Source organism: Acinetobacter sp. YH12205, from assembly GCF_013418125.1.
In the GTDB taxonomy this organism is placed as follows: Bacteria; Pseudomonadota; Gammaproteobacteria; order Pseudomonadales; family Moraxellaceae; genus Acinetobacter; species Acinetobacter towneri.
In genome coordinates this window covers 227,619-285,289 of record NZ_VPCQ01000002.1, presented here as the reverse complement: position 1 = coordinate 285,289, position 57,671 = coordinate 227,619, and the positions used below count along the sequence as shown (strand labels likewise).

Annotated in this window: 47 protein-coding genes (1 of these 47 only partly in view); 26 read left to right on the top strand and 21 right to left on the bottom strand. The window is 40.9% G+C overall.

What is annotated here, in order from left to right; translation table 11 throughout:
* A protein-coding gene (locus tag FTU92_RS03700) for an RDD family protein (RefSeq protein ID WP_180051852.1) crosses the window boundary here: on the bottom strand, nt 1-149 show its beginning. The gene continues 649 nt to the left of window position 1, outside the view; 149 of the gene's 798 nt are visible here — the first part of the coding sequence; its start codon is at nt 147-149; its stop codon lies beyond the left edge, outside the window.
* A gap of 74 nt (nt 150-223) precedes the next feature.
* Nucleotides 224-2,602 carry a phosphoenolpyruvate synthase gene (ppsA, locus tag FTU92_RS03695; protein WP_004973175.1) on the bottom strand — a complete coding sequence of 793 codons (2,379 nt, stop codon included), beginning with the start codon at nt 2,600-2,602 and terminating at the stop codon, nt 224-226.
* Nucleotides 2,603-2,757: 155 nt separating this feature from the next.
* Between ppsA and FTU92_RS03690 the strand changes: the two genes are divergently transcribed.
* A complete protein-coding gene (locus tag FTU92_RS03690; RefSeq protein ID WP_096900902.1) occupies nt 2,758-3,594 on the top strand; it encodes a pyruvate, water dikinase regulatory protein in 837 nt (278 codons plus the stop codon).
* Between the two features lie 114 nt (nt 3,595-3,708).
* Here FTU92_RS03690 and FTU92_RS03685 read toward each other — a convergent pair whose 3' ends face one another.
* From FTU92_RS03685 to FTU92_RS03670, 4 genes are all read right to left on the bottom strand, one after another.
* A complete protein-coding gene (locus tag FTU92_RS03685) occupies nt 3,709-4,263 on the bottom strand; it encodes a hypothetical protein (protein ID WP_004973179.1) in 555 nt (184 codons plus the stop codon).
* 244 nt (nt 4,264-4,507) lie between these two features.
* Nucleotides 4,508-5,512 carry an LLM class flavin-dependent oxidoreductase gene (locus tag FTU92_RS03680; protein ID WP_178865889.1) on the bottom strand — a complete coding sequence of 335 codons (1,005 nt, stop codon included), beginning with the start codon at nt 5,510-5,512 and terminating at the stop codon, nt 4,508-4,510.
* 220 nt (nt 5,513-5,732) lie between these two features.
* Nucleotides 5,733-6,230 (bottom strand): hypothetical protein, encoded by a 498-nt coding sequence (locus tag FTU92_RS03675; RefSeq protein ID WP_180095651.1) that lies wholly within the window; start codon nt 6,228-6,230, stop codon nt 5,733-5,735.
* A gap of 245 nt (nt 6,231-6,475) precedes the next feature.
* A complete protein-coding gene (locus tag FTU92_RS03670; RefSeq protein WP_004973189.1) occupies nt 6,476-6,901 on the bottom strand; it encodes a glycine zipper 2TM domain-containing protein in 426 nt (141 codons plus the stop codon).
* 386 nt (nt 6,902-7,287) lie between these two features.
* On the opposite strand from FTU92_RS03670, the gene prfA reads away from it, so the two are divergent.
* The gene (gene prfA, locus FTU92_RS03665) at nt 7,288-8,376 is read left to right on the top strand and encodes a peptide chain release factor 1 (RefSeq protein WP_004973192.1); all 1,089 of its coding nucleotides are present in this window, start codon (nt 7,288-7,290) and stop codon (nt 8,374-8,376) included.
* On the top strand, nt 8,376-9,206 hold the full coding sequence (prmC, locus tag FTU92_RS03660; protein ID WP_131260809.1) for a peptide chain release factor N(5)-glutamine methyltransferase: 831 nt from the start codon (nt 8,376-8,378) through the stop codon (nt 9,204-9,206). The genes prfA and prmC overlap by 1 nt, the downstream gene beginning before the upstream one ends.
* A 114-nt stretch (nt 9,207-9,320) precedes the next feature.
* On the opposite strand, the gene FTU92_RS03655 is transcribed toward prmC, so the two are convergent.
* The 3 genes from FTU92_RS03655 to FTU92_RS03645 form a co-directional block, all read right to left on the bottom strand.
* A complete protein-coding gene (locus FTU92_RS03655; RefSeq protein WP_167846065.1) occupies nt 9,321-10,232 on the bottom strand; it encodes a bestrophin family protein in 912 nt (303 codons plus the stop codon).
* 203 nt (nt 10,233-10,435) lie between these two features.
* Nucleotides 10,436-10,786 carry a hypothetical protein gene (locus FTU92_RS03650; RefSeq protein ID WP_004973198.1) on the bottom strand — a complete coding sequence of 117 codons (351 nt, stop codon included), beginning with the start codon at nt 10,784-10,786 and terminating at the stop codon, nt 10,436-10,438.
* A 260-nt stretch (nt 10,787-11,046) separates the two neighbouring features.
* Complete coding sequence (locus FTU92_RS03645) at nt 11,047-12,072, bottom strand: AraC family transcriptional regulator (protein WP_178865887.1); 1,026 nt, start codon at nt 12,070-12,072, stop codon at nt 11,047-11,049.
* Nucleotides 12,073-12,214: 142 nt separating this feature from the next.
* On the opposite strand from FTU92_RS03645, the gene FTU92_RS03640 reads away from it, so the two are divergent.
* From FTU92_RS03640 to FTU92_RS03605, 8 genes are all read left to right on the top strand, one after another.
* The gene (locus FTU92_RS03640) at nt 12,215-12,985 is read left to right on the top strand and encodes a 3-hydroxyacyl-CoA dehydrogenase (RefSeq protein WP_004973201.1); all 771 of its coding nucleotides are present in this window, start codon (nt 12,215-12,217) and stop codon (nt 12,983-12,985) included.
* Between the two features lie 148 nt (nt 12,986-13,133).
* Entirely contained in the window at nt 13,134-14,270 is a 1,137-nt protein-coding gene (locus FTU92_RS03635; RefSeq protein ID WP_004973203.1) for an acyl-CoA dehydrogenase family protein, read from the top strand.
* Between the two features lie 276 nt (nt 14,271-14,546).
* Nucleotides 14,547-16,193, top strand: coding sequence for an AMP-binding protein (locus FTU92_RS03630; RefSeq protein WP_131260808.1), 1,647 nt, complete (start codon nt 14,547-14,549; stop codon nt 16,191-16,193).
* A 255-nt stretch (nt 16,194-16,448) separates the two neighbouring features.
* Entirely contained in the window at nt 16,449-17,159 is a 711-nt protein-coding gene (locus tag FTU92_RS03625) for a hypothetical protein (protein WP_004973205.1), read from the top strand.
* A gap of 163 nt (nt 17,160-17,322) precedes the next feature.
* Nucleotides 17,323-18,051, top strand: a complete 729-nt coding sequence (locus tag FTU92_RS03620; RefSeq protein ID WP_136144394.1) for a HesA/MoeB/ThiF family protein — start codon at nt 17,323-17,325, stop codon at nt 18,049-18,051.
* Nucleotides 18,052-18,109: 58 nt separating this feature from the next.
* Nucleotides 18,110-19,408, top strand: coding sequence for an AarF/ABC1/UbiB kinase family protein (locus FTU92_RS03615; RefSeq protein WP_167846465.1), 1,299 nt, complete (start codon nt 18,110-18,112; stop codon nt 19,406-19,408).
* A gap of 152 nt (nt 19,409-19,560) precedes the next feature.
* Entirely contained in the window at nt 19,561-19,941 is a 381-nt protein-coding gene (gene folB, locus FTU92_RS03610) for a dihydroneopterin aldolase (protein WP_019838257.1), read from the top strand.
* A complete protein-coding gene (locus FTU92_RS03605) occupies nt 19,898-20,335 on the top strand; it encodes a 2-amino-4-hydroxy-6-hydroxymethyldihydropteridine diphosphokinase (RefSeq protein WP_180095649.1) in 438 nt (145 codons plus the stop codon). Before folB ends, FTU92_RS03605 begins: the two co-directional genes overlap by 44 nt.
* Nucleotides 20,336-20,648: 313 nt before the next feature.
* On the opposite strand, the gene coq7 is transcribed toward FTU92_RS03605, so the two are convergent.
* Both coq7 and FTU92_RS03595 read right to left on the bottom strand, forming a co-directional pair.
* The gene (coq7, locus tag FTU92_RS03600; protein WP_180095647.1) at nt 20,649-21,284 is read right to left on the bottom strand and encodes a 2-polyprenyl-3-methyl-6-methoxy-1,4-benzoquinone monooxygenase; all 636 of its coding nucleotides are present in this window, start codon (nt 21,282-21,284) and stop codon (nt 20,649-20,651) included.
* 4 nt (nt 21,285-21,288) lie between these two features.
* Complete coding sequence (locus FTU92_RS03595) at nt 21,289-22,608, bottom strand: MFS transporter (protein WP_167846059.1); 1,320 nt, start codon at nt 22,606-22,608, stop codon at nt 21,289-21,291.
* Nucleotides 22,609-22,783: 175 nt separating this feature from the next.
* On the opposite strand from FTU92_RS03595, the gene FTU92_RS03590 reads away from it, so the two are divergent.
* From FTU92_RS03590 to FTU92_RS03565, 6 genes are all read left to right on the top strand, one after another.
* On the top strand, nt 22,784-25,588 hold the full coding sequence (locus FTU92_RS03590) for an autotransporter assembly complex family protein (RefSeq protein ID WP_180095645.1): 2,805 nt from the start codon (nt 22,784-22,786) through the stop codon (nt 25,586-25,588).
* Nucleotides 25,589-25,609: 21 nt separating this feature from the next.
* On the top strand, nt 25,610-30,121 hold the full coding sequence (locus tag FTU92_RS03585; RefSeq protein ID WP_180095643.1) for a translocation/assembly module TamB domain-containing protein: 4,512 nt from the start codon (nt 25,610-25,612) through the stop codon (nt 30,119-30,121).
* A 114-nt stretch (nt 30,122-30,235) separates the two neighbouring features.
* Nucleotides 30,236-30,595 carry a hypothetical protein gene (locus FTU92_RS03580; RefSeq protein WP_178318665.1) on the top strand — a complete coding sequence of 120 codons (360 nt, stop codon included), beginning with the start codon at nt 30,236-30,238 and terminating at the stop codon, nt 30,593-30,595.
* Between the two features lie 200 nt (nt 30,596-30,795).
* Complete coding sequence (locus FTU92_RS03575) at nt 30,796-31,065, top strand: hypothetical protein (protein ID WP_004973220.1); 270 nt, start codon at nt 30,796-30,798, stop codon at nt 31,063-31,065.
* Nucleotides 31,066-31,361: 296 nt separating this feature from the next.
* Nucleotides 31,362-34,001, top strand: a complete 2,640-nt coding sequence (locus FTU92_RS03570) for a bifunctional aconitate hydratase 2/2-methylisocitrate dehydratase (protein WP_096900892.1) — start codon at nt 31,362-31,364, stop codon at nt 33,999-34,001.
* A 504-nt stretch (nt 34,002-34,505) separates the two neighbouring features.
* Nucleotides 34,506-35,237, top strand: a complete 732-nt coding sequence (locus tag FTU92_RS03565; protein WP_136144030.1) for a hypothetical protein — start codon at nt 34,506-34,508, stop codon at nt 35,235-35,237.
* Nucleotides 35,238-35,351: 114 nt separating this feature from the next.
* Here FTU92_RS03565 and FTU92_RS03560 read toward each other — a convergent pair whose 3' ends face one another.
* Entirely contained in the window at nt 35,352-36,509 is a 1,158-nt protein-coding gene (locus FTU92_RS03560; RefSeq protein WP_004973232.1) for a hypothetical protein, read from the bottom strand.
* A 371-nt stretch (nt 36,510-36,880) separates the two neighbouring features.
* Here FTU92_RS03560 and pepN point away from each other — a divergent pair, with 371 nt between their 5' ends.
* Nucleotides 36,881-39,490: an aminopeptidase N gene (pepN, locus tag FTU92_RS03555; protein WP_131260801.1), complete on the top strand. Its 2,610-nt coding sequence runs from the start codon at nt 36,881-36,883 to the stop codon at nt 39,488-39,490.
* Between the two features lie 78 nt (nt 39,491-39,568).
* On the opposite strand, the gene FTU92_RS03550 is transcribed toward pepN, so the two are convergent.
* Entirely contained in the window at nt 39,569-39,823 is a 255-nt protein-coding gene (locus FTU92_RS03550; protein ID WP_004973239.1) for a hypothetical protein, read from the bottom strand.
* Nucleotides 39,824-40,152: 329 nt separating this feature from the next.
* Between FTU92_RS03550 and gorA the strand changes: the two genes are divergently transcribed.
* Nucleotides 40,153-41,505, top strand: coding sequence for a glutathione-disulfide reductase (gorA, locus tag FTU92_RS03545; protein WP_096900890.1), 1,353 nt, complete (start codon nt 40,153-40,155; stop codon nt 41,503-41,505).
* Between the two features lie 489 nt (nt 41,506-41,994).
* Nucleotides 41,995-42,213 carry a hypothetical protein gene (locus tag FTU92_RS03540; RefSeq protein WP_004973244.1) on the top strand — a complete coding sequence of 73 codons (219 nt, stop codon included), beginning with the start codon at nt 41,995-41,997 and terminating at the stop codon, nt 42,211-42,213.
* A gap of 159 nt (nt 42,214-42,372) precedes the next feature.
* Here the strand turns inward: FTU92_RS03540 and FTU92_RS03535 are convergent, their stop codons facing one another.
* Together FTU92_RS03535 and FTU92_RS03530 are read right to left on the bottom strand one after the other, a co-directional pair.
* Complete coding sequence (locus tag FTU92_RS03535; RefSeq protein ID WP_004973247.1) at nt 42,373-42,819, bottom strand: universal stress protein; 447 nt, start codon at nt 42,817-42,819, stop codon at nt 42,373-42,375.
* A 50-nt stretch (nt 42,820-42,869) separates the two neighbouring features.
* Entirely contained in the window at nt 42,870-43,319 is a 450-nt protein-coding gene (locus tag FTU92_RS03530; protein WP_004973248.1) for a universal stress protein, read from the bottom strand.
* A gap of 315 nt (nt 43,320-43,634) precedes the next feature.
* On the opposite strand from FTU92_RS03530, the gene FTU92_RS03525 reads away from it, so the two are divergent.
* Nucleotides 43,635-44,606, top strand: coding sequence for an alpha/beta hydrolase (locus tag FTU92_RS03525; RefSeq protein ID WP_171525034.1), 972 nt, complete (start codon nt 43,635-43,637; stop codon nt 44,604-44,606).
* A gap of 47 nt (nt 44,607-44,653) precedes the next feature.
* Here FTU92_RS03525 and FTU92_RS03520 read toward each other — a convergent pair whose 3' ends face one another.
* The 4 genes from FTU92_RS03520 to FTU92_RS03505 form a co-directional block, all read right to left on the bottom strand.
* Nucleotides 44,654-45,829 carry a benzoate/H(+) symporter BenE family transporter gene (locus FTU92_RS03520; RefSeq protein ID WP_180095641.1) on the bottom strand — a complete coding sequence of 392 codons (1,176 nt, stop codon included), beginning with the start codon at nt 45,827-45,829 and terminating at the stop codon, nt 44,654-44,656.
* An 83-nt stretch (nt 45,830-45,912) separates the two neighbouring features.
* Entirely contained in the window at nt 45,913-46,575 is a 663-nt protein-coding gene (leuE, locus tag FTU92_RS03515) for a leucine efflux protein LeuE (RefSeq protein WP_004973255.1), read from the bottom strand.
* A gap of 96 nt (nt 46,576-46,671) precedes the next feature.
* Entirely contained in the window at nt 46,672-47,658 is a 987-nt protein-coding gene (gene tal, locus FTU92_RS03510) for a transaldolase (protein WP_180095639.1), read from the bottom strand.
* A gap of 89 nt (nt 47,659-47,747) precedes the next feature.
* Complete coding sequence (locus tag FTU92_RS03505; RefSeq protein WP_004973259.1) at nt 47,748-48,638, bottom strand: LysR family transcriptional regulator; 891 nt, start codon at nt 48,636-48,638, stop codon at nt 47,748-47,750.
* Nucleotides 48,639-48,745: 107 nt separating this feature from the next.
* On the opposite strand from FTU92_RS03505, the gene aceI reads away from it, so the two are divergent.
* Nucleotides 48,746-49,177, top strand: a complete 432-nt coding sequence (gene aceI / locus FTU92_RS03500) for a chlorhexidine efflux PACE transporter AceI (RefSeq protein ID WP_004973261.1) — start codon at nt 48,746-48,748, stop codon at nt 49,175-49,177.
* A gap of 109 nt (nt 49,178-49,286) precedes the next feature.
* Here the strand turns inward: aceI and FTU92_RS03495 are convergent, their stop codons facing one another.
* On the bottom strand, nt 49,287-50,798 hold the full coding sequence (locus FTU92_RS03495; protein ID WP_179997366.1) for an acetyl-CoA C-acetyltransferase: 1,512 nt from the start codon (nt 50,796-50,798) through the stop codon (nt 49,287-49,289).
* A 238-nt stretch (nt 50,799-51,036) separates the two neighbouring features.
* Between FTU92_RS03495 and FTU92_RS03490 the strand changes: the two genes are divergently transcribed.
* From FTU92_RS03490 to dnaX, 4 genes are all read left to right on the top strand, one after another.
* Entirely contained in the window at nt 51,037-52,428 is a 1,392-nt protein-coding gene (locus FTU92_RS03490; RefSeq protein WP_154320698.1) for a 3-oxoacyl-ACP reductase, read from the top strand.
* Between the two features lie 142 nt (nt 52,429-52,570).
* Complete coding sequence (locus FTU92_RS03485) at nt 52,571-53,425, top strand: MaoC/PaaZ C-terminal domain-containing protein (protein ID WP_131260931.1); 855 nt, start codon at nt 52,571-52,573, stop codon at nt 53,423-53,425.
* 89 nt (nt 53,426-53,514) lie between these two features.
* On the top strand, nt 53,515-54,801 hold the full coding sequence (locus tag FTU92_RS03480) for a serine hydrolase (protein WP_178318673.1): 1,287 nt from the start codon (nt 53,515-53,517) through the stop codon (nt 54,799-54,801).
* 65 nt (nt 54,802-54,866) lie between these two features.
* Entirely contained in the window at nt 54,867-57,122 is a 2,256-nt protein-coding gene (gene dnaX, locus FTU92_RS03475; RefSeq protein ID WP_004973273.1) for a DNA polymerase III subunit gamma/tau, read from the top strand.
* Between the two features lie 60 nt (nt 57,123-57,182).
* Here dnaX and FTU92_RS03470 read toward each other — a convergent pair whose 3' ends face one another.
* Nucleotides 57,183-57,632 carry a thioesterase family protein gene (locus tag FTU92_RS03470; RefSeq protein WP_004973275.1) on the bottom strand — a complete coding sequence of 150 codons (450 nt, stop codon included), beginning with the start codon at nt 57,630-57,632 and terminating at the stop codon, nt 57,183-57,185.
* Nucleotides 57,633-57,671: the final 39 nt, after the last annotated feature.

The window sequence follows — 57,671 nt, the reverse complement described above, 5'->3', positions numbered from 1 at the left end:
GTGAGTTCACCTAAAGCTTTCCATTCGCTCATGCCTTGGTGCCAAGCCAAATCTGTCAGCAACACTTGTTGGCTGGCGAGCATTTGGTTGAGCTGCTCTAAGGTGTATGGCCCAGCTTGTTGATTATTTCGTGCCAAGTAAATTTGCATAAATATAAAATCTCAAAAAATGAATTTGAAAAAAAACCCACGCAGGTGCATGGGTTTTCTTTTAACACGTTTTACTACGCTTGTTGAGCTTTTTCTTCAGAAAGGAAGAACCAAGTGTCTAAAACTGAGTCTGGGTTTAAAGATACAGATTCAATACCTTGTTCCATTAACCAACGTGCAAGGTCAGGGTGATCTGAAGGGCCTTGACCACAGATACCGACATATTTACCTGCTTTACGGCATGCGTGAATTGCCATAGAAAGTAATGCTTTCACTGCAGGGTCACGTTCATCGAACAGGTGAGAAACAATGCCTGAGTCACGGTCTAAACCAAGTGTTAACTGAGTTAAGTCATTTGAGCCGATAGAGAAACCATCGAAGTGCTCAAGGAATTGTTCAGCCAACAATGCGTTGGTTGGTAATTCACACATCATGATCACTTTCAGACCATTTTCACCACGTTTTAAACCATTCAGCGCAAGCAATTCGATCACACGTTTTGCTTCAGCAACGGTACGTACAAATGGAATCATAATTTGTACGTTGGTTAAGCCCATTTCGTCACGTACTTTTTTCAAGGCACGACATTCAAGCTCGAAGCAGTCACGGAAATTGTCAGACACATAACGACTTGCACCACGGAAGCCCAACATTGGGTTTTCTTCTTCTGGCTCATATAACTTACCACCAATTAAGTTTGCGTATTCGTTTGATTTGAAGTCAGACATACGCACAATCACTGGTTTGTCAGCGAATGCAGCAGCAAGGGTAGAAATACCTTCAACCAATTTTTCTACATAGAATTCGATTGGCGATGAATAGCCCGCAGTACGCGCCATAACTGCTGCACGTGTTTCACGTGGTAAGCTGTCAATATTAAGCAATGCTTTAGGATGCACACCAATCATACGGTTGATGATGAATTCTAAACGTGCAAGACCAATCCCTTCGTTTGGAATTTGAGCAAAGTCAAATGCGCGGTCTGGGTTACCAACGTTCATCATGATTTTGAACGGAAGTTTAGGCATAGATTCGATTGAGTTCTTTTGAACTTCAAAATCTAAAGCACCTTCATAAATGAAACCTGTGTCGCCTTCGGCGCAAGAAACTGTAACTTCCTGACCATCAGTCAAAACTTCAGTTGCATTACCACAACCTACAATTGCAGGTACGCCTAATTCACGGGCAATAATTGCAGCGTGACAAGTACGACCACCGCGGTTAGTGACAATTGCAGCAGCACGTTTCATCACTGGTTCCCAGTCTGGATCAGTCATGTCTGAAACAAGAACGTCACCTTCCTGAACTTTGTCCATTTCTTTAATAGACGTTACAACGCGGACTCTACCAGAACCGATACGCTGACCAATTGAACGACCTTCACAAATGACCGTACCTTTTTGTTTCAATAGGTAGCGTTCCATAGTACCGACGTTTTCACGGCTTTTTACAGTTTCAGGACGTGCTTGAACGATGTAGATTTGACCGTCATCACCATCTTTTGCCCATTCAATATCCATAGGCGCTTGATAATGTTCTTCAATAATTAACGCTTGTTTCGCTAATTCTTGCAGTTCGTGATCATTTAAAGAGAACTGTTGGCGATCTTGTTTTTCAACATCGACCACAACTACAGATTTACCAGCCGCGCCTTCTTCACCATAAATCATTTTTTGGTGTTTAGAGCCAAGGTTACGACGTAAAACTGAGTGTTTGCCTGCTTTTAATAAAGGCTTAGAAATATAGAATTCATCTGGGTTAACTGCACCCTGAACCACCATTTCACCCAAACCATAAGAAGCAGTAATGAATACAGCATCACGGAAACCAGATTCTGTATCTAGGGTAAACATTACACCAGCAGCGCCAGTTTCTGAACGTACCATACGTTGTACGCCTGCAGACAAAGCAACGACATCGTGGTCAAAGTTTTGGTGTACACGGTAAGAAATCGCGCGGTCGTTGTACAAAGATGCAAAAACTTCTTTAATGGCAATTAATACGTTGTCAATGCCACGGATGTTTAGGAATGTTTCTTGCTGACCTGCGAAAGATGCGTCTGGTAGATCTTCTGCAGTTGCAGATGAACGAACGGCAACCGCGATGTTTGGGTTGCCGTTAGAGAGTGCTTCAAAAGCAACTCGGATTTCTTGTTCTAGTGATGCAGTAAGCGGAGTGTCGACAATCCATTGACGAATTTTTGCACCAGTTTCAGCAAGCGCATTCACGTCATCTACATTGAGTGTTTTTAGCTCTGCTTGAATTTTAGCGTTTAGGCCACTTTGCTCGAGAAATTCACGATAAGCAGCAGCTGTTGTTGCAAAGCCACCTGGTACCGATACACCAGCATTAGATAAGTGGCTGATCATTTCGCCCAAAGATGAGTTTTTCCCACCCACGAGCTCAACATCGTGTTTCCCTAATTTTTCCAGACCAATTACGCGCGCTTCCAAAGTTGTTACTCCACTTTTGCAGTATTAATCACTATCTTGTCATGAAATTATAATAAATCTACTTAGCAATTTGGTTTTACTAAGCGACAGTCATGTAAGATCGGTTTACTATAAAGATTATATAGCACTAAGACAAATGTTTAAGGAGAATTTTAATGTCAGATGGTAAACAAATTAAGCGGAGTGTTTTTTTTATTTCCGATGGAACTGCAATTACGGCTGAAACCCTTGGACATTCACTCTTAGCGCAATTTCCAAATGTGGACTTTGATATTCATATTCATCCTTATATTACGTCTGAAGAAGCGGCTATGAATGTGGTGGCAGAGATTAATGCCCGAGCACAAACTGATGGTCAATTACCTTTGGTGTTTGATACCTTGGTTGACCAATATGTGCGTGACATTATCAACACTGCCAAAGCAATTAATTTAGATGTATTTGAAGGCTTAATTAGTAAGCTTTCTGAAGAGTTAGGAACACCACCAACCACTTTGGTCGGGCAGACGCATGCCGTAACAGATTCTGAATCTTACAAGGCACGTATTGATGCGGTGCATTTTGCCTTAGATAACGATGATGGCGCACGTACACGCCATTACGACAAGGCCGATCTGATTCTGATTGGGGTGTCGCGTTCGGGTAAAACGCCAACTTCCATCTACCTTTCTTTACAGTTCGGGATTCGTGTGGCGAACTATCCATTGACTGAAGAAGACCTCGATGACAACCGTTTGCCAGCCGTATTAAAGCCGCATAAACATAAGTTATTTGGCTTGATGATTGATGCTGAACGCCTTGTGGCAATTCGTACTGAACGTAAAGCCAATAGCCGTTATGCAAGTTTTAATCAATGCCAAATGGAATTGCGTGCGATTGAAGGTATTTATATTTCAGAAGGGATTAAATATTTAAATGTTTCAGAAATGTCGATTGAAGAAATTTCAACACGTGTTTTACAAATGACAGGTTTAAAACGTCGTATTGGTTAATGAAACTATATGTATTAAAAGAGCCAAAATTTTATTTTGGCTCTTTTTTATTGGATTTAAATAGAATAAAAATCAAGCTACTATTTATTTAAATGATAATGCTTTTAGTGTGACTTAAAATGTAGTGATAATGGTATCAATTGGATGTTCTTGTCCATCAATACTATGCACGCTATGTGCACAGACTTTGACAATTGGCCAAGTAATCAAATGGCAATTTTCGCGTTGTAAAGCTGAATAATAATGATCAGATTTAAAATAGCGTTGATGTGTATCTGCAATGTTTGGTGTGAGTTGACGTTTAAGCCACGTGTCTTTGACTTGAGCATCTAAAAAGCGTAAAGCCAAAATATTTTTGACGCGGTTATTAAACAAACGTCGATTTTTAAACACCAAAGGATGGCTAATTAGGCGATGGATGCCACGTTCTGTACTTGGCAGGACAAAATGCGGTGCAATTTGAAAGACTTGAACAGATGTTGCTTGCTGACAAATTCTATCGAGTTGTGCCACGCTGTCCTGATTTGCACCAATAACTGCAACGCGTAAACCTGTGAAGTCATGCTGTTTGATTTCAGTTGCAGGAATGCATTCGCCTTGGAATTCTTGAAAATCTGCCAAGCAGTTTTGAAAAGCGTGTCTATGTACGTCGTGTTTAGGACTGACCATGCTGAATCTCTTGATATATTCATTTTATAAATTAGAACATTTACTCTATTTTGTTGGGGCAGTACTGTTTGGTAAAGTCTTTTGTGCAGGCGAGCCAGTCATTCCTAAAGATTGAAAATTAATTCAACTGAGATTACTGAGATTTAAGCGAAAGAGAACAAGAAAACGGATTTAAGTTATTTATTTTAAATGTTTTTAATTGATGAAACCTTGTAGCTCAATAGAACTACAAGGTCGGAGCTAATTAAGTATCTAACTTCATTTGCATGAGCAAATCAAAGTTATGTAAGCGTTTTTCTGTGTCATAGATGTCACAGGTAAAAATAAACTCATCGACATCATACTTCGCCAATAAGTTTTCCAATCCTGCTTTGACAGTCGCCTTTGAGCCAATTTGCGCCATGGCATAAAAACTATCAACTGACATTTTTTCTGCAGGTGACCATAAGCCATCCATACTTTCGACTGGAGCTTTGAGTTTTAGGCTTTGTCCACGCATTAAACCTAAAACACGCTGATAGGCACTAGTCGCCAAAAATTCTGCTTCTTGGTCGGTATCTGCAACCACTGTTGGCACACCCATAGACACATAAGGCCGCTCTAAATATTCTGAAGGCTCAAAATTGTCACGATATAACTGAATGGCTTGAGCAAGCATACGCGGGGCGAAGTGTGAGGCAAATGAGTAGGGTAGTCCTAATTTTGCAGCAAGTTGTGCGCTAAATAAACTTGAACCAAGCAACCATACAGGAACGTGTGTTCCTTGTCCTGGCGTAGCAACAATACGTTGTTGTGGTTCAGCATCTTTAAAGTAATGCAAAATTTCTAAAACATCTTGCGGAAATTGATCTTCAGTTTCCTGACGCCCACGACGCAGTGCGCGCATGGTCACTTGATCTGTACCTGGTGCGCGACCTAAACCGAGTTCAATACGGTTAGGATATAAAGTCGCTAAAGTTCCAAACTGTTCAGCGACCACTAACGGTGCGTGGTTGGGGAGCATAATACCGCCAGAACCGAGTTTAATTTTTTGCGTATTTGCTAATAAATAACCCAAAAGAACTGCGGTTGCTGAGCTGGCAATGCCATCCATATTATGATGTTCCGCCAACCACAAACGGTCATAGCCGAGTTGTTCTGCATGTTGTGCTAATTCAAGTGCATGATGCAGCGAAAACTGTACTGATTGATCATCACGTACAGGTGCGAGTTCAAGAATGGCAAATTTTGTGTCTTGCAGGGAACGCATCATTTATTCCAGCTTGATAAAGAGAGTTTTATCATACGATGCTGCACTGGTTTTGTATATCGAAAAATTTCGATATATGGGTGGGGTATGGGATATTGCCACTTAATAACGCATGACATTCATCAAAAAAGCATGCTTCATAAAAATATTTATCCAAAAAAGTTACCAGTAAATAAAAAGCACCCGAAGGTGCTGAAGATGTTAGAAGTATCGTGAGAAATTAACGACGTTTACCATTTTTATAGTGACCTAAATGTAAGCCATTGTCTTTGCGGTAACGGTCATTATAACGGTAGTCATTGTAGCGATAGCCACGGCTATCATAGCGGCGGTCATAACGATCATCACGACGGTCTTTACTAACTTTTTGACCTAATACTGCACCACCTGCAGAACCGAGTCCTGCACCGACATAGCCACCATTGTTGCCTGCCATATTGCGACCAACGCTATATCCACCTGCACCGCCCAAGGCAGCACCAATCATGGCACCGTTACGGTCACGTTTATTGGCAGAAGCTGCAGCACCGCCCGCACCACCAATGGCTGAACCAATCATCGCGCCTGTTTGTCCACCCATTTGTTGACCAATTGCTGCTCCGACAGCACCACCCAAGGCAGAACTTACGGCAACACGTGTATCGTTTGCATGCGCAGTACTCATAAGCAAGGCAGAACTTGCGATAACGCTACCCAATAAAATACGATTAAGTTTCATGCGGATGCTCCAAATATTGATTAATATGTTTTGTAATGAAGATATAGAAACAGATGGCAAAGATCGTGAAGGGCAATGAGGTAAATCTGCAAAGTTTGGTAAAGACTTTGTAATTGCACTGCTAAATTTTTTCATATTGATTATGGTCGTTTTTTTGAACTGATATATGAAGAAAAATTAATCCTATAAAAAAGCATCAAACCTGTGTTGATGCTTTTTTGCTGCTCTATGCCTATCGTTCAAGATTAACGACGGTTGCGTTTTTTCTTCCATTTACGTTCTTGATAGCGGTCATATTCTTTATCTTTCGAGATTTTATTGCCGAGTGCTGCACCACCTGCTGCACCTAAAGCTGAACCAATATAACCACCATTGGTACCGCCCATATTTTTACCTACGGTATAACCCGCACCACCACCCAAAGCACCACCAATTGCAGATTCAGTACGATGACGCTTATCACTCGCCACGGCTGCACCACCAGCACCGCCTAAGGCAGCGCCTAGTGTTGCACCCGTAGTACCACCCATATTTTTACCAATAGCTGTACCTGCAACACTGCCTAAAGCACTGGCTGCGGCAACGCGCGTAGTATTGTCTGCATAAACGTTGGCACTGAGCATTGAAGCTGTGGCTAAAGCTGCTGTCATTAACATTGCATTAAGTTTCATGTTGAACTCCATGTCCATTTACAGGACTTATTTATGATCAATTTTGATGGGCTCAATTTAACAAAGCGCCGCTTTTAAAATGTGGAGAGTGCAGACGAGATTGGTGTTCTTTGGTGTGGGCTTTGTATGAGTTTGATTAAAATTGCTAAAAAAATGTCCAAATGCGGATGCTAATTGCGGTACTTGGTGAGTTGTACATTCACCGCAATGCACAGCATCATCAAGCAGAAATACTGCTAGAACATCTGCAGATAGGCATTTCAAACATCGTACAGACTTAATAATGATGTTATTTGGGTGGTAGAATCGGTAAACTATGCGCAATTTTTTATTTCGCTGTGCTGCGTGTTGCATGTAACAGCCTTTGCATTGAGATTTTTTAAACAATGAAAGAATCGTTACGTTTACGATTAGATCAGCTTTCTGACCGCCATGAAGAATTGACTGCTTTGTTGGCAGATGTTGAAGTGATTTCAGATAACAAGCGTTTTCGTCAATTATCACGCGAACACAGTGATTTAGACGAAATTACGGCAGTGTGGTCACAATACACACAAGCCGAAGCCGATATTGAAACAGCCGAAGCAATGTTGTCTGATCCTGACTTTAAGGAAATGGCGCAAGAAGAAATTAAAGACAATAAAGCGCTGATTCAGCAACTTGAAGCTGACTTAAATATTTTAATGATTCCAAAAGACCCGAATGATGCCAACTCGGCTTATTTGGAGATTCGCGCAGGGACAGGTGGCGATGAAGCCGCGATTTTCTCGGGTGACTTATTCCGCATGTATAGCAAATATGCCGAAAGTCAGGGCTGGAGAATCGAAATTTTATCTGAAAATGAAGGTGAACACGGCGGATATAAAGAAGTCATTTGCTTGGTGAATGGCGAAGGCGTGTATGGCCGTTTGAAGTTTGAAAGTGGTGCGCATCGTGTGCAACGTGTTCCTGCGACTGAATCGCAAGGTCGTGTGCATACATCAGCGTGTACTGTGGCAATTTTACCTGAAGTAGATGTAGACACCACGGTAGATATTAACCCTGCCGATTTGCGTATCGACACCTATCGTGCTTCGGGTGCGGGTGGTCAGCACGTCAACAAAACCGACTCTGCTGTGCGTATTACCCACATTCCGACGGGTACTGTGGTGGAATGTCAGGAAGAGCGTTCACAGCATAAAAACAAAGCGAAAGCGATGGCGTTGTTGGCATCACGTTTGGAAAATGCCAAACGTGCTGCAGCAGATGCAGCAACTTCAGAAATGCGTCGTGATTTGGTGGGTTCGGGTGACCGTTCTGAGCGTATTCGTACCTATAACTATCCGCAAGGACGTATGACAGATCATCGTATTAACCTGACTTTATATAAGTTGGATGCGGTGATGGAAGGTGATTTAACTGAACTACTAGATAGTCTGCATCGTGAATATCAGGCAGATCAGTTGGCGATGCTTGCTCAGCAAAACGGTGGTTAATGAATATTGCACAAGCCTTGGCGCTACGTGGTGAAGTCGATAGCTATGAGCGTCAAGAAAATATTTGGTTGTTAGAGCATTTTTTAGGACTCAGTGCGCTTGAATTAAAATATCGTGCAGATCAGGAATTGAGTGCCGCGCAAGAGCAGATGTATGTGCAGGCTTTGGCACGTATAGCAGCAGGCGAGCCTTTGGCGTATATCACAGGTTCACAGCCATTTTGGACACTGGATTTAAAAGTCACGCACGATACTTTGGTGCCACGTCCTGATACCGAGGTTTTGGTCGAAACTGTGTTGGCTTTGTCATTACAACGTGATGCTGTAATTGTCGATTTAGGCACAGGTACAGGGGCGATTGCTTTGGCTTTAGCATCTGAACGTCCAGATTGGCAGGTAACCGCAACCGATATTTACCTGCCAACGCTTGCAGTTGCTCAAGAAAATGCAAGCAAGCATGCTTTAAATCAGGTGCAATTTGCCTGTGGTGCATGGTTTGAGGCATTGGGTTCAGCAGCCGAGCCACGTTTTGATTTAATTGTATCTAATCCGCCGTATATAGATGCTAATGATGCACACATGTCTGCTTTGGCAGCAGAGCCTGAACGTGCATTGGTGGCAGCAGATCAGGGTTTGGCAGATATTCTGCAGATTATTTCGCAGGGTAAGCACTGGCTGAAAGCAAATGGATGGATTGCACTAGAGCATGGCTATGACCAAGCTTTAGCAGTGCAAGCGATTTTTGCAGAACACGGTTTTTCTGACATTCGTACAGTCAAAGATTATGCAGGCAATGATCGGGTGACTTTAGCACAATGGCTTGCTGGCTGATGTGTTATATCAGTTAAAAATCTTGTGAGATCTATTTATCAGCTTGCAAACATAGACGAATGATTAGCAAAGTTTAAGTGCAAGACCAATTTATGAGCCTCAACTCAACTGATGTCAGCTTAGGTTGCCTTTCACTGCCAAAATTGCAGGTGGCAGTTCTTCGCCAAGTGAACTCAGCATTTCCCGTTCAATTAATCGCACCATGGAGTTGAGCGGTAAATCATTGTCTTGCAGGCCAAAAGGTTCTTCAAGTTGTTCGCTGAGAGCATCTAAACCTAAGAATAAATAGGCAATTAAACCCACCAAAATTGGTGTCCAGATTCCTAAACTTGCTTCTAAACTAAAAGGCAGAATAAAGCAGAAGCAATACACAGTGCGGTGCAACAAGACTGAATAAGAAAAAGGCAAGGGTGTGCTGAGAATTCGATCGCAACCTGCTTGCACATTACCCAATTCAACAATATGTTGATTCAAGCCTTGATAAATAATATCGGAAATTTCACCTGTTTTCAGTGCGCTGACTAACTCTTTTTGAATGCTTTCTAAAATAAACAGTGCGGCATTAATATGCGGAAATAATGCTTCATAATCTGCAGATGTGAGGTTGACTTTGTTTTGATAAAAATCGATAGGTTGGTTTTGATTGCGTAAACGGTTACGCAATAAATTACTAAACAACATGACCCGATACATCAAGACCCGACGCTGTTGATCTGGCAGTACGTATGAGTCACGTGAAATATGCCGTGATGTTGCAATTAACGTCCCCCACAATTTTCGACCTTCCCACCAACGTTCATAACTGGCGTTATTTCTAAAACTGAGGAAAATAGACAAAATAATACCGAAAATGGTAAAGCCAATGGCTGGTACGCTCGGCACTTGAAAAAAGTGGTGAGAAGATAAGTACACCAAAACCGTAGAAAGGAAGACCACAATTGCAAGCGCAGGTAAGACCGTAGGTAAAATTGTCCCATACCATGCAAACAGTAGGGTAAAACTGTTGTTTTTATTGCGAATAATCATCTTGATGCATCCTTGAAGCTGTCCTTAGTGTTTCATAGACAAACAACGCTTGGCAAGATGATAGCTAGCTTTTGATTCAAAAAGCAGCAAGCGGCTTAAAGTCAATTTTTCTTATTTATTATTGCAACAGCCAATAAAAAAGTGATGCCATGAAGACATCACTTTTTAAATACTTTCAGCAAATGAATACCCGAAGTTTTAGTTTACATCGGGTAATCTTGCAAACAGTCAGGAATTTCAACTTGTGCCAAACTGTCTGTTTCTAAAGCCAAACATAGCGCAACAATTTTAGCGGTATCGCACAGGTGTTCATCTTTGAGAGCCAAACCCGCTTGCAAAGATTGTAAATCTTCTTGGCAAATATCTAGGGCTTGCGCTGCTTCAAGTGCATCTTCACGTTTGAAAAACGCAGACATGACATTACGTAACTGCTCTTCTGAGGTATTTAGAATACTTTGATTGAGTAATTCATCTAATTGTTCAGAAGCTTGGTTGAGGGAGTGAGAGAAATTTTGAACTAGATTGTGTTCAAGTACATCCATCATCTTAAGCATGGGGAAACCTCCAAAGATGCTCGTACATTTAATATTACAGGGGGAGTATGACAGCCGAATTGCATAAAATTTATGCTTTAAATTGATTGAAAAGTAAACTAAATTTAATACTTTGACAATGCAGTGCCGATGAACGTCCAGTTCACTGCTCAACCTTGAAATCACAGCGATGAGTTTTCTTTTATAATTAAGTTGTTTGTAAAATACACAAAATAGTGGCTGAGTAGTAGGTGATAAGTCACGCAATTATGAGCTTTCAATTATGAGCTTTCGGTATATTGTCGATATGCCCCAGGATTGACCCCAGTCCATTTTTTAAAGGCACGATGAAAAGCGCTAGGATCATGGAAATTTAATTGATCGCTAATTTCCTGAAGTGATTGTTGGGTTTTGCTCAACAATTCAATTGCCGTATCTCGACGGATTTCATTTTTTAATTGCTGATAGCTGGTGCCTTCCTGCTTTAAACGCCGTTGGAACGTCGCTTCAGACATATTGAAATGTTGGGTTAATTCGTTCAGTTCTAACCACTCACTCGGCGGCAATCGCATTAATTGTTTACGGATTTTATGACTCAGCGCATGTGGGTTTTTATAACGCACCAAAAGGTTAAAAGGTGTTTGTTTTAAAAAGCGTTTCCAACTTTTTTTATCCTGCTTGATTTTTAAATCAAGATGTTTTGCCTCAAAATAAATCTTATGCGCTGTACACGCATATTCAATTTCATCACAGAAACGGACACGATAATCAGCATCATCCTGCGGGGCAGCACATTTGAGTTGCATGTTTAAAATAGCGATACGTTGTCCTGTCAGCCAGCACATCAAGCCATGAATCAGCATTAAATAAGTGGCATAACTAAACATCGGTTTCACTTGATCTTTATCGTGAATGGTTAAGATTGCATATTCACCATCTACGTTTAATTCACCTGAAAAATCATCCAGTATTAAATTAAAGAAATTTAAAATGTCCTGTAATGCGGCCTTTAAATGCTCTGCTTGGTACACCCATTTAGACAAGAGTTGATAACTGCCACGACGCATAGCATGGCTGTCCATGCCAAAAAATTCATCGTTCATGGCATCTGCCAGTGCAATCCACAATTGACCATATTGCAGAATTGACACCCTCGCTTTGTTGGAATGTAACAGCTCTGCAGGAATACCCGCCGTCTGCAAAATCGCATGCGTATCCATACCGCGTTGCTGTGCAGTATGCAAAGCTTCATGGACTAAAGCAATTGAAATTGTACCTTTGCTGTAAGTGAGCTGAGTTGCATTCATGGGATGGCGTGGTATTCCATTTACAAGTTGAGTGTTCAAATACATCATAGTCGATGCAGGGTTTGGAAATTGTACTCTAGCTTGAGTGTGATTAATCTGTTTCTTAAGTTGTATCAACCTGAAAATTTATAAGGAAAATAAAATGAAAATTCAAGGAAAAGTCTGTGTGGTCACGGGTGGTGCATCGGGTTTAGGCGCTGCGACTGCACAACATTTAGTTGCGCAAGGTGCAAAAGTTATTTTGGTTGATATGAATCAAGAACTTGGGCAGCAGCTTCAACAGCAATTGGGCGAAAATGCAGACTTCGTAGCTGTAGACGTGACCGATGAAAACCAAGTACAGCAGCTTTTTAACCATATTGAGCAAAAATACGGACAGTTAAATGGCTTGGTGAATTGTGCAGGCATTGCACCGTCTGCCAAAGTCTTGGGACGTGATGGTTTGCATGATTTGGCAATGTTCCAAAAAGTGCTGAATATTAATGTCACGGGCAGTTTTAATATGATCCGTTTTGCGGCACAACTGATGGCGAAATATGACTTAGCCGCCGATGAAGAAGAGCGTGGTGTGATTGTGAATACTGCTTCGGTTGCAGCATTTGATGGGCAGATTGGACAAAGTGCGTATTCTGCATCGAAAGGTGCAATTGTGGGGATGACGCTGCCTTTGGCACGTGAATTGGCACGTGAAGCCATTCGGGTGATGACGATTGCCCCCGGTATTATGGAAACCCCGATGCTGAAAGCATTTCCACAGCATGTGCAAGATGCTTTAGGGCAAATGGTGCCATTTCCACCACGTTTGGCAAAGCCTGAAGAATTTGCGCAATTGGTGGGTCATATTTTTGAAAATGGTTATTTAAACGGTGAAGTGATTCGTTTGGATGGCGCAATTCGTATGCAACCGAAATAAGTTATGACGATGCTATCTCCATAAAATAGCCTAAGCAAAAATTCAAGTATTGAAAAACTGGATACTAAAAAACCGTTGCAATACAGAACAAGGATGTTGCGCGCATTCCTGACAAAAACAACATCTACCATATACACAGAGGGTCACCATGATTTTAAGCCATGAACAAAAAATGATTCAGGATATGCTGCGCAGTTATGCACAGGAAAAGCTTAAACCAACTGCAGCAGCACGTGATAAAACTGCTGAATTCCCTGCAAAGGAGTTAAAGGAACTAGGTGAGCTAGGTGCTTTGGGCATGACCGTTGCAGAAGAATGGGGCGGTGCAGGTTTAGATTATGTATCTCTCGTTTTAGCCTTAGAAGAAATTGCTGCGGGTGATGGTGCAATTTCAACGATTGTGAGTGTGCAAAACTCATTGCCATGCGGAATTACACAACGCTACGGCACAGAGGCGCAAAAACAAAAATATTTAACTAAACTGGCAACAGGCGAATGGTTAGGCTGCTTTTGTTTAACTGAACCACAAGTCGGCTCTGATGCCAGCGCGATTGAATGTAAAGCTGAAAAAGATGGCGAGGATTGGGTTTTAAATGGCACCAAGCAGTTTATCACCACAGGCAAATATGCAGATGTTGCTTTAGTTTTTGCTGTAACGGACAAAACTGCGGGTAAAAAAGGCATTTCCTGCTTTTTAGTCCCGACGAACACACCAGGTTATATCGTGGCACGTTTAGAAGACAAAATGGGACAGCACTGTTCCGATACCGCCACCATCGTGTTGGAAAACTGCCGTATTCCTGCAGAAAACCTATTGGGGCAAGAAGGTGAAGGCTACAAAATTGCACTCTCTAATTTAGAGTCGGGGCGTATTGGTATTGCCGCGCAATCGGTGGGTATGGCGCGAGCAGCTTTAGATGCAGCCGTGGACTATGCCAATGAGCGTAAAGCTTTTGGAGTTGAAATTGTGCAACATCAGGCAGTCGCGTTTCGCTTGGCAGATATGGCAACACAGATTGAAGCTGCACGACAGCTTATTCTACATGCCGCAAGCCTCAAAGATGCAGGCTTACCGTGTTTAAAAGAAGCATCTATGGCCAAGCTTTTTGCTTCAACCATGGCAGAGCGTGTGTGTTCAGATGCGATTCAAATACATGGGGGCTATGGCTATGTATCTGATTTCCCAGTTGAACGTATTTACCGCGATGTGCGCGTTAGCCAAATTTATGAAGGTGCATCCGATATTCAGCGTTTGGTGATTGCACGTGAAGTGACTAAGCGTTAAAGCTGAGTATCTAAAACTTTAGTCGGTGTCCAAAGCTTGCAAGATTATTGCAGGATGTGGAAATTGAGAAAATGTTCAAATCATGTTTAGCTAACTTGATTGAAAAATACGCGAAGATCATGTCGTGATTGCGTTGCATGATCGACTTCAACACAGCAAACCTAATTTAAATTTTAAAGAGCGATTCAATCCTAACTTGTAAAAACGGTTAAAACAATAACGCATATTGCTGCAAATGAATTGCAGTGTCATCAGTTTAAGACGGAGCTTAAAAGAATGAAAACTTTGCAAGAGGCATATCAACAGTTTGATATTGAGCAACTGATTCAAACCCAATTGGCAGGAACGCCAACGGCACTTAATGCCTATGAAGAATGTTGCGGACGCTATACGGGTACTCAACAAACTGCCTTAATTTGGGAAGGCAAACACGGTCAAACTGCATCGTGGACATTTGATCAACTGGCAGAAGCATCTGGAAAATTGGCAAATTATTTTACTCAACTGGGCTTAAAAGCAGGTGATTGTATTGCAGGATTATTGCCGCGTACGCCTGAATTGTTAATTACGGTTTTTGCCACATGGCGCATTGGGGCAGTGTATCAGCCTTTATTTACAGCCTTTGAATCTAAAGCGATTGAGCACCGTATTCAAACTGCAAAGACGCAGCTCATTGTGACCAATACTGAGCAGCGTCCAAAACTAAATGCCTTGTCTAATGTGAAAATTTTAACTGTGGACGCAGCAAATCAAGCTCAAAACCATGATACAGATTTTTGGCAAGTTCTAAGCACTCAAGACACTTACTTTGAAACCGTGTATCGCAGTTTTGAAGATGATTTTCTGATGATGTTTACATCAGGCACTACGGGTTTAGCTAAATCTGTACCTGTGCCTTTAAAAGCCATTGTGGCATTTAAAGGTTATATGCAGCATGCAGTCGATTTAAGAGCAGAAGATTCATTTTGGAATTTAGCCGACCCTGGTTGGGCTTATGGCTTGTATTACGGTATTACAGGGCCACTGAGTTTGGGGCATAGCATTATTATGGATGAACGTCCATTTAGTGTTGATCATGCACTGGAAATTATCCGTAAATATCAGGTGAGTAATTTAACAGGTTCACCAACCGCATTTAGAATGTTCTTTGGTTTTAAAGAAAAGTTTGATGGTGATATTCAACGACATCTGCGTGTGGTTAGCAGTGCAGGCGAGCCGCTCACACCAGAAGTGATTCATTGGTTTAAGCATGATTTACAAGTCAATATTTATGATCAATATGGACAAACCGAATTGGGGATGGTGATTGCCAATCATCATGCACTGGAACATCAGAAAAAAGTAGGTTCTGCGGGTTATGCTATTCCCGGACATCGTTTCGCGGTTTTAAATGCACAGCATCAGGAAGTCGCTCACGGCGAAATTGGCACACTTGCACTGGATGAATCACAATCGCCTTTAATGTGGTTCAAAGGTTACGATGGGGATGACCGTAAATCATTTGTGGGACAGTATTATTTAACGGGTGATACGGTACGTTTAAATGAATTTGGTGGGATTGATTTTATTGGTCGTGCAGACGATGTCATTACAACTTCGGGTTATCGTGTCGGGCCTTTTGATGTAGAAAGTACTTTGCTTGAATGTGAGGAAGTGCTTGAATCCGCAGTAATTGGTAAGCCAGACCCAGAGCGTACAGAAGTGGTAAAAGCCTTTGTGGTGTTAAAAAATCAATATCAACCAAGCACTGCATTGCAGGAAAAGCTGCAACAGTATGTGCGTTCACGCTTATCGAAACATGCCTATCCTAAAGAAATTGAATTTGTCAGCAGTTTGCCTAAAACATCCAGTGGAAAAATTCAGCGTAATTTATTGAAGCAACAAGAAATTGCAAAACAAAATGCTTTTAAAAAAGTGAGCTAAATTCAGCCAATAGGCCCTGTTAATTATTGCGCCATAAGAAAAACGCCATTCATACAGATTGGCGTTTTTTTAAATCTGTATTCTTTATTTAAACCACCCGATTATGCAAGCACGAACTCAATCGATAGAAAATGTGTGCATCATATTGGTGATGTGATATTTTCAACTTTATGCTGACACAATGAACAAGGCTGCATGTACTTCGATTACGATAAAAGCATGTAGGCAGCGCAATACATATTGGGGGAGAACATCATGGTAACAGCTCATTTAAATTTCACGCAGCCGTCAAAGCGGATATTTACGAAGTCGATATGGATGGGCGCAGCTTTACTGTTGTGTGCCTCTGGCAGTTATGCACAAAACTGGAACCCAGCGCCAACTGCTGAAAGTACAGCCTATTCCAGCTATCCAGCAGCAAAAACGCCACAAAAAAATTATGCAGTCTTTGCCGAATACGCCAATTTTGAAGCAGATTTTGACAGTGGCGATACAGTAGAACTAGATGGTTTTGCTTTGGGTGTTTCCACCACGCCACATCGCTCAGGTTTTTATGGCAGATTGGAATTCTTAAAAAACAATGAATACGATTTGGATTATTATGAATTCAATATGGGTGGTAATTTAAACCTGATCAGCTATCATGGTTTTTATTTCAATACATACGCAGGTCTAGGTTATAGCGGCGCAAGTTCAAAGCTGCTTGCCAATGATGTCAATTTTGTCACTTTACCTGTGGGCGTAGAAGTCGGTTTGAACTTTGTTCCTGATTTCTCGATTTACGCCACTGCCGGTTATAAATGGTTATATGACAGCACCTCGAATACCACCTGTAAAGATGGGACAACCTCAGACAAAGTCGGGAATACGGCATGTTACTGGAATGGTGGAATTGCCTATTATAATGAATATATAGGCGATGCCGATGGCGTTACTTATAACGTAGGCATGCGGATGCACTTTTAAGCAAGTCGTTGCACATCTCCATCTGTTCAAATACGCAACAATTCAACCGCCGTCATGGCGGTTTGCTTTGAATACCCGTTATACTTGGCGTTTTGGTTTTGCAGAATAGGGCATTTTCTTGGAAAGCATATTCGATACTCAGTTGAAATTGAGCGATGCAGAAATGCATCTATATAGCCGACAAATTTTATTGGATGGCTGGGATATTGAAGCCCAAGAAAAATTAAAACTGGCCAACGTACTTGTTGTGGGGTGTGGCGGGATTGGCTGTTTAAGCGCAGAATTACTTGCACGTGCAGGCGTGGGAAAAATCACTCTGATTGATGCTGATGTGATTGAAACCAGTAATTTGCAACGACAAATCGCCTATACCCCCGCAGATTTAGGCTTTTATAAGGCCGAAATTCTCGCAAAAAGATTAATGCAAATTAATCCTTATATCGAGATTGTTTGTTTAACCACGCTGTTAGATGCGCAAAATGCAGGCACTTTAGTTGCCCAACAAGACCTAGTTTTAGATGGTTGTGATAATTTCAGTACCCGATATTTGGTCAATCAATATTGCCGACAATTGAATGTACCTTTACTCAGTGCCTCTGCCATTGGTTTTCAAGGGCAAATGTTCATGGTCGAAGGTGATTCTGCTTGCTATGAATGTCTGTTCCCGAAAGAACAGCATGCCAATGAAAGTTTACGCTGTGCCGACAGTGGCGTATTGGCAACTACACCGAACGTCATGGCCAGTTTGCAAGCGCATCATGCCTTATTGTACTTGGGTTTAGGCAACACCGCGCTGAAACAAAAGCTATTACTTTGGGATGGTTTAAGCATGAAACAACGCTTATTGTCGTTTGATCAAGACCACAACTGTCTAGTTTGTCAGGCAAGATAGCCTTTTTACTTGGCAATTTTTTGATAAACTCACACTACTTTAATATGACTCAGACATGATGAAAAATAATATCTGGTTAGATGGTTTACGTTCAGTTGCTCGCATGGGTGAAACTGCCGTAGTGGCAGCCAAAGCAGGCATTAAATATGCCACTGAAAAGCCAAGTAATGCCAAACTCATGCGCGAAACATTTGAATCTTTAGGTTCAACCTACATTAAACTTGGGCAGTTTATTGCCAGTACGCCGTCATTGTTCCCACGTGAATATGTAGAAGAATTTCAAGGTTGTTTAGACCAAACCCCAACTTTACCGTTTAGCTATGTGCAGCAAGTATTGGCATCTGAATTTGCAGGGCGCAATTTAGATGAAATATTTGCCTCAATAGATGAAAAGCCTCTAGCTTCAGCATCTATTGCACAAGTACACGCTGCAAAATTGGTGAGTGGCGAAGATGTGGTGATTAAAGTGCAAAAACCGGGGGTAGAAACTATTCTCTATACCGATTTAAACGTCTTGCACTGGGCGACTAAACTGCTCGAAAAAGCAGTACCTAAAGTCAAATTTGCGTCATTGGCCGATATTGTCGAAGAAATCAAAACTCGTATGGTGCGTGAAGTCGACTTTATTGAAGAAGCGCGTAACCTAGATGATTTTATTAATTATCTGAATTTGACCCAAAACAAAAAAGCCACTGCACCTAAGGTCTATCATCAATATTCCACCCGTCGCGTATTGACCATGCAGCGTTTGTATGGCGTACCTTTGACCGATTTTGACGTGGTGAAACAAGTATCTAACGACCCATCGCAAGTATTGATTACTGCCATGAATACATGGTTCGGTAGTTTGATGATGTGTAACAGTTTCCATGCCGATTTACACGCAGGCAACCTGATGTTGCTTGAAGATGGGCGTGTCGGCTTTATTGATTTTGGTATTGTCGGACAGCTAAATCCTGAAGTGTGGACTGCTTGTATGGCCTTTATGGATGCCTTGCAAAATACCAACTACACGCTTATGGCTGAAAATATGCTCAAAATGGGCATGACCGACAAGCAAATTGATACTCAGGTTTTGGCAGCAGATTTAGAGCGTTTATTTAGTGGCGTATTGCTGGCCGATCCTCAAGAGTTGCTGACTTCTAACCCTGCCGATTTAAATGACATTATGCTCGATATGGTTGCTGTGGGTGAGCGTCATGGGATTCGTTTCCCACGTGACTTTGCTTTACTGTTCAAGCAAATGCTGTACTTTGACCGTTTCATGCGCGTTTTAGCACCTTATACCGATATTTATGCCGATCAACGATTGCAGATGGTACAAAGCATTGATCCGAATTTGTTGTTAAAGCATTAATTATCCATATTGGGCGAATCAAGCCTTCTGGTTGCATATTTTAAAGCCACCGATCTTTTGTTTTATGAGTTCAGTGTGGCTTTAAAATACGGCAAATATCCCTTTCAATAGACAGAGATAGAAGGATTTAAAATGAAATATAGAGTGTGGTCATGGATGCAATTATCATTGAAGGCTTAAAGGTGGAAACAGTCGTCGGCTGTTTTGCATGGGAGCGTCAAATTCAACAACCACTCATGTTGGATTTGATCATTGCCACCAATTTAAGCCAAGCTGCAGCTTCAGATGAGTTGCAAGACACGCTCAATTATGCAGAAATTTGCAGCATTTCAGCGCAAGTGATTCAGCAGGCTGCACCCAAATTGATTGAGCATGCAGCACAATTGGTATTGGATGCACTTTTTACGACTTTTGCCGCAGTTGAATCCATTACCATCACCATTCGCAAACCTGCCATTATTCCAGAAGCCAATTCTGTAGGAATTCGTCTTGAACGCCACCGAAACGATTTTTGCTCTCGCTTTGGCGAGTAACTGCGAAGCACCACGTCAGTTTAAAAGTGCCTATCAGCAAATTGCTGCATTGGGTGAAGTGCAATTTTCGCATATTTATCTGATTCCATGCCGTGATGGGATTGGTGCAGACTATTGGAATTCTGCTTGTTTGCTAAAAAGCCGTTTAAGCTTTGAGCATCTAAACGTCATCCTTAAGGAATTGGAAGTTGCAGCAGGGCGTCTGCGCCCATCGCATGACATTCCGCTGGATATTGATATTATTGCGTGGGGTGAAAATTTAGCTCAAATGCAATTCAATCCGAAAAAAATGCCACTTGCTTTAGATGTTAAAATTCCAATGTGGGATATTTGGCAAGATGAGGCTTTTGTGCATTCTGCGCATGACTATCCCATTGTGAGTTGTGAAGAGTAAATCAGCCAGTAAAATTGGCAGATCAGTGATGCATTTTTAAATTTTGGCTGTGAAACGTGATCTGATTTCGGCTTACATCATTGTGTCATATCTTGCTGATATGTTTGTATGAAAAACCATCAAAAATAATATTTTTCTGTATTTATACGGCTTTGCACTTAAAAACTATCCACAAAATCTGCGGATAAATCTTGGGATAACTCAAAATCGGCTCTTTCTCTGTTATTTTTTGATCGTTTTAATCGAGATGTTTTCTATTCCAATGACATAAAAAAACGCCCACAATTGTGAGCGTTTAAGTGTTATCAATTCATTAAATATAATAACTGGTATTGGTCATGAGCTTGGAAATCGCAGTCATGGTCAAACGTACAGGTACAGGCAAATCTACACCACCTGCTTTGAGCGCCGTATCGCGATGATGCAATTCATCTTCATTCATTTGGACTAGAATTTTACGTGAACGATCATCTTGTTCAGGCAATTGGCTAATATGATGTTCTAAATGCAAGCTGACTTGACGTTCAGTTTCTGCCACAAAACCCAAACTGTATTTATCGCCCGCAATACCTGCAATTGCACCCATCCCAAAAGACAAGCCATACCATACAGGATTAAGCAAACTGGTGTGACTGTCTAACTCTTTTAAGCGGTCTTCGCACCACGCCAAATGGTCTTGTTCTTCAATTGCAGCCTGTTCCATTTCACGACGTACATTGGGCAATTTCGCAGTTAAAGCCTGACCGTGATATAAGGCTTGTGCACAGACTTCACCACTATGGTTTACTCGCATTAAGCCTGCAACATGACGTGCTTCACTCACAGCCAATTTGGTTTCAACCGTATTGCCCGGGTTTTCACGTTGAGCCGAAGTTGTGCCAGGTACTAAACTACGTAAGGCTTGGTCAAATGAATGAATAAACTTGTCGATGCCTGTGTAATGACGCATGAAATTAATCCTCCAAAGAGTCCTGTGCAGTATCTAACATTGGCTTGAGCTTTAACAAGAGCCAAAAGGTGAAAACAGCACTTAAAACAGCCGTAATACTAAATAAAATTTTTAAATCAATTTTTAAAATGCTTAAAATTAAAATCGAAAAAATGGCAGATGACACCATAAATACCGCATTTAAAATATTGTTGGCTGCGACCACACGTGCGCGGTGCGAGCGAGGGGAATAGGCTTGCATCATGGCATACAAGGGCACAATGTAAAAACCGCCACTAATGCCCAGTAAAGTGACTGCACACATGACATGATAATAACTCCAGCCTTGCTGAAAGACTTCGGCTAAGCCCAGTAGTGCGCCTGTTTTTTCTGGTACAAAAGCCAATGTGCCTGCCAAATAAAAAGCAAAGACGGTTAAACCGACTGCGCCAATAGGCACCATTTTAATATTGACCTCGGTACCGCCTATTTTACGGCAGAGCAAAGAACCTACGCCAATACCGACAGAAAAGAGTGTCAGTAATAAACTCACCACATTTTCAGAAGCATGCAAGTTTTGTTGAGTGAGCTGTGGAATTTGGGTTAAATACGTTGCCCCATAAAACCAATACCAAGAATTGCCCAATAATATTAGAAAAATCATCGGCAGGCTTTTGGCATATTTTAAAGTCTGGAAACTGGTACGGAAAAAATTCCAGTCAATTTGAATGTCGGGTGCCGTGACGCGCTGCGTCAGCACAAAACGACTTGAAGCATAACCAATTAGTGCAATAATCACCACAGTTAAGCTAATCCAGACTAAATTGCCTGCAGATACCGAAATCACTGCACCGCCTAAAATCATCCCCAATAAAATTGCAATGGATGTACCTGACTGGAAAATTGCATTGCCCGACATCAGTTCATGCGGTTTGAGTACTTCAGGCAAAATGGCATATTTGATTGGGCCAAAAAAGGTCGATTGTGCGCCCATTAAAAATAAGGCAATCAGCAATAGCCACAAATTTCCTAAAATAAAACCAACGGTACCAATCAGCATGATGACAATTTCAAGCAGTTTGATGGCACGCACCAATTGGGCACGTTCATACTTGTCTGCTAATTGCCCTGCGGTGGCAGAAAAAATAAAATACGGCAAAATAAACAACAAGGCTGCTAAATTGTTCAAGGTGCTGACATTTGCAGATTGCTGGCTAATCAGACCATAGGTAAAGACTAAAAGCAGCGCTTGTTTATACACGTTATCATTGAGTGCGCCAAAAAATTGAGTGAGAAACGTCGGCAAAAAGCGACGACTCCTCAACAAATGTTCATTTTTTTCCATGCGTGATTAACTTCGTTTAGTTTTATTAAGAAATGTGACCGCTTGATATAATAGTACAGAAAATCATGTATGATGTTTCAAGTCTTTTCACTGATGAAAAAATCAAATAAATTGGTGTTTGTACGCGGGTTCATTGGGGTTTTTCCATAAAAATTAAATCAGTTTAGAGTTTTTTATGCTTGTAAATACAAACTTTAAAAAATCAGTACTGTGTTCCAGTATGCATGCAATTTTATGCTGGAATATGCCGAAAAAGCTCGGACTAAGTCTGTTTTTAGGTTTAGTTGCATCTTCAAGTTTTGCAGAAAGTCTTACTGTACCCAATTCAAACGCTCAGCTTGCTGAAAATCCTGTACCGCTACAGACTCCAACTGCAGAAGAAGCACAAAATTTAGCTGCAGAAATTAAACAACTGGCAGCAGCACAAGGTAAAGACAGTGCCCAAGATCTACAAAAAATAGAAGAAGCTTTAGAGCAAGCGCAAACACCTGAATTTAATAGTCTAGAAATGCTGCAACAGCAACAACAGGCAGGGGCATCTTTTGCTGAATTTCAGCCTATCGAATTTGAAGACTTAGAAGATTTACCCATTGCACCTGTAGATCAGGGGCTTGCCAATGAAATTTTTCAGGTGGCAGAACAAGCCAAACAAGAAGCGATGCTAGACCGCAATGGTCAAGTGCCAGAAACGTTGGTTAAAGACGCAACACAGCAGGAGCTACTGCAAATTGATCAAGCGCCTGTAAATGTCGATCGGCTCATAACCAATATTCAGGCAGACAGTAATTTTGTAGTGGAAGCCAATCCTAACGATACCTTAATGACTGAATTGGGCTGGATGACGCAGGTCGAAAATGCCGATAAACTCGGTTTTTTCAGACGTTTACTGTATAAAGTCCGTCCACCGCGTGAGCTAAATACAGCCAAAGTGCCGCGTATTAGTGCAGATGTAGTCATTACCGCAAAAGGCGCCAATGGTACACAAAACTCAATTGGAGAGGTATCGCCCGATGCTTATCGTACAGCGGTAGATCAGTTAAGTGCCAATATTAAGGCCAAACTGTCCAGTTTTACCCAGGAGTCTTTTGCAGATTTTCCATCGGCATTGCCGCAACTGCGTACGTTGTCAAATCAGGCTGCGCAGGCGGTGGGTTTTTATAATGCCGAGTTTAAGTTTGAAAAACTCAGTGATAGCCGCGTGCGTGTGCAGGTTGTGCCAAATCCACCTGTGGCGATTAAACAGCAAAATATTGAATTTACAGGTGAAGGACAATACGAGGCACAATTTCAGGTTATTGGTGTCTTGCCTGATCAAGAAGTAGATGATGTGTTTAATCATGGTTTGTATGAGCAAACCAAAAAACGAATTACCGATGCCGCTTCAGATAACGGTTATTTTGACAGTTACTGGCGTTTGCATGACGTTAAAGTCGCTCAACCTCAAAATACAGCCGATATCAATTTACGTTATGAAACAGGCGAGCGTTATAAACTCGGAAATGTTGAATTTCGTATGAGCGATCCAAATCAAGAATTCCCTTTGGATATGGATATTCTGCAAAGTATGGTCACTTGGCAGGACAATGCTGACTATACTTTTTGGCGTGTAAATGGTTTGGCCAATAACCTCACCAACTCGCGTTATTTCAACTACACCTTAGTTGATACGATCCGTCCTGATCCTGTCGAGTATCCTTTGGAATTACCGCCTGATATTCAGGCTTTGGTCGATCAACAAAAACTCTCTGTTTACGATGCCACAGTCGTCGATCAAAAACGGGTGGTGTCATCTCAGGAAGTGACGCAATCTGTGGTGAATGAAGCTGAGTTTGCAGGCACAGAAGAAGGTGCGAGCAACGATAAGCTGCGCATGCTACAAGCACAGCAAGAAGACAAACAATCAGAAGAAGAACGCTTAAAACAGCAAGCACGCATAGACAAAAAAATTCCTGTGATTGTGACTTTAAATGCAGACCGCTTAAATAGTGCCGAAGTCGGTGCAGGTTACGGAACTGACACAGGTGTGCGTTTGCGTGGGCAATATCGCCGTGCCATTGTCAATAAACGTGGTCACTCTTTCGATGCCAACTTAGAGCTTTCGCAAATTCGTCAAGCCATTGATGGACGTTATAATATTCCTTATAACCATCCCTTGAATGATTATGTCGCGTTGGTTGGCGGTTATGAGCGTGAAGAACGTGACGATGTTGCACAAGGTGGCGGCTTGATGATTGAATCTGCGGTTGCAGGTGTAGACCGTGTGATTAAAAACCCAATGGGCAGTTGGCAACATACTTTTGGCTTGCGTTATCGACTGGATCGCTTAACTGAAGATGGCACTGTATTTTTGGAAAAAGTGCCTGATGCGTTTATTGCCAATGGTGATGTCGAGCAACAATCGTTATTGCTTGGCTATGAAGTTTCACGTACCGACAGTAACCGTCGTGTTAACCCAAGCAAAGGTTTCCGCCAAATTTATAAAATAGAACTGGGGAGTGAATCACTGCTCAGCGATGCAGATTTAGCCATTCTAAATGCAGGTTGGCGTTTTATTTATTCATTGGGTGAAAATGACGATCATCAGTTTGTCGGACGCAGTGACTTAGGTTATATCTACACCGAAGATTTTAATAAAGTGCCTTATAATTTGCGTTATTTTACTGGTGGTGACCAGTCTTTACGTGGCTTTGACTACAAGTCTTTAACACCACAAATTGAAGGCTTTAAAATTGGAGGTCAGGCTTTGGCGGTTGGTTCATTAGAATATAACTATCAATTTAAAGAGGGGTGGCGCGCAGCAGTATTTAGTGATTTTGGTAATGCTTACGATAAAGACTTTAGCAACGACACCGAATATAGCGTAGGTTTGGGGGTACGTTGGGCATCACCAATTGGCCCAATTCGGATTGATGTGGCTTCTGGTATTTCAGATGATAACCATCCAATCCGTTTACATTTCTTTATTGGCTCTCAACTATAAATTTAAGACTTAGAGAACATTATGGCTGAAGTTGAACAGCAACCAGAAACTCCAGTAACGCCACCTAAAAAGCGTCGAATACTCAGGAGTGTTTTACTGTCACTGCTGTTGATGCTGGTGTTATTGGTGTCCGCTTTGGTGGTGATGTTCTCAACAGACCGTGGCTCAAAGTTCTTATTAGACAGCGTATTGCAGCGCCAAGAAATTATTCATTATGAATATGAAGGCGGTAATTTATGGCGCGGGATTATTCTGCGCAATATCATCGTCAGTTTAAAACCTGTTGATGTCAAAATTGACCGTGCCGATGTCATTCTTGGTTGGCGTGCCATTTTAGATAAAGAAATCCATCTCAATCGTGCCGATGTGCGTAATCTGCGGATTTATCCGAAAGGCCCACCAAGTGATGATCCATTCAAATTCAATGAAATTCGCTTACCTTTTGTTTTGCGTTTAGATACTGCCGATGTCGATCATTTATTGATTCAAACCGCCTCTGGTACGCAGGTCGATTTTTACGATATTCATTTAAATAATGCCTTGTGGTCGGGTACAGAACTGAAATTTGAAGATTCCAATATGGATATGGGATATTTGAATGTACGCAATGCCACAGGCGATATGAAATTTGAAGGTAAATATCCGCTTAATGTGGTGGGTGATTTAAATATTCCCTCTTTACATGACAGCTTAAATATTCACGATATTAAAGTAGTAGGCAAAGGCACACTCGACACGATTCAGGCGGGTGTTGCAACAAATACGCCTGATTTGCTCACGGGATGGGTAGTGTTGCATCCAATGCGTAAGCAAGTGCCAATGTTTGGTGAGTTACAATTTAAAAACTACCGTTGGCCTATTTTGACCGAGCAGGAACTTTTTACCCAAGCAGGTGCAGCTAAATTTAAAGGCGATATCAAGCGTTTAGATATTGATGTCAATACGGATTTGAGCGGTAAACACATCCCTAAAGGTCAATATACAGGTCTGATGTATACCGATTTAGTTCATCAACTGAATATCAGTAATTTAAATGCACAACTTATGCAAGGTGCTGCCAATGTAGTGGGCATTGTCAGTTGGGATAAAAAAGTCAATTGGGATTTAACAGGACGTCTGGATAAAATTAATCCTAAAGATCCACTAATTCCTCAAGTGGTCAAAGACTTTTTACCGCCAAGTTTAGATGCCAATTTAGCATCTAAAGGTCATTTGGAAAAAGGCACACACTTAACTGCACAAGTCGATTTTGACCAATATGAAACTTGGAATTTAAAACTCGATCAAAAACCTGCGCAGGGCAAAGCGGCAAATCCGATGTTGCTTGATGTGCGCTGGAACAACATAGACCGTGCTGTGCCGTATGTGGGTTGGTTGAAAAGTGAATCGGGTGATGTGCAATTGGCCTTGGTAGAAGGTCAGCAAGATATTTTTGTGGCGAGTAAAGTCAGCACACATGAAAAAACCATGTTACCTGCGGGCATGTACCAAGCCAAATTGAATTTAAAGAATAATCGTTTAAATATTCCTAATTTTAAATTTGATACTGCAGATAGTCATTTGGCAGGCAGCGCCGTCATTGATTTACCAACTGATAAACGTCAGTTGAAATGGAATGCGGTATTGGCTGCGAAAAACTTTAATCCGCAAAGTATCAGCACCGCAGCACCTGTTAATGTGTTAAATGGGCAGTTTAAAGCCAATGGTTTTGCATTGCCGAATCAGCAAATTATTCATTTGAAAGATATTAATTTGACAGGGCGTTTGGTCAATCAAAATGAAAACGTACATTTAACTGGGCAAAGCACCATCGCTTTATTGTTCCATGATGTGAAAGCTGGTGGTGGCTTTAAAAGTTTTGCCGTGAATTATGATGGTGGGTTAAATGCCAGTGCCATTCAAGGCAGTGAAGGACATTTAAAACTAAAATTATCGGGTACGCCGGAACTAATTAAAATTAGCGACTTACGCCATAATGGTGTTGCAGGGCAAATTGTGGCGGATGGTTTGCTGCATTTGAATCAGGGGGTGAGCTGGAATTTAAACGCTTCTTTAATTCGCTTTAAGCCGCACTATTTTGTGTCCAGTGTACGTGGTGAATTATCGGGCAATATTCGCACTCAAGGTATTTGGTCAGACACTCAAAAACGGATCAACATTGAACGTCTGAATTTGGCAGGCATGCTCAATAATAAACCTGTACGTGGTACGGGGAATTTAGCCATGTTGATTGATGCTAATCAAAAAGGCTTTTTACCACAACAGTTTGAAGCCAATAATCTATTTTTGTCTTATGCCAAAAATCAGTTACAAGCAACGGGGAATGCACAAAATCTGCGTATTAAAGTCAATGCGCCTGCTTTATACGAAATCTATTCAGGTTTACGTGGACGTGCGTATGGCTATATCAATGTGCAGTCGCAGCCACGCTTACAAGCCACTGCCAATTTCGCTGTTGATCAGTTCAGTGTAAATAATATTTTCAGCGTGCGTAAATTGCGCCTACAAGGTGAATTGCCAACCTCTGAAAATACGCCAACGCTGATGACGGCATCCATGGAAAATTTACGCAGTGGCAACCGTGGCATCGAGCAAGGGCAGATTTCTTTAGCAGGTACACGTCAGGCACATATTTTAAAACTAGAAGCCGAAAATAAGCTGAGTAAGTTTTATGTACAATTGGCGGGTGGTTTAAATGCACAAAATGATTGGATGGGACAAATTCAGAAAGGAGATTTTGACTCCTTAAGAACCCACTTGGCACAGCGCCAAAACGCAGCCGTGATATATCAACATAGAACCAGTGAGTTGTATGTTGGTGCGCATTGTTGGATGAGTCAGCAAAGCCAATTGTGTTTTGATCAACCTATTCGTGTGAGTAAAACCAAAGCCAATGCATCATTTGTGACTCAAAACTTAGACTTAAATGACTTTTCTGCATTTATGCCTGAAGGTTTGGCGATTACAGGCAAGGTTAATGGGTATGCCAAAGCGGCGTGGGCAAAAGGACAGAAGCCAAAAATTGATGCACATTTGGTCACGCGTGATGGCGTCATTGGACTTGCTGCGGACGATCCACAAGATATAGGCTCAACCTTGCGCTATGAACAAGTGGCTGTGGTCGCAAAAAGCATTGCCGAAGGCTTGAAATTACGCATAGATGTGAAAACACCTGAAATTGGTACAGGTTATGCCAATGTGCTGATTGATCCTTACACTAAAAACATGCCAATGCGCGGTGAAATTGCCTTTGATCAGGTACAACTTAAAGTTTTTAAACCGTTTATTGCCGATGTGCGCTCAATGGCAGGCATTTTGTCCTTTGCTGGCAAGATCAATGGGACTTTAACTTCACCATTGCTCACAGGTGAAATGCGCCTGAAAGATGGTGCGATCAGCATGATTTCGTTACCTGTAAATCTGACCAATGTGCAGGTCTATTCCTCTATCCGCCAAGATCAAGCCAGCATTAATGGCGCATTTAACAGCGGTGGTGGTGTAGGGCGTTTAACGGGCAGTGTGGATTGGAAAAATGATCCGCGTATTCAGTTAAATTTAAACGGTAAAGACTTATTAATTCGTCAAGCACCGCTAATTACTGCAATGATTACGCCAGATGTATCCTTAGATGTTTTACCTTTCCAGAAAAAACTGAGTTTAAAAGGACGTGTAGATGTACCTCGGGCTTTAATTTCTATGCCTGAAGTGTCTGCACCTGTGGTTAACGTGTCTTCGGATGTGCGTGTGGTACATGAAGGACAAGATCAACTGGCATTATTACGTTCAGCTCGTCCATGGGATATTCGTGCCGATCTTGAATTGAATTTGGGTGATCGGGTCATTTTCCAAGGTTTTAATAGCCGTATTCCACTGATTGGACGTTTGTATTTATCTCAACGTGGTTTAGAAACTGCGATGCGTGCCAATGGTGCGATTGGGGTCAGCCAGCGTGTGAAAATTGAAGCCTATGGACAAAGTCTGGATTTGAACCGTGCCATTGCGCGTTTTAATGGCCCAATTTCTAACCCAACTTTAGATATGGATGCCAATAAAAATGTACAGGGCAGCATGGTCGGCTTTAGAGTTACAGGCACAGCCAGCAGTCCGAACATTCAAGTGTATAACGATGCAGGCTTATCTGAACAAGAAGCATTAAATGCCTTGATTACAGGTCGTATCAATGAAGGTACCAGTGGTTTGAGTCAGACCGAAAGCTTTAAGTCAGACGTCAACAATACTATTGCAGCGGCAGGTATTAGTATGGGATTGGGTGGTACACGTGCCTTGACCAATCAAATTGGACGTACCTTCGGTTTAAGTGGTTTGGCACTTGATGCCCAAGGTACAGGCGATGATACCCAAGTCAGTTTGACGGGTTATATCACCCCAGACTTGTTTATTCGTTATGGCGTGGGGGTTTTCACACCTGTCAATAAGTTGACTTTGCGTTATCAAATGAATAAACGACTGTATTTGGAAGCTAGTCAAGCTTTAGAACGCGCAGTGGATATTTTCTATAACTGGCGCTTCTAACGGCAACCTCACTTAAAAATGCGTTCTATCAGAGCGCATTTTTTAAGCTTGTGCATGGATAGTTTCGTATTTATGTCAACTTTTGATTATCATAAGCACAACAGGAGAGCTTCAATGAAAAAGATTTTGGTGGTGACTGCAGTGCTTGTATTAATGGGTTGTGCAGAAAAGAAACCCTTAACCCCTGAAGAACAATGGCAAGGCTATTGCCGAAGTGTTGGCAATGCTGCGCGTACCATCATGCTAGATCGTCAAAATGCGATTGAAAAAGAACGTGCCATTGAGCATGCCAATAAAATTGAAGATGACATTACCCGTAATTTTATCTCAGAGATTATTGAGCAAGTATATGCATTGCCACTTGAAGAAATTAATGGTGATGTTGATGCGGCACGTGAAAAAGTCCGTACGCAATTTACTGAAAAATGTATCGCGACCCCGCATGATAAAATGCCTGATTACAAACCGTTCTAAAAGAACGGTTTTTTTATGAATTAAAATTGAAATATGTTTTGTACCTCTATATCTTTTATCAAAAATAGCCTAAGTAAATAAAACGTCTAAAACTAAAATAAATAACAAATAAATTGTGACAAGTTCTAAATCTTAAAACTGGCAAAGCTTATCTTTTTCATGAATAATTAAAAAGATAACAAAAACAGTAGGAGCGCATAATGGAAGTGGTTGCTTACCTGCATAATGCAGATTTGCTCTTAGAAGATGAACAAGGTGTCGCAGTGATTGGCGGCAGTCATTATGTTTTAAGTTTAGGTGATCGGGTGTATTTACGTCAGCAAATTGATGCACCTGCAAAGATATATCAAGTTCAAATTTCGTTTACCAGTGCAGAACATTGCATGCTGCATGAAGATGAAATTCAACTCAAGTTTGAAGGTAGTCGTGAACAATTACAGCACTATCTTCAAGCTACGACAGTACACTAAGGTGGAATATCATTCATTCATTAGAACAGGCAACATGAGCGTTGCCTTTTTTACGAGTTAAACTTTAGGCGAAAAGTTAGTGTACATACAGACAAAGTTAAAATTAAGTCGTGTTTTGCCTGTAAATTGAACAATATGCGCATCATTTAGTTATAAAATAATGGGCATCACAAAGAAACACTCTAGTTGCATTAACTTTTAACCTGAAGTTTAGTAAAATTTTGCAGTCCATATTGTTTGTGATGCTTTAAAAGCAGGAATTCACAAATAATTTTTTAAAAAAGAGGAATAACACCGTGCTAGAAGCTTACCGCCAACACGTTGAAGAACGTGCCGCACTCGGAGTCCCACCGAAGCCACTTGATGATGTGCAAACAGCTGCATTAGTTGAATTATTAAAAAATCCACCAGCAGGCGAAGAAGCTTATTTGGTTGATTTGATTGAAAACCGTGTACCTGCAGGTGTTGACCAAGCGGCATACGTTAAAGCTGCTTTCTTAGCTGCTGTAGCAAAAGGTGAAGCAACCTCTCCACTCGTTTCTAAAGAGCGCGCAGTTTACTTACTAGGTACAATGCTTGGTGGTTATAACGTAGCACCTTTAGTAGAGCTTTTAGACAATGCTGAATTGGCTGGCTTAGCAGCTGAAGCATTGAAAAACACTTTGCTTGTATTTGATGCGTTCCATGACGTAGCAGACAAAGCAAAAGCAGGTAACGAAAACGCGAAAGCAGTTTTACAATCTTGGGCTGATGCTGAATGGTTCACTAGCCGTAAAGATGTACCTGAAGAAATCAAACTTACAGTGTTTAAAGTTACTGGCGAAACCAACACTGACGACTTGTCACCTGCACAAGACGCATGGAGTCGTCCAGACATTCCATTGCACGCAAATGCAATGTTGAAAAACGTACGTGATGGCATCAACCCAGAAGTTCCTGGTGAAGTTGGTCCATTAAACCAAATCAAAGACCTTATCGCGAAAGGCAACCAAGTTGCTTACGTGGGTGACGTTGTTGGTACAGGTTCTTCTCGTAAGTCTGCAACTAACTCTGTACTTTGGTTCTTCGGTGATGAAATCGCGCACATTCCAAACAAAAAAGATGGCGGCTACTGCTTAGGTGGTAAAATTGCGCCAATCTTCTTTAACACAATGGAAGATGCGGGTGCTTTACCAGTAGAAATCGACGTTTCTAATATGAACATGGGTGATGAAATCACTCTTAAAATCGACCATGCTGCTGCTAAAGTAACAGCGTTCAAAGACGGCGCACAAATCGCTGAATCTGAACTTAAAACTCCAGTGCTTCTAGACGAAGTACGTGCAGGCGGTCGTATTAACTTGATCGTTGGTCGTGGTTTGACAGCTAAAGCGCGTGAAGCTTTAGGTCTTGCACCATCTACTTTGTTCCGTACTCCAGTACAACCTGAAAACACAGGCAAAGGCTTCACTCAAGCTCAAAAAATGGTAGGTCGCGCTTGTGGTCTTCCAGAAGGTCAAGGTGTTCGTCCAGGTACTTACTGCGAACCTAAGATGACTACTGTTGGTTCTCAAGATACAACAGGTCCAATGACACGTGACGAATTAAAAGATTTAGCTTGCTTAGGTTTCTCTGCAGACTTAGTAATGCAATCTTTCTGTCACACAGCTGCGTATCCAAAACCAGTTGACGTTCAAATGCAACACACGCTTCCTGACTTCATCATGAACCGTGGTGGTGTTTCTTTACGTCCAGGTGACGGTATTATCCACTCTTGGTTAAACCGTATGCTTCTTCCAGATACAGTAGGTACTGGTGGTGACTCGCATACTCGTTTCCCAATTGGTATTTCTTTCCCAGCGGGTTCTGGTCTTGTAGCGTTCGCTGCAGCAACTGGTGTTATGCCACTTGACATGCCTGAGTCTGTACTTGTGAAGTTCAAAGGTAAAATGCAGCCTGGTATCACTTTACGTGACCTTGTACATGCGATTCCTTACTACGCAATTAAAGAAGGTGACTTAACTGTAGAGAAGAAAGGTAAGAAAAACATCTTCTCTGGTCGTATCTTAGAAATCGACTTAACAGAAATGGAAACTGACTTAACCGTTGAACAAGCATTTGAATTGTCTGATGCTTCTGCTGAGCGTTCAGCTGCAGGTTGTTCTATCACACTTTCTGAAGAGAAAGTTGCTGAATACCTTCGTTCAAACATCACCATGCTTAAGTGGATGATTTCTGAAGGTTATGGCGATGCGCGTACTATGGCTCGTCGTGTTGAGAACATGGAAAAATGGTTAGCGAACCCATCACTTCTTAAAGCTGATGCTGACGCAGAATACACTAAAGTATATGAAATTGACCTTGCAGACATCAAAGAACCAATCCTTTGCTGCCCGAACGACCCAGATGATGCAAAACTTCTTTCTGACGTTCAAGGCGACAAAATTGATGAAGTATTCATCGGTTCTTGTATGACAAACATCGGCCACTTCCGTGCTGCTGGTAAGTTATTAGACAAAGTTCCTGGTGGTTCTTTATCTACTCGTCTATGGTTAGCGCCTCCAACTCGTATGGACGAGCGTCAACTTATGGAAGAAGGCTTCTACAACACTTATGGTAAAGCGGGTGCGCGTACAGAAATGCCAGGTTGTTCATTATGTATGGGTAACCAAGCACGTGTAGCACCGAACACAACTGTAGTATCTACTTCTACACGTAACTTCCCGAACCGTTTAGGTCAAGGTGCAAACGTTTACTTAGCTTCTGCTGAGCTTGCATCTGTTGCAGCGGTACTTGGTAAGTTACCAACACCAGAAGAATACCAACAGTACGCTTCTCAAATCGACAGCATGTCTGCTGACATCTACAAGTACTTGAACTTTGACCAGATGGAAAGCTACACAGACGCTGCTGCGAATGTAGACACTAAGAAAATTGCTGCTGCTCAGTTGACCTAAGTTAGGAAAAGCAAACGCAAGAGCAAATCTATGATTTGTTCGAGTGTTGAGCGATAAGCAAGATCAAATAAGGGCTGATTATTCAGCCCTTATTTTTATGCGTAAAATTTCAATCTAATAATGAATGATATTTAAATCAGCATAGATTGTGATATTTCAGCTTACCTAACTGATTTAAAAAAAAGCGCAAGCTATGAAAAAAATTAGAATTTAACTTATTAAAACAATATAAATTTGCCTATCAATACCGTTTGTCATAAAATAATGTAAACTGCGTCACAAAATATAATGGATTAATGCTGGTATTCAATTTTAATTATAATTTTTGGTAAAAACTTTATTGAAATGAATTACTTAGTTTTAATTTTAATGAAATTGGATATTTTTTAATAACTTACTATAATGATTGTAAAATTATGTAATTAAAATGTGTCATATTATTAATGCATTGACCAATTAAAAAAATTTTGCGTCTCTCTTTAAATATGAAACTGGGTTGTTTTTATGAATTTAATAGAAACAGTTTTTGACTTTAAAGCGCTTTCAATGCAGCAGCAATCGTATTTTTTTGAAAAAATTTATCAATTCGATCAAAAAATCTTTCCAAATTCGAGTTTAGAAGAATTTAAAGCCTTTGTTTATGACCCCGATGCAATCGCAGTCATGGTTATTCAATATCATGATCGAGATCAAGTGGTTGGGCAAAATGTTATTCCTTTTATTTTGATTCATTATAATGAACAGCCTATGCATGTGGTCAATTCACGAGCGGGTTTTTTGTCTGAATATCAAAAACAAAATTTGACGATTCCAAGTGCAGTCAAAGCCATGTTGAATCGACGCTTAAAAAATCCATTTATTCCATTGTGGTTTGTGATTAGCATTAATCAACCGAAGATTTATTCTTTGTTTGCTTCGCGTTCTAAAAGTTTTTTCCCAAGAGTCGGGAAAACTATGCCTAAGGAATATCATGAAGTTTTGCAGCTTATGGCGGCACGGTATCCTGAAATTCAAAAGCGCGGTGAAGGCGTATATGTGCATGAAACTCATTCTCCAGCACGAAGTTTTGAGCAACTGATGCATTTGAGAATTCCGCAAGATGTACATTCCAATTTCTTTTTGCAGCACGCGCCTGATTATTTTGATGGTTGGGGCATTATGTGTATTTGTAAATTAGACGGTAAAACTTTATCTGAAACGGCACTCAATTTAGCACTAAACAGAAAAGTGGATTAGGTGCTTATCACATCGAAAAACTGTAATCCTCTGTACGTATCCTGTTGACTCTATACTGCAGTAGATGATGAATTTGGACAGTGATGGGGTGTAACCATCATCTTCACCAAAGTTTTATTGAGTGAAATAATGATCTTGATGTTTGCAGTTGCGACAAAATAAGGACACATAATTTTCTGCGTCATAATCGACAGTCAGTTCATCCGATCCGCAGTGCATACAGCGTTTAAGTGAATAAAATTTAAGTCGTGCTTCAATTTTTCGCCAAGAACGCCACACAGGTTGAAAGAAAATCCTTTCGTCATAACCCAAAAAGCGGAAGAATAAAATTTCGCTCATATAGCTGAAAGGCAAATTAGGCGGGCGTGGCAGGGTAGAGGTCTCCCATTTTTCAGCCACTGACCGTTCTCGGTATTGCTGCACAGTCTTTTTCAGTAAATTGGTATTAATAAAGTTTTCATTACGCGGTTTGAGTGCTTTTTGTTGGTATAAAAATTCCAAAGCAGTTTGCACCAAGTAATAAATTTGCCCAACCGCCAAGACATCTAAAAGTCGGTAGCAAAAGCTCTGAAAACTATGGTTGCCCGCAATTTGTATTCCCCAAGTCCGACAATAAAATTGCATAAACTGCACAATCTCTTGATACAGCAATAAATACAGCGCATCTTTGACTTCATCTGCTGTTTTGAACGGTGTGCCCATACTCAGATTTTCATAAAACCAATAACGTAATTGTTGTGCAATGCTGAATAAGCTTGGTTCAGAATAACCATCTAAACGGACATTGATATAATATTGCTGCGCATTTTCGGCAAAATCTTTGGCAATTAATATTTGCTCTTTTAGCAAATGTTTGATCATGCCGTGCTGGAAAAAATAGTTGGGGGTAATATTTAAATACTTGATTTTTTCCCAATCTATAAATTCTTCATGTGGAATATGTTCCTGTGCATGCTGATCTAAAATACTCAATAAAAATAATTTATCTATAAAACGCAGCTGATTTAATTCGCGTTCAGGTGCATCCTGTTTTTTGAATTTTTGTTGTTCTTGCAAGCGGGTTTCCGCCATGATTTTTTTGCGTTGTTGGGTACAGCTTGCGCAATGACAGTTTTGTTGTTGGCTATTTTGAAAGATGCGATGTTCACAATGACTACATTGGTGAAAATTTAATTCCTGCTCATATTGTTCTGCTTCTACCCAATACATAGATGCCTGACACAAAGGGCATAATGTGCTTTCATCTAATTGTTTTTGCAGAATTTGTAGCATTGTGAAATAGAAGCTCAAGTAAATCGTGATATGTCATTATACATGGCTTGTGTACTGAAAAGTGGAAGCTTCTGTGCTTTTGATCATCATCAAAATTAGCCTGTGTTGGTCGTATTTGAAGTGAAGTTGCATATCAAAATATTAAATTTACGCGTAATAGCAATACAGGTATTGATTTAAACAGTCTGCTTTTATGTTACTTGTACAGGATTAATCCAGATAGGATTGAAAAGCTTGGGTTGAGCGCCCATATAAATCAGCATTGTTGAATAAGACTGAAATAGATTGTGCGCAGACAGATGTTGAAAGTTGTCGTATGATCATTGCAACTTTACAAAAACAAGCGCATCGCCACAAAGAATGAGGACAAGATGAATATTGCAGCAAATCCTATGGTTGAAGCCAGCCAAACTATCTATTTAAAAGACTATCAAAAACCTTCATTCTTGGTAGATGCTGTAGAGCTAGATATTCAAGTCTATGCAGATTACACCCAAGTGGGTGCAACATTGAAAATGCAGCGTCAGACTGCAGGCGATTTGGTGTTATTGGGCCGTGATTTAGAATTGAAATCTATTATTTTGAATGGCACGGAATTATCGGAAAGTGACTATCAATTAGATAGTGAGCAGCTTCGCATTGCAAATGCACCTGATCAAGTCACGTTAGAAACCATCGTGATCATTCATCCTGAAAGCAATACGCAACTTGAAGGCTTATATCAGGCAAGTTCTGATTTATTTGTTACCCAAAACGAGCCTGAAGGTTTCCGTAAAATTACCTTCTATCCTGACCGCCCAGACGTATTGTCGGTATTTACCACACGTGTTGAAGCCGATAAAAAATATCCTGTGTTATTGGCAAACGGCAACTTGTTAGAAACAGGTGAAGCAGGCGAAGGTCGTCATTATGCGATTTGGCAAGACCCGACCAAAAAGCCAAGCTATTTATTTGCTTGTGTGATTGGCGATTTGGCAGTCATGAAAGACCATTATGTGACATCTGAAGGGCGTAATGTTGCACTGGAAATTTATGCAGAAGAAAAAGACATTCCAAAATGCAAAATTGCTATGCAAGCGTTAAAACATTCGATGCGTTGGGATGAAGAACACTATGGTCTGCCGTATGATTTAGATAATTATATGATTGTGGCGACCAGTGCCTTCAATATGGGCGCAATGGAAAATAAAGGTCTGAATATTTTCAATACGTCATGTGTATTGGCCGATGAAGAATACACCACAGATGCCGCAATTATGCGCGTACAGTCCGTGATTGCGCATGAATATTTTCATAACTGGACAGGTAACCGTATTACTTGCCGCGATTGGTTCCAGTTGTGTTTAAAAGAAGGTTTAACGGTGTTCCGTGACCAATCTTTCTCTGAAGATTTACAGTCTGCCGCAGTACAGCGTATTGATGATGTGGCGGTGCTCAAAGCACATCAATTCCCCGAAGATTCTGGCCCGTTATCGCACCCGCCACGTCCAGATCATTTTGTAGAAATTAATAACTTCTATACCGCAACAGTCTATGAAAAAGGTGCGGAAATTAACCGCATGATGTCGACTTTACTCGGTAAAGAAAAATTCCGTAAAGGTAGTGATGAATATTTCCGTCGTCATGATGGACAAGCAGTCACGGTTGAAGATTGGGTCAATGCTTTAAGCGCAGGTTCAGGTGTCGATTTATCTAATTTCCTGACTTGGTACAATCAACCAGGCACACCAAAGCTTGAAGTGCAGGGCGAATACGATGCGGCTGCGCAGGTTTATCGTTTAAATTTAAAACAAAGTCTGAAAAGCAATGCCAAATATCCAAACTTAAAAGCATTGCCTATTCCTGTTGCATTGGCATTGTTCAATGCAGAAACAGGCGAGCAATATATTTTGCAGTCTGAAGCTTTGGTTGAAAACTCAGTAAAAGATGGTGTGTATTTGTTTGATCAGGCACAAGCAAGTATTGAATTTAGCGGTATAACTGCGCATCCCGTTGTTTCTTTATTGCGTAATTTTTCTGCACCTGTGAATTTAGAATTTAACTATTCTAATGATGAATTGGCATTTTTAATGCAGCACGAAACCAATGGCTTTAACCAGTGGCAGGCGACTCAGACTCTATTGGAACGTATTTTATTGGAAGAACATGCAGCAGATACTTATTTGCAAGCCATGAAAAATACAGTACCTGCTTTAATTGAAAAAGATCCTTTGTTGGCATCACGTATTTTTGATGTACCTTCTGAAGGCTATTTGGGCAGCCGTATTGATCAAAATTATCAACCTGAAAAAATTCAGCAACAACGCAATGCGCTGTTAGATACATTGGCGCGCGAACTTGGTGCATTCTGCAAAGAAACCTATTTAAGCCTTGATCCAGACATGCAGCAAGATTTCTCTCAGGCAATGGGTGTACGTGCTTTAAAGAATATCATGTTGGCGTTAATGGCACGTCAGGGCGATGCCGAAGCGTTTGAGCTGGCAAAGCAGCAATACCAAACAACTCGAAATATGTCTGAGCGTTTAGGGGCATTGCGTGTCTTGGTGTGGAATGATGCACCGCAAGCCAAAGCTGCTTTGGAAGATTTTTATACACGTTTTAAAGATGAAGCTTTAGCACTTGATCAATGGTTTATGGTTCAAGCTTCACATCCAAAAGCGACAGCTGAAACCATTCAGGCTTTAACTGCACATCCTGATTATGATTTGGGTACACCTAACCGTATTCGTTCAGTCAGTGGTGGTTTAAATAGCAACCCTGTGAATACATGGAGTTTTGGTGTTCAGCATTTTATTGACTTAGCCAAGTATTTAGATGAGAAAAACCCAATTGTAGGTTCGCGTTTATTGCAGGTGTTGTCGCGTTGGTACACTTTGGCAGAGCCACAACGTAACCAAGTGCAAGCAGCGTTGCTAAATTTGCAGTCTGTGGTGAAATCTAAAAACGTGGTTGAAACCCTAAATAGTATGTTAGAGGTTTAAGTTAAAAAACTAAAAGCCATTTCATCAATTCGTTGAAATGGCTTTTTTGTGGCTGGAATACATTAAAAATAATCTAGCTTAGTCACAGCGAATTTGATATTCATTTTTATAGTTGGTGTAAGTTTCATTTAATTCAGCAAGTAATTTTTTCTCGTTATATTGCCGATCTTCAGGTTTAGAATTTTTAAGTACAATTGGCATATATTCATGTTTGTAAATCTGCGTATATTCTTCACAAATAATATGTTTGCGCTCATCTGCAGAATAGTTATCTAAATCGCGAAGCAAGATTTCATTCATTTTGGTATTGATGAGATCGAGTTCATCAAACATGCTTGGGGCTTGATCTGACGGTTGGGATGGGGAACAGCCGAAAGTGATAAAGCTACATATCAGAACGTAAACCCACTGCTTCACATTGACCCCAATGATAAAAAATCAAATTTATATTATAGCCTTAAAAGCGTAAAATTTAAGTGAATAGTCAGTTTTATTGGCAGTGAAATCAATTGAATGACAGTGTGTCGATTTTGTGTATTTAGACAATATGGCTGACTTGGGAAATGCAGTTTTATGTGTTAGTTTTGATGAAAATGAATGTTTTTCTGCGCTGAATTTCTGCAGATGAGTATCTAAAAAATCACGAAAAATTGAGGCATGAAATGGCTAAACATTATGACTATTTGGTAATTGGGGCAGGAAGTGGTGGTATTGCTTCGGCCAATCGCGCGGCGCAATATGGTAAAAAATGTGCATTAATTGAAGTTGCAGATTTGGGCGGGACTTGTGTCAATGTGGGGTGTGTGCCTAAAAAAGTGATGTGGTATTCTGCGCAAATCGCCGATGCTATTCAAAAATACGGCCCAGATTATGGTTTTAATACTGAATTAAAATCGCATGATTGGAATACGTTAATTCAAAATCGTCAAGCTTATATTCAGCGTATCCATGCATCGTATCAATCAGGTTTAGCTAAAAACAATGTTGATGTGATTCAGGGCTTTGCTCGTTTTGTAAATGAAAAAACAGTTGAAGTAAATCAGCAGCAATACACTGCAGATCACATTTTAATAGCCACAGGAACTGAGCCAACACGTCCAGATATTGAAGGGGCAGAGCTAGGAATTGATTCAAACGGTTTCTTTGAATTGCAACAATTACCAAAACGCACGGCAATTGTCGGTTCGGGTTATATTGCCGTAGAGTTAGCAGGTGTTTTAAATGGGTTGGGTTCAGAAGTTGGATTGTTTATTCGTAAACAATTGCCGCTGCGTAGTTTAGATCAATTTTTAGGTGAAACATTACTTGAATGTATGCGTGATGAACATATCCAAGTGCATACGCAAGCCATTCCAAAGAAAGTCACTCGCCAAGCGGATCAGTCTTTGTTATTACATCTTGAAGATGGTTCACAGCATGAGGTCGATTGTCTGATTTGGGCAGTTGGACGTAAACCAAATACACAAGCATTGAACTTGGCTGCTGCAAATGTGCAGATTGATGAAAAAGGATATATCGCAGTAGATCAATTCCAAAATACCAGCCAAGCAGGTATTTATGCGGTGGGCGATATTATTGGAAAAATTGAGCTGACACCCGTTGCTGTTGCCGCAGGACGTAAATTGTCTGAACGTTTATTCAATCACAAACCAAATGAATATTTAGATTATCAAAATGTTGCCACGGTGGTCTTTAGTCATCCGCCTATTGGTACGGTGGGTTTAAGTGAAGCGCAAGCCATTGAACAGTTTGGGCAAGATCAGGTCAAAGTCTATCAATCTTCTTTTACCTCAATGTACACGGCTGTAACTCAGCATCGTCAAGTGTCTAAAATGAAATTGGTCTGCGTTGGTGATGAACAGAAAGTCGTGGGCGTGCATGGTATTGGCTATGGCATGGATGAAATTTTGCAAGGTTTTGCAGTCGCGGTCAAAATGGGCGCGACCAAGCAAGATTTTGACAATACTGTCGCAATTCATCCAACTGCTGCAGAAGAATTTGTGACTATGCGCTAATGGAGTAGCGTAGTCGCACACAAAGAGTATGGGTTAAAAAAATCCATACTCTTTTTTATTTTTGAAATTTGTAGATAAAAAATCAGAAGATAAACGTCAGAAAGATAAAGTTTGTTATCGTTATTTAGTTAGCCTAATAAGAAACCCACCGAAGTGGGCTTGTGCGATCAAACACCATCCATTGTGTCTGGGGTAGATTATCTCACGAAAATGATTAAGGTTTGATTAAGAAATTTTTGTTTTATTAAGTTTATCTTTACAACTTTGTAGTCCATGCTGCAAAGACTTTAAATCTATGTTATAATATAACTTGTACAATAAAAATATCTCTATTCTCTCGTAGTTATTCATCATCATGCTGTGCTGCATTTATTTTATGCACTGCAAATTAAGTGTGATGAATGTTGTTGTATTAAAAAACTATGCTCAAAATTTTAATTTGAGCTTGATGTGTAAGTTATAAATGAATTGGTGTAAATATTGAAAAAAATGCAAACAATGCTTGCGAAAGCAGTGAATGGTCGTGAAATTATGGTGTCTTTGGTGGCATCAAAGAAAAAGCAAAATACCCGTGATGGTTTTAAATGGGTCGAAGTCGGAAAACATGTGTTGTTGGAATGTGGTCAGGAAATTGAACTGAATTTAGATGGTCGCAGTTTTTATACCGATACGCATGAAATGTTCCGTTTACCGCATCGGGTTAATTAAGTTTTGGTCTGAAATGAATATTCAACCTAGCTAAACTGGATTGCATAATATGTAATTTAGAAAAGCTTTTAAAAGTTTTATCCAGAAAAATCCCGTTCATTGGCGAACGGGATTTTTTTATTTTATCTTTTACTGTGGCAGAGCACAGTTGGTAATGAATTAAACCTTAACAATCAAAACAGGAACAGGAGACTGAGTCAGTACGTTTTGGGCAACGCTACCGAGCATCATCTTTTTCACGCCAGTACGGCCATGCGAACCCATAATAATCAGGTCAGCACCAATTTCATTGGCAATTTGTACAATCCCTTCAGAGGCTGCAACACCGCGGATAATTTTAGTATCTACCGAAATACCTTCACGGCTAAAGGATTGCTGAATTTCAGCCAAACGATTTTGTGCATTTTGTTCAGCCTGCATGAAATAATCGGTAATTGCTGGTGCAACTTTGTAGAAGTCCACGCCTACAAAAGGATCAACTGCAATTACACTCATAATAGTAACAGGGCAATTTAGATCTTTTGCCAATGAAAGTGCTTGTTCGGCTGCAGCATAAGACATAGGTGACTCATCTACTGGAACAAGTAAGTGTTTATAAGTTGTCATGGCAAATCCTTATTAAAAATTTATGATGAAAATATGGCTTAAAATAGTGATTAAGCTTTAACTACAAGCACAGGTAATTCTGTATGACGTAATACGTCTGTGGCAAAGCTACCCAATAATAATTTTTGGAAACCTTTACGACCATGTGAACCCATCACAATCACATCGGCATTTAAGTCTTTCGCAGTTTTGATTACACCTTCAGCAGATACCAAACCCTCAACCACGCGAGTTTCTGCATTTACACCCACTGCTTTCGCAATTTCATCTGCTTCTTTTAATGCCTTTTGTGCATTGGCTGTCGCTTGCACAAAGTATTCTTTCATAATGGCAGATGAATAATTATAGTAAAAGTCAGAATCAGTAAATGGGTCTTCCGCAACAAGGCTAATTAAGGTGAGTTTACTGTTAAATACTTTGGCAATTTCAGCTGCATGTTTGACCGCTGAAAAAGAAATTTGTGAACCATCTACAGGGACTAAAATATTTTGGTACGACATGCGGGTAACTCCAGAAATTATGATTATTCGCCTTACACTTTATTGATAGCATATAGTCTATATAGGTTCAATTTAAAATCTGAAAAAAGATTGATAATTCATTTAATTACCCGCCAAATTTGCTGAAAGAAAAGATAAGCTGAAGATGATGAATTTACTCAACTCAACGGCAAAGCTATACGATAAAATAAGATGCTAAATTTGCAAAAATAAATAGACCTTCATAATTTAATTTTAAATTACTTGGGTTTGAATTGTGCCTATGAATCTTGAGGGAAATGTGGTTTGAAAATAATTTGGATGTTGCTGTGTTTTATGTTGTTAAGTGCTTGTCAAACCACGCAGCAGAACAGTCGAATCATTGCTAGTGCATTTAATCTCACCACAGGCTTGCAGCAGAAAATCATGGATCGCTATGCACCCAAAAATATACAAGTGCAACATGATATTGTGTATGCAACGCAGCCTAATTTGAGTTTTGACTTGTATCAAAACAGTCAATTGCAAGATTTAGCCGCACGCCCGACAATTGTCTGGATTCATGGTGGTGGCTGGATTGCGGGCTCAAAAGCACATGCACGTGGCTATTTTAAATTATTAGCCGCGCAGGGCTTTAATGTAATTGCAGTACAATATCAATTCGCCCCGCATGCAACTTATCCTACTCAGTTGCAACAAATTGATCAGGCTTTAAATTACATCACGCAACATGCAGAAAAGTATCAGCTTAATCCACAACAATTATATTTGGCAGGTGATTCTGCAGGGGCGAATTTAGCTAGCCATTATGCCGCATTATTGAGTAATCCTGCATTTGCACAGCAGTCTAATTTACAACCGACTATTCAGCACAAACAACTTAAAGGGCTGATTTTGCACTGCGGGATTTATGATCTAAAAGCGTTTGTTGAAACTGCGCCAGATGAAATGAATATCGTAGAGTGGGGTGTTTATAATTTGGTGCAGGCTTACACGGGAGATCGGAAACAGGACAGTGAATTTCTGAAGAATATTTCGCCTATTCAACATTTAACGGCAAACTATCCTGCGGTATTTATCAGTGGTGGTAACAAAGACTTTTTAACAGAAACTCAATCTATGCCGATGCTGCATGCTTTACAGCAACAGCAGATTCCTGTGACGACAGCATTTTATCCAGATACAAAAGCATGGTTAATTCACGAATATCAATTTTTTATGCACCAAAAAGAAAGCCAGCAAACTTTTGCTAAAACAGTAGAATTTATCCGAAGCACAGCAGACCCTAATGTATCGCGCATACAATAAATCAATACGATGCTTCAGAAAAAGTGTTTTTTAACTGCTTAAGTTATTTAGCTTTTGCTTTGTTTAAACTTTAAAACTGCCAAAACCACACAACCAAAAATCAGTCCCCAAAATGCAGAACCAATACCAAAAAACTGCACCCCAGAAGCACTAAATAAAAAGGTCAATAAAGCGGCTTCACGCTCTGCAACGTGCTGAAAGGCGAGGGCGATGTTGTGTCCAATAGTGCCAAGCAGTGCAATTCCTGCCAAAGCAGTAATAAAAACAGCTGGGAATGACATCAACAAACTGGTGAGCGTTGCAGCAAAGATCCCCATCAAGATATAAAACAAACCGCAGCTAATTCCCGCAATATAGCGCTTACTGGCATCGGGATGCGATTGATCATCTAAGCTAATCGCAGCACTGATGGATGCGATATTGACACTAAAACATCCAAATGGCGCGAAAATCGCTTGTGCTGTGCCTGTCCAACCAATTAAGTGACGTACATTTGGGTTAAAACCATAGCTTTTGATCATGGCAAGACCGGGTAAATATTGCGATGCCATATTAATGACAAACAAAGGCAGGGCTAAACCTAAAATAGCAGACCAACTTAATTCAGGTTGCATCCAAACTGGTTGTGCAATACTCGATTGCACACTCGGCATTTGAAATTGCAAGAAGATTGGGCATAGTGCGACCCCAATCAATACAGTTAAAACAATGCTATAACGCGGGCTAAATCGTTTTGCCAATACATAGGCTGCCAATAAAGACAAAATAAATGCCCATGCTTCTTGCAGACTGGTAAATAGGGCAATCCCAAATTTAAGCAGCACACCTGCCAACATGGCGCTGGTTAAGCTTTGTGGAATATAAGTCAGTACCTTTTCAAAAATACCCAAAAAGCCAAGCACTGCTGTGAGTACACCACAAAATAAAAACGCGCCAATTGCTTCGTGTAAGCTATAACCTCTGCCCGTGGCGATAATCAGTGCCAAGCCTGCGGTAGACCATGAGGTCGCCACAGGATATTTAAATTTCCAAGATAAAATCAGCCCGCTTAGACCAATACCTAAACCCAACGCCCAAAACCAAGAGCTGATTTGCTCAGCACTTGCGCCTAAAATTTGTGCTGCCTGAATGACTAAAACCGCGGAAACACTAATACCGACCAAGAAGGTAATAAAACCTGCAAATACTGCAGGCACAGAGAAGTCATTTAAAAGTTTTTGCATGCTTTCTTAGACATATTTTCTATAATTGATGGACAGATCATACACATTTGAACAAATAGTCAAAAGTGTTTTTTATATTTTTTTCATAGCGTTGAGCTTGCCAGTCTAAAGCCAAAACCGCAGAACAAAATACCAATGCTTGCAACGCAAATGGCTGCAATTTTATAACGTTGATTGAAATAACTGGCTAATTTGACTCCCGAAAAAATCAAGATAGATAAATAACCCATGCTAATGATTTGTAGGACGATGGCTAAAACAGCAAAGCTCAGCATCGGGTAGGTGTAATCAGGATTGACGAATTGCACAAAAAAAGACAAATAAAACAAAATTGCTTTTGGGTTAATAACGCTAATCATTAAAGCAGTTCGGTAGGGATGAACCCGTTCAGTTGTATTGCTCGTTGCTGTTGTAGAAAGATTGGCGTGCGAAGTTCTGGTTTGTGGAAACCATGTTTTATAGGCTGCAATCAGTAGTTTAATACCTAAATAGCCTAAGTAGAGCGCACCAACTACTTTTAATAAGGTGAATAGCCATGGAAAAGCATGCAGTAATGAGGCTGCCCCTAAAATGGTGCACACAATTAAAATCAGATCACCCGTAAATACACCGAAAGCAGCTGCATAGCCTGTGCGTATCCCAAAGCGTGAAGCCACTGACATGACATAGAGTGAGTTTGGGCCAGGCAAGAGCACAATTAAGGTTGTGCCAATTATAAAAGTGCTGAGGTCACTAATACCAAACACGCAAACTCACCTAAATAAAAACCGATGTTGCAGTATAACAACATCGGTTTTGTGGCTTAGTAAAAATTTTGGAATTTTACTGGGATAGGTTAAAGCTTAAGCTTTAATCTCTGCATCTAAGCCGAAAGACTGGCGTAATAGGGTGGCAAGTTGCTCACGCGCTTTAATAAAGCCATCAATGCCGCCTTGTAACAATTGGAACGCCATCAAATCTGCCTCAAGTTGCGCTTTGAATTGTTCCTTTTCAATTGCTGCCAGTGGTTCAGCTTGAACTTGAAAGCCATTGGTCGATAACGCTGCAGCGACTTCTCGTTCATCAGCTTCAAGTTCTGCCAATAAATTTGGTGCAACGGTCAATAAATCACAACCAGCTAAAGCCAAAACCTGATCAATACTACGGAAACTCGCGCCCATAATTTCAGTTTGTACTTGATGCTGTTTATAGAATTGATAAATTTTCTTCACCGAAAGTACACCCGGATCTTTTTCAATAGGGTAGTACATGACATTTTCAGCTTTTTTATACCAATCTAAAATACGACCCACAAATGGTGAAATCAACGTCACTTTGGCATCTGCACAAGCATGTGCCTGATGTAAACCAAACAATAAGGTTAAATTGGTGTGAATGCCTTCGGCTTCCAACACTTTCGCCGCTTGAATGCCTTCCCATGTCGATGCAATCTTAATCAAAATGCGGTCTGAATGAACACCATAAGCTTGGTACAGTGCTAAAAGTTCTTTGGCTTTGGCAATGGTCGCATCAGTGTCATAAGACAAAGAAGCATCCACCTCAGTCGAAACACGACCTTCAATCAGCTTTAAAATTTCTACACCAAATTTGACCGTTAAAATATCAATGCTGCGCTCAACCAATAGATCATTTGTATAACCTTCAGCTTTGGCTTGCTCAAATGCAGCTTCAATCAACGCTTTATTTTCAGGTTGATTTGCAGCCGCCGTAATGAGTGATGGGTTGGTGGTCGCATCCAAAGGACGAAACTTTTCAATCGCAGCCAAGTCACTACTATCTGCAACAATGGTGGTTAAGTTTTTTAGTTGATTTAAGGCTGTCTGTGTCATTCGAGATCTAGTTCTTAGGTTATTGCTTATACATTCAGTTATATCACAAACAGCTTTTAACCCAAGTACCAAGTAAGAGGGTTTGTGGATTATTTACCAGTTTTTCTCAGATTTCGGACGTGATTAATCAAAAAATGAGCAGCAGCGCCCAATTGATGTTCTCGGCTCCAGACCAAATCGACAAAATATTCAAATTTTGGGGTGAAATCTAGCAGCTGTAAAATTTTTAATTCGTGTTGTAGTTCAGGATGTTCATTCAGCATTTCCAAGGGCAAGACACCCCAGCCTAAACCCTGCTTAATCATACTGCAGGCAGAATGATGATTATCGGTACGCCAATAGTGCTTAGAAAATAACAACTCGGGTTTAATCTGCCGATCACGGCTCGCCACTACAATTTGCCGATTTTGTAAAATCTGTTCAAAACTGACTTGATCAGATTCAGCCAGCGGTGAATGTCGGGCAGCGACAGGCACTAAAATTTCACGTTTTAATTCCACAAATTGTTCACTGCTTTGTAATTGTTCGCGTTCAAACATAAAGGCCAAGTCCGCTGCTTGAGTCATGAGTAAATGCAGTGCATCTTCTTGTGGCGCAGAGAAAATATTGATCTGCAATTCAGGAAATTGCTGTTCTAGTAACACAATATAATCTGTCCAGCGAGTGTGTAGTAATTCAGACACCACCACAATATTTAAGTGTGCTTCCAGCCCAGAACTGAGCGCAAAAGCATGTTGTTTCCATTGCTTCATTTCTATGAGCAGTTGTTTGCTTTTTTCGTAAAGACTCTGCGCTTGTGGGGTAGGCAAAGGTTCACGCCCAATCCGTTCAAACAGTTTTAGGTCTAAATCAATTTCTAAATTAGCAATGGACATACTAATTGCCGAAGGCACCTTGCCCAATTGGCGTGCAGCTGCAGAAAAAGAACCCGTTTCCATGACGGTGATAAAAATAATTAGCTGATCTTGATTGATATTCATGGCTGAGCATTCGTTTTACTTTTCAATATTATTGATGGATTCTAACTCGATTGGTCAATTAAATGAAAATAAAATAAGCGGGGAAGGATAAGTATTTGAGTAAGCAGATGTTGATTTCCAAAAGAAGATGGGTACATGCCCTGAGTTATGAAGTGATTTTATTGGTCATCATTGCTTTGGCATTAAGTTATGTGTTTGAAATGCCAATGCAAGTGACAGGTGGTCTAGGCATTGCAATGGCGGTGACTTCGGTGCTGTGGAATATGCTGTTTAATCATTATTTTGAAAAGTTTGAAGCGCAACACCAATTACGCAGAACTTTTAAAATCCGCGTTTTACATGCAATCGGTTTTGAAGGTGGCTTAATGCTCGCCACTATTCCCATGGTGGCGTATGCCTTAGAAATATCCCTGCTGCAGGCAATTTTGATTGATTTGCTGATGACGCTCAGCATTTTGCTCTATACCTTTATTTTTCAATATTGTTATGACCATATCGAAGCGAAATTGGGTTATGCTCCGCAACATTCAGTCAGATAAAACGCTAGTGGCTAATTAAAAGTGAGCTGCTATAAATTAAGCGCTATAAAAAAGCCACCTGAGCGAATCAAGTGGCTTTTATTGCTATCTAAATTGGAACTAGGCAGAATTATTTTTCAATAATGGCTGTTACACCTTGACCGCCTGCAGCACAAATTGACACCAATACACGACCAGAACCTTTTTGATTCAGAAGTTTGGCTGCAGTTGCAATAATACGACCACCTGTTGCTGCAAATGGGTGACCTGCCGCTAAAGATGAACCTTTAACGTTCAGTTTGCTGCGATCAATTGAACCTAGAGGTGCTTCTAAACCTAAACGTTCTTTACAGAAGTTTGGATCTTCCCATGCTTTTAAGGTAGACAATACTTGAGATGCAAACGCTTCGTGAATTTCGTAATAATCGAAGTCTTGTAAAGTTAAGCCCGCACGCTCAAGCATACGTGGTACTGCATAAGCAGGCGCCATCAATAAGCCTTCTTTTTTACCTACAAAATCAACTGCTGCAGTTTCTTGGAAAGTCAAATAAGCTAAGACTTCATGACCGTTGGCTTTTGCCCATTCTTCAGATGCAAGCAATACACATGATGCACCATCGGTAAGTGGGGTAGAGTTACCCGCAGTCATGGTACGCGCATCACCTTTACCAAAAGCAGGTTTTAACTTCGCTAGTTTTTCTACAGTTGAATCTGCACGTAAGTTATTGTCACGCTCTAAACCTAAGAATGGTGTGATGAGATCGTCAAAGAAACCTTCATCATAAGCAGCAGCCATTTTTTGATGTGAAGATGCTGCGAGTTCATCTTGCGCTTCACGAGAAATGCCCCATTCAAGCGCTGTAATTGCTTGGTGGTCGCCCATAGATAAACCAGTACGTGGTTCGCCATTACGTGGCGCATCCATCAGGTCTTTAACGTTGATTTTAGTTAATGCTTTTAAGCGGTCTTTACCTGTTTTTGCAATGTTGAGTTCAAGCAAAGCTTTACGTAAACCATCACCAAAGGCAATTGGTGCGTCAGAAGTAGTATCTACACCACCTGCGATACCTACATCAATTTGACCCAAAGCAATTTTATTGGCGACTAAAAATGCAGCTTGCAAACCAGTACCGCACGCCTGTTGTAAATCGTAAGCAGGTGTTTCAGGTGCAAGGGCAGTATTCAGTACGCACTCACGGGTCATATTGAAGTCACGGCTGTGTTTGAGTACTGCGCCAGCAACCACTTCACCTAAACGCTGACCTTGTAAATTGAAGCGTTCAACCAAGCCATTTAATGCTGCTGTAAACATATCTGTATTAGATGCAGTAAAGTAAGCGCCATTAGAACGTGCGAATGGAATACGGTTACCACCGATAATAGCAACGCGGCGAACAGTGTTTTGGCTCATAATTTTATCCTGTTGAACAGAGGTATTGGTATTAGATGGTGCTTTTGTTTGCGTTGAAGCAGTTGTTTTAGCACGGCTAGTCGTGCGGGTACGTGTAGTTTTTGTCGTACTCGTGTTGGAACGGGTTGCAGTGTTGCTACTTTTGCTTGTACGTTTAGCAGTTGATGTATTTGACACAGAATCCGTTGCAGAATTTTCCACTGCTGGATTTTCTTGAGTTGTTTTGCTCATAAGGCTTTTCCAAGCATGTTAAGGGTCTACTTGATGCGTACATTAGCACAATAGTATGACAGCTGAATTGACTACAATGACATTGCAGAATGCATTCAGGTCAAGACATCTGATAATTAACTCAAGTATGATTTAGCACAAACGGGTAACGCTATTGAAATGTGGGCATTTGGCATCATATTGATGTTAAAAGATATCGTGTAATCCATCAAAAATGAATTTATGAGAGATAATAATCATGACTGATCAATACCAAACATTTGCAAAATCTCCTATTGGTAAATTTGTCATTAAAAATTTGGGTTTACCATCCCCAACTTTTTTAGATCGTTTCGAGTCTGCAACACCAGTGGTAAAAGGTGCAGTACTTTTAGGTGCAGCCCCTGCAAGTGATTTATCTGCTGAAATTGCACAGGTTTTAGCCAATGTACATGCCAATAGTTATGCAGGCAACAATGCAGAATTGCAACAAGCTGCGGCAAAAGTAGGTTTAAATTTAGGTGCGTTCAATTCGGGCGATAAAGAATCTAAATTTAAAGTGGTGGTGTTTGATGCTTCAGGTATTGAAAACTCAGAACAATTAAAAGCGCTTTATGATTTCTTTAACCCAATCGCACGTCAAATTCAGGCTTCTGGTCGCGTGGTGGTGATTGGTACTACACCAGAAACTGCAGGCAGTGTAAAAAAAGCCATTGCACAACGCGCTTTGGAAGGTTTTGTAAAATCGGTAGGCAAAGAATTTAAAAAAGGCATTGCGGCTAACTTAATTTATGTCGATCAAGGTGCTGCAGCAAACTTAGAATCTACGTTACGTTTTGCCATTTCACCACGTTCAGCTTATGTGTCAGGTCAGGTGATCCGTGTCTCGAATGCTGCAACTGTAGAGGTAGATTGGGCAAAACCATTGGCAGGTAAAACTGCTGTAGTGACAGGTGCAAGCCGTGGTATTGGTGAAGCGATTGCGCATGTGTTGGCACGTGATGGTGCACACGTTATTTGCCTAGACGTTCCACAACAACAAGCAGATTTAGACCGTGTTGCTGCTGAAATTGGTGGTTCAACGCTAGCAATTGACATTACTGCTGCAGATGCAGGTGAGCAAATTAAAACAGCTGCCGCTGCGCAAGGTGGTTTGGATATTATTGTGCATAATGCGGGGATTACCCGTGACAAAACTTTGGCAAATATGAAACCAGAGCTTTGGGATTTAGTCATTAACATCAACTTGTCTGCAATTGAGCGTGTGAACGATTACTTATTGGCAAATGATGGTTTAAATGCCAATGGTCGTATCGTTTGCGTATCTTCAATTTCAGGTATTGCAGGCAACTTGGGTCAAACCAACTATGCAGCATCTAAAGCTGGCGTGATTGGTGTCGTGAAATTTACCGCACCTGTTTTAAACAACGGGATCACGATTAATGCCGTTGCACCTGGCTTTATTGAAACGCAAATGACTGCTGCAATTCCTTTTGCCATTCGTGAAGCAGGTCGTCGTATGAACTCTATGAGTCAGGGTGGTTTACCTGTAGACGTTGCAGAAACCATTGCTTACTTTGCTTCATCGGCATCGACAGGTATTAATGGTAACGTGGTACGTGTTTGTGGTCAAAGCTTGTTAGGGGCTTAACACCTTCAAAGTTCTCTCCCTTGGGGAGAGGATTTAGGAGAGGGAGATAAGGGGATAGATTATTAACCCTTCTCTCTAGCTTTCTCCCAGCGGGAGAAAGAACTCCATTAAATAAATTAGAAAAACTTCTCAAAGGTTCAGTATGAATACTCGCCATTTTAGTCAACTTCCAAAACCCTATTTAGCCTATCCAAAAGTGATTCAGGGCTTAATTTTTAAAAAGCCAAAAGGTGAAAAAGTTCTGCCGCAAGTTGAATATGTGGTGGATTCATTCAAGGTCGATCAAAAGCACTTAAAAGCCTATAATGCAGTGACAGGTTTTAAAAATAACGGCTATATTCCTGCAATTTATTTGGCTGTATTGTCACAAAGTCTGCAAATGCACATGATGACCCAAGAAGCATTTCCATTTGCAATTTTGGGCTTGGTGCATATTCGCAACCAAGTCAAACAAAGCCGTAAAGTTGGATTGAATGAACAACTGACCTTGTCGTGTAAATTTGGTGAATTGCAACCACATGATAAAGGCGTACAGTTTGATTTTATTACCACCGTTAAAGTAGGCAATGAGGTGGTGATGGAAGGTTTGACCACGTATTTAGCACGTCAAAAAACCACCACTAAAGCTGCTGCAAAGCCTGCAGAAAGCAAAGCGCTAAACTATGCCGTTCAAGCTGAATGGGATATTTCTGAAAATACAGGTCGCCGTTATGCTTTAACGTCTGGCGATTTTAACTTAATTCATATCCACGCGATTACTGCAAAAGCATTTGGCTTTAAACAAGCGATTGCGCACGGCATGTGGAGCAAAGCCAAAGCCTTATCTAGTTTAACTTTGCCAGATGCTTATGAAGTCGATGTGTGGTTTAAGTTACCTATGTATTTGCCATCTAAAGTTGAGTTTTTAACTGCAACGGACGCTAAAAATACAGACTTTTTAATTCGAAACAGTAAAAACCAAAAACCGCACGTGACAGGTGTTGTCACCGCGCTTTAATTCAGTGATCGAAAGCCTAAATCCTTTGGATTTAGGCTTTTTATTTGCGCTAGCTTTTTATTAATAATAAAAACGAGATAGACAGGACGATGCAACATTTAAAGGATTATATTTTTGCTGAAACTGAAAATTATCGTGGATGGGTTGCACCTGAGTTTCATGATTTAGCGATGCAATTTAGCCGTTTGCAAAATGCACGTAGCCAACAGGGCGGAGCTGCTTTAGCGGTGTACTTTCAAGGTCAGAAAGTCGTCGATATTTACACAGGTAAAAAGTCGCCAGATGAAGACTGGCAAGCCGATACGTTATCGGTATGTTATTCCACAGGCAAAGGTGTATTAGCGACACTGGCACATATTTTGGTCAGTCAAGGACTGGTCGATTACGATACTCCCATTTATATATACTGGCCTGAATTCGCCCAAAATGGCAAAGCATTGATGACCTTAAGGCATGTGCTGAGTCATCAAAGTGGTTTATATGACATCCGTAATATCATTGCCGATGCGACTGAAATGGCAGATTGGTCGCACATGCTGGATGTGTTGGCTCAAGCCAAGCCACGTTTTGATGTAGCAAGTGAGGCAGCGTATCAACCTTTAACTTTTGGCTGGCTGGTCGGTGGGATTTTAGAAAAAGCTACAGGTCAAACATTGGCTGAATTGATGCAGCAATACTTGGTTGAATCTTTGGCTTTGGATGGGGCGTATTTTGGTGTGCCTGCGTCTGAGCTTTCCCGTGTCGCACGACCATTTAAAACTGCTGTGACATCAGCGCAAACAGATGCATCATCTACAAATAAACAGACAGCTAAAGTTAAAAACCAAGCTAAATCGAGCAAACGTCCTGTATCAATATTCGATAAAGTCATTGCATGGAGTGGGCAAAATCCGCAAGACTTTCAGGATGGCATGATTCCCAAAGGCATGAAAAATTTTAGTTTTTTTAGTGATACAGGCTTACAAGCCGTGATTCCTGCTGCCAATGGTGTATTTACTGCACAAAGTTTGGCACGTATTTATGCCATGTTGGCGCAGGGTGGATCATGGCAAGGTCAGCAATTGATTCAGCCTGAAGTTTTTCAGCAATTGAGCCAAGTACAATATGTACAGCGTGATCGGGTCATGCCTATCCCGATGCATTGGCGATTAGGCTATCACCGTGTATTAAGTTTGGGTAAGCGCTCTCACGGTTTTGGACACATGGGTTTTAATGGTTCAGGCGCGTGGTGTGATCCTGACCGTCAACTCAGTTTTGCCTATACCCATAATTTTGCTGCAGGTTCTTTAATTGGTGATTATCGACTTTGGGGACTGAGTCAGGAAGCCATTCGCTGTGCAGATCGGCAATTGCAAGGGCGTAAAGGCTGGTTTTAGGCGTGATTGTACGTTCACTCTTTGCCAAAAAAACAGTATGCTTAGACCTGTAAAAAGGAGCATTCATGTATCAGGTACTTGCGCGTAAATATCGTCCTCGTAATTTTAATGAATTGGTGGGACAAAACCATGTATCACGGGCATTGACCAGTGCTTTGGAACGTGGGCGTTTGCACCATGCTTATCTTTTTACGGGAACACGTGGTGTAGGTAAAACTACCATTGCGCGTATTTTGGCCAAATGCCTGAACTGTGAAACAGGCGTGACATCTACCCCATGTGAAGTGTGTCCGACCTGTACTGCGGTCAATGAAGGTCGTTTTATTGATTTAATCGAAATTGATGCGGCGTCACGTACTAAGGTTGAAGACACACGTGAGTTGCTCGATAACGTACCTTATGCACCGACTCAGGGACGTTTTAAGGTTTATCTGATTGACGAAGTGCACATGCTGTCTACGCATTCGTTCAATGCTTTGCTAAAAACTTTGGAAGAACCGCCTGAGCATGTGAAGTTTCTGTTTGCGACCACAGACCCACAAAAACTCCCTATTACTGTGATTTCGCGCTGTTTGCAATTTACTTTGCGTCCATTGCAGGTCGATGAAATTACCAGTCATTTAACGGATATTTTAGCCAAAGAACAGATTGTTGCAGAGCAAGATGCAATTTGGCAGATTGCTGAATCTGCGCAAGGTTCTTTGCGTGATGCGATGTCTTTGACAGACCAAGCCATTGCTTATGGTCAGGGTGAAATTCATCATCAAGATGTCAAAGACATGCTGGGCTTGATTGATCGCACCATTATCTATGATTTGATTTTAGCGATTCATCAAAACCAACAGCAGCGTGTGAGTCAGTTGTTATTACAATTTAGACAGCAAGCTTTAGATGTGTCTTTGGTGTTGGATCAGTTAATTTCGACACTGCATGAATTGGCAATCATGCAATATCTGCCAGATTTAAACCTAAAATACAGTGCTGAAATTAATCAAAAAATTCAGCAGCTTGCGGGTCTGATCTCTGCACAAGATTTACAGTTGTATTATCAAATTGCTTGTAAAGGACGCGCCGATTTACAAATTGCCGTAACCCAAGAACAAGGCTTTGAAATGTGTGTACTGCGTTTACTGGCATTTCGACCTTTGCAAGCCAATGAAGTGTTGGTTGCTGCGCCACAAAATACTGCACAAACAGCGGCTTCCCAGCCAGTTGCTCAAATGGAGCAAACTCCACAAGCTGTGGCAACTCAAAATACAGCACAAGCGGAACAGCATGTAACTGAATTAGATGCGGTTGCAACACCTGATCTTGATGGATTTGACTATGAGGATGACGATTATTCAGATCACACCACGACACAAACCAGTGTTGCAGAACCTTCTTCAGATGATTTTTTAGATGAGGATGAGCCTGAAGCTTTAACACATCAAGATCAACAGTCGATTCAAGCGCAACAACCGACTCCGCAAGCGCTACACTCAACAGCTGCGATTTCACCAGAATCTATGTCAGAACCTGCAGTGAATGAAGAAACTGCAATACAGGCTGAGGATAAGCAATCTGAATCTATCGTGTTTGATCCAAATGCAGATGCACAATTGTTTGGTTTAGATGAAGATGCCTCATCGGTAAGCACTACATCTGATGTGCAAAGTCATGATGATTTTTTACTGGAAAGTTTTGATGCCGTTGCACCGTTAGGTGATCTTGCTGCATCAGCCGAAACATCGCTAGTTTCATCTACACTACAATCGAATAATGCTTCACCGTCAATTACACAAAATGTAAGTAATGCAGAAACCGCTTTATTTGATTTAGCAGCGACTGAAGTCGAACCGAATGTTGCCAGTGCGACAGCACAACCGCAGCAAACCATAGCATCTAATGCCGATGATCAATTAATGCCGCAGGATATTCTGCGTTTACAGCCGCAAGTTTTAGAAGGTGAGTGGACTTTAGACAAGTGGGAATATTGGTTTAGACACAGCGAGTTGTCACCTGCCGTGCAAGAATTGGCGCAGCATGGCGTAATGACGGGGCAGATTAATGCTGAATCGGTTTTTCATATTCCTGAGCAATATCAGCAGTTATTGACTCAACTGCAACATGCTTTAGAAAGTGCTTTAAAAGAACAGTGGAGTAAAACTCTGTTTAAAGTGCAATATGAAAATGTGGATGACACGACACCGTACATTTTGCAGCAACAGCGCAAACAACGCGCTTATCAACGGGCTGAAAATTTATTGCATCAAGAACCGATTGTGAAAGATATTTTGCAAAACTTTGATGGCGAATTACATAACATTCAGTTGAAATAACCTGTTGTTAGCTTTTGTTTGCAGAATTTTAAGGCTGGGTCAAACCAGCCTTATTTTTTGCTAAGCGCAAGCTGAATCTGTGCTTTTATATGGCTGTAATGCTTCGCGGATGGAGTCAGGAATCGGGCAGTTTTGGCGTGTAATTCGATCTACAAATACATGCACCACTTGTCCTTGTGCAGCGGCAAGATTTTGATTGTTTTTAAAAATTGCCAAATCATAAATTAAGGATGAGTTTCCAATTTTTTGAATAGCAACACCTACTTCAATCATTTCAGGATAGGACAATTCCTGCAAAAAATGACAGGTGGAATTGACCACTAAACCAATACAGGGTGATCGTTTGGGTTCAAAGCCTGCTTTTTGCATCAGTAGGGCATTGGCTGCGCTGTCAAAATAGCTGTAATAAGTGACATTATTGACATGTCCATACATATCGTTGTCTGCCCAGCGAGTTTGGATGGGAAAGAAAAAAGCGTATTGCTCACGGGTTTTGGTGTCAGGTTTCACAAGTTTACCTATATTTTTATCGACGTGGTGTCATGCTTT

Excerpts from the sequence above, each read along its gene's own strand:
- FTU92_RS03690 (WP_096900902.1), top strand. The coding sequence starts at position 2,758 with ATGTCAGATGGTAAACAAATTAAGCGGAGTGTTTTTTTTATTTCCGAT.
- FTU92_RS03685 (WP_004973179.1), bottom strand. The coding sequence starts at position 4,263 with ATGGTCAGTCCTAAACACGACGTACATAGACACGCTTTTCAAAACTGC.
- FTU92_RS03680 (WP_178865889.1), bottom strand. The coding sequence starts at position 5,512 with ATGCGTTCCCTGCAAGACACAAAATTTGCCATTCTTGAACTCGCACCT.
- FTU92_RS03675 (WP_180095651.1), bottom strand. The coding sequence starts at position 6,230 with ATGAAACTTAATCGTATTTTATTGGGTAGCGTTATCGCAAGTTCTGCC.
- FTU92_RS03670 (WP_004973189.1), bottom strand. The coding sequence starts at position 6,901 with ATGAAACTTAATGCAATGTTAATGACAGCAGCTTTAGCCACAGCTTCA.
- prfA (WP_004973192.1), top strand. The coding sequence starts at position 7,288 with ATGAAAGAATCGTTACGTTTACGATTAGATCAGCTTTCTGACCGCCAT.
- prmC (WP_131260809.1), top strand. The coding sequence starts at position 8,376 with ATGAATATTGCACAAGCCTTGGCGCTACGTGGTGAAGTCGATAGCTAT.
- FTU92_RS03655 (WP_167846065.1), bottom strand. The coding sequence starts at position 10,232 with ATGATTATTCGCAATAAAAACAACAGTTTTACCCTACTGTTTGCATGG.
- FTU92_RS03650 (WP_004973198.1), bottom strand. The coding sequence starts at position 10,786 with ATGCTTAAGATGATGGATGTACTTGAACACAATCTAGTTCAAAATTTC.
- FTU92_RS03645 (WP_178865887.1), bottom strand. The coding sequence starts at position 12,072 with ATGAATGCAACTCAGCTCACTTACAGCAAAGGTACAATTTCAATTGCT.
- FTU92_RS03640 (WP_004973201.1), top strand. The coding sequence starts at position 12,215 with ATGAAAATTCAAGGAAAAGTCTGTGTGGTCACGGGTGGTGCATCGGGT.
- FTU92_RS03635 (WP_004973203.1), top strand. The coding sequence starts at position 13,134 with ATGATTTTAAGCCATGAACAAAAAATGATTCAGGATATGCTGCGCAGT.
- FTU92_RS03630 (WP_131260808.1), top strand. The coding sequence starts at position 14,547 with ATGAAAACTTTGCAAGAGGCATATCAACAGTTTGATATTGAGCAACTG.
- FTU92_RS03625 (WP_004973205.1), top strand. The coding sequence starts at position 16,449 with ATGGTAACAGCTCATTTAAATTTCACGCAGCCGTCAAAGCGGATATTT.
- FTU92_RS03620 (WP_136144394.1), top strand. The coding sequence starts at position 17,323 with ATGCATCTATATAGCCGACAAATTTTATTGGATGGCTGGGATATTGAA.
- FTU92_RS03615 (WP_167846465.1), top strand. The coding sequence starts at position 18,110 with ATGAAAAATAATATCTGGTTAGATGGTTTACGTTCAGTTGCTCGCATG.
- folB (WP_019838257.1), top strand. The coding sequence starts at position 19,561 with ATGGATGCAATTATCATTGAAGGCTTAAAGGTGGAAACAGTCGTCGGC.
- coq7 (WP_180095647.1), bottom strand. The coding sequence starts at position 21,284 with ATGCGTCATTACACAGGCATCGACAAGTTTATTCATTCATTTGACCAA.
- FTU92_RS03595 (WP_167846059.1), bottom strand. The coding sequence starts at position 22,608 with ATGGAAAAAAATGAACATTTGTTGAGGAGTCGTCGCTTTTTGCCGACG.
- FTU92_RS03590 (WP_180095645.1), top strand. The coding sequence starts at position 22,784 with ATGCTTGTAAATACAAACTTTAAAAAATCAGTACTGTGTTCCAGTATG.
- FTU92_RS03585 (WP_180095643.1), top strand. The coding sequence starts at position 25,610 with ATGGCTGAAGTTGAACAGCAACCAGAAACTCCAGTAACGCCACCTAAA.
- FTU92_RS03580 (WP_178318665.1), top strand. The coding sequence starts at position 30,236 with ATGAAAAAGATTTTGGTGGTGACTGCAGTGCTTGTATTAATGGGTTGT.
- FTU92_RS03575 (WP_004973220.1), top strand. The coding sequence starts at position 30,796 with ATGGAAGTGGTTGCTTACCTGCATAATGCAGATTTGCTCTTAGAAGAT.
- FTU92_RS03565 (WP_136144030.1), top strand. The coding sequence starts at position 34,506 with ATGAATTTAATAGAAACAGTTTTTGACTTTAAAGCGCTTTCAATGCAG.
- FTU92_RS03560 (WP_004973232.1), bottom strand. The coding sequence starts at position 36,509 with ATGCTACAAATTCTGCAAAAACAATTAGATGAAAGCACATTATGCCCT.
- pepN (WP_131260801.1), top strand. The coding sequence starts at position 36,881 with ATGAATATTGCAGCAAATCCTATGGTTGAAGCCAGCCAAACTATCTAT.
- FTU92_RS03550 (WP_004973239.1), bottom strand. The coding sequence starts at position 39,823 with ATGTTTGATGAACTCGATCTCATCAATACCAAAATGAATGAAATCTTG.
- gorA (WP_096900890.1), top strand. The coding sequence starts at position 40,153 with ATGGCTAAACATTATGACTATTTGGTAATTGGGGCAGGAAGTGGTGGT.
- FTU92_RS03540 (WP_004973244.1), top strand. The coding sequence starts at position 41,995 with ATGCAAACAATGCTTGCGAAAGCAGTGAATGGTCGTGAAATTATGGTG.
- FTU92_RS03535 (WP_004973247.1), bottom strand. The coding sequence starts at position 42,819 with ATGACAACTTATAAACACTTACTTGTTCCAGTAGATGAGTCACCTATG.
- FTU92_RS03530 (WP_004973248.1), bottom strand. The coding sequence starts at position 43,319 with ATGTCGTACCAAAATATTTTAGTCCCTGTAGATGGTTCACAAATTTCT.
- FTU92_RS03525 (WP_171525034.1), top strand. The coding sequence starts at position 43,635 with ATGTTGTTAAGTGCTTGTCAAACCACGCAGCAGAACAGTCGAATCATT.
- FTU92_RS03520 (WP_180095641.1), bottom strand. The coding sequence starts at position 45,829 with ATGCAAAAACTTTTAAATGACTTCTCTGTGCCTGCAGTATTTGCAGGT.
- tal (WP_180095639.1), bottom strand. The coding sequence starts at position 47,658 with ATGACACAGACAGCCTTAAATCAACTAAAAAACTTAACCACCATTGTT.
- FTU92_RS03505 (WP_004973259.1), bottom strand. The coding sequence starts at position 48,638 with ATGAATATCAATCAAGATCAGCTAATTATTTTTATCACCGTCATGGAA.
- aceI (WP_004973261.1), top strand. The coding sequence starts at position 48,746 with ATGTTGATTTCCAAAAGAAGATGGGTACATGCCCTGAGTTATGAAGTG.
- FTU92_RS03495 (WP_179997366.1), bottom strand. The coding sequence starts at position 50,798 with ATGAGCAAAACAACTCAAGAAAATCCAGCAGTGGAAAATTCTGCAACG.
- FTU92_RS03490 (WP_154320698.1), top strand. The coding sequence starts at position 51,037 with ATGACTGATCAATACCAAACATTTGCAAAATCTCCTATTGGTAAATTT.
- FTU92_RS03485 (WP_131260931.1), top strand. The coding sequence starts at position 52,571 with ATGAATACTCGCCATTTTAGTCAACTTCCAAAACCCTATTTAGCCTAT.
- FTU92_RS03480 (WP_178318673.1), top strand. The coding sequence starts at position 53,515 with ATGCAACATTTAAAGGATTATATTTTTGCTGAAACTGAAAATTATCGT.
- dnaX (WP_004973273.1), top strand. The coding sequence starts at position 54,867 with ATGTATCAGGTACTTGCGCGTAAATATCGTCCTCGTAATTTTAATGAA.